Source organism: Alienimonas sp. DA493 (genome assembly GCF_043951915.1).
GTDB lineage: Bacteria > Planctomycetota > Planctomycetia > Planctomycetales > Planctomycetaceae > Alienimonas.
This window is the reverse complement of sequence record NZ_JBINJD010000019.1, coordinates 1-49,629: the sequence shown is the minus strand read 5'-3', so window position 1 is coordinate 49,629 and position 49,629 is coordinate 1. Positions and strand designations below refer to the sequence as shown.

The window sequence follows — 49,629 nt, the reverse complement described above, 5'->3', positions numbered from 1 at the left end:
CCCGCCGCTGGGCGAACAGGCCGGCCGTCGCCGTGCCGAGGGCCAGCGCCCACAGGGCCGGCGTCGGCTCGTCGCCCCGCAACCGCTGAGCCAGCGCGATCCCGCCGGCGAGCAACAGGGCGCCCGCCAGCGGGGCGGCGAGGTGACGGAGAAACCGGGCGACCCCGGTCCCGCGGCGGTGGGCGGCGAGGCGGCGGTCGAGTTCCGCGGCCGTCAATCCGTCGGCCGTACGGCCGACGGAGCCGGGCGGGGCGTCGGCGGTCGGGGACGGGGGCGGCACGCCGTCACGGTAGGCGGGCGGGGGGCGGTCCGCCACGGGGCGGCGCCGGCGGGGCGTTGCCTCGGCCGGTCCGGGGGCGGACGATGACGCGGTTCCTTCCCCCGTTCGCTTCCCCGCCGCCGGTCGCCCGATGGACGCCGCCACCTTCGCCGCGACCCGGGCCGACCTGCCGGACGGCGGCCGCTGGACTGAATTGATTGAGGGCGAGCCGGTCGCCTTCGCCCCGCCGGAGCCGCTGCACGGCACCTTCGTGCTGAACCTGTCGAAGGCCTTCGCCGCCGCCGCGGGGCAGGGGGCGGCGAACGGTCAGTTCGGCGTGGGAGCGGTGTTCGAGACCGGCCTGCAAACCGCCGCCGACCCGGACACGGTGCGGTTCCCCGCCGCTTGCCTGTTCGCCCGGGGCGTGTTCGAGCAGATGGACCGGGAGATCGCGAACGCGGTGCCGGCCCTCGTCGTGGAGGTTCCCGGCACCCCGGACCGCCGCCGGGAGGTGGGCCGGCGGATCGAGGAGTACCACGCCGCCGGCGTCGCCGCGGTCTGGATCGCGGACCTGTCGGAACTGACGGTGACCATCGCCCGTCCGCACGCCGCCCCGCAGACCGTCGGGGGTTCCAACCGCCTCACGACCGACGTGCTCCCGGCGTTCGGCCCGACGGTGGAAGAACTGTTCGCCGAGCCGGAGTGGTGGACGCGGAAGGCGGGAGCGGCGTAGTCCGATGAGTCCTTCCGGACGGTTCGGAAACCCGGGCTATCCCAGCAGGATCGTTCGCTTACCGCCGGTTCGAGGCGGCGTCGTCACCCGCCGGGCCTTGATCCGCACGTACGGCGGCAGGAACCGGGCGCGGTGGCCGGCGCTGCCGGCGGGGGCCTGCGGGTCGGCGTGGTACGGTTCGGTGAGGTCCTCGATCACAAAGCCGGCGCCGCACAGGTCGCCGATCAGCTGCCGCCAGGTGTGCAGGTACTCGACACAGCCGGCCTCCCGCAGGCCGGCCGCGGCGGTGTGGGGGTCCGGGTCCGGCAGCCGGCGGTTCCCGGTTCCCTCGCCCCGGTGGTATTCGGCCCCGAGGCGGTAGCCGCCGTCGGGCAGGGGGCCGAAGCACTGCAGGCTCGCCGGCTGTTTGTGCTGGACGATATAGAGCCCGTCGGGCCGCAGCAGGCGGGCGACGCCGGCGTAGACGGCGGAGAGATCCGGCACGTAGCAGGCGCTGACGGGCTGGTGCACGACGTCGAACGGCGCCCCGGGTAAGTCGTCGGGCAGGGCGCTCATGTCCGCCCGCACCGGGGTGATGAGGGAACCGAACCCCCGACGGGCGGCCTCGCGGCGGTCGAGGTCCAACATCGCCTCGGACAGGTCCACCACCGTCGTCCGGCAGCCGAGGGCCGCGTACAGCACGCTCTGCCAGCCCCCGCCGGCGCCGAGGCAGAGCACGCGCTTTCCCTCCAACTCCGCGGGCAGCCAACCGCGGGAATCCAGCGTCCCCCGCGGGTCGGCAATCTGCTCGTCCGTGGCGACGCGGGCGAACCCGCTGCCCTCCCGGGCCAGCCGATCCCACGCGGCGGCGTTGCGGGGCAGGTGCACGGGAAAGGCGGAGGGCTGAAGGGGAAGGCGGAAGGTAACGGGAGAGACGCGGCCGCGATCAGGCCCCGTCGCCTTCCGCCGTCCGCCGTTCGCCTTCCCCCTTCACGCTCAGCGCCGCGGCGTAGCGGACGGGGTCGTCGGCTTCTTTGGCGGCGTCGGCGAGGGCGTCCAGCCGGTCCAGCTCCCGGCAGAGGTCGGCGAAGGAGAAGATCGCGTCCTCCCGGTCCCGCAGTTCCTGCCGGGCGAGGGCTACGGCCCGGTCGGTCTCGCCGCAGCGCTTCAGCAGGTGGACCAGTTCGATCGCCGCGGCCGGGCGGTCGTGGTCGTCGGCGGCGTTCATGCGGCCCTCGAAGTACCGGAACGCCTCCTCCCGCCCCCGGCCGGCGAGCGCCGCGAGATACCTCAGGTGGGCCGGGTAGAACTCCGTGAACGGGGCCCGGCCGGGGTATTGCAGCGTCGGATCGAGCTTGGCCCCGTACTCGGCCAGTTCGACGACCTTGTCGAACGCCGGATGATCCGGCGGCAGCTCCCGGCCGTTGCGGATCACCGCCTGCAGGTGGGAGACGTCCGTGTGATAGGCCATATCCGCCATGAGCCACGGCCGGCCGGCCAGCAGCGGGCGGAGGGAGGTCGGATTCTCCGGAACCTCGCCGCCGGAGGGGTGGGCGGCGATCTCCGCGGCGACGTTCGCCAGCAGTTCGGCGTGCAGGTGGTCCGCCAACACCGCGGCGACGGCGGCCCGTTCCTCCGGTTTGAACCGGGGCCAGAGGGCGTCCACGGCCGTCACCGTGTTGCAGGTCCCCCGGCCGGCGAGCATCAGCCGGGCGCCGAGTTCCGGGTGCACGCCCTCCTCCAGGGCGATGCTGGTCAGCAGTTCGAAGCGCTCCTCGTCGCTGTCCGGTCCGACGTAGTCCTGCGGGTCGACGTCCTCCAGATACGGCCGCAGCAGGGGCGGCTCGCCGATGGTGCGGGCGTAGTCGAAGGCCCGGTCCAGCCGGCCGGCGTCGGCGTGCCGGCGGGCGACCTCGCGGGCGGCTTCGAGGTAGGCCTTCTCGAAGGATTCGGCTTGCTCCTCCGGCACGCCGTCGAAAGTGGAGGGCCGCACCCCCGGCGCCCCGAGATCCCGTTTGGCCTGCAACAGCAGGGCGTCGAACAGCAGGTCCGGCTCGTCGGCGGCGCGGAGCCGTTCCACCAACTCGTCCAGAACCCGGTCGGGCGACGCGTCGTCGAGGGCGGCGAACAGGGCGGCGTGGTCTAACATAACGTTCATCCTATCCGGAACGCCGTTCTCCCGCCGACCGTCGGCCGGCGCCCGCTCAGCGGCCTCCCGTCAGACCCGCAGCAGCGGGGAGACCTCCCCCTTGCGGGAGAAGCGGGCGATCAACGTTTCCCAGGAGTGATGATGCCCCAGCGCCGCCCGGGGGGCGGGGGAGTCGTCGGTGCGGCGGTAGAGGAACAGGTGATGTTTGCGGCCGATCCGCAGCCGGTGGGCGCCGGCGTGGGCGGGACCGAGGCGGCGACGGTTCTCGGTGACGGTCAGCGTGCGCCAGTCGGCGGGGTCGTCCTCCCGCCAGCGGTTCCAGTCGATCGCCACCGGGGCGACCAACCCGCCGCGGGCGCGATGCCGCACCGTCAGCGCCGCGTCGGCCGCCTCGATCGAACCCGGCTCCGGCCCGCCGGGGTACTGCGGCAGGGCGAGGGGGAAGACGCGGCCGCGCTGCCAGTTCTTGCGGCCGCCGAACAGCCGGGCCTCGCGGGTGTCCGGGGCCACGCCGGCGGACAGGCCGGCGGCGACCGGCAGCGTCATCGCGTGCTCCACAACCGCGTCCGTCGCCTCCGGCCCGGTCAGCCGGACGGCGTCCGACAGCGCCGCGAACCCGCCGTCGCGGGAGAGAAACGCCTGCCGTTCGACCCGCACCGGGCCGGCCGCACACTCGCCCGACCATTGCAGTTCGAGGAACCCGCCGTCGTCGTCGGCGTGGTGGCAGACGCATGCCCAACCGTCCGTCAGGTCCAGCGGGTCGCCGTCGATTGCCACGCTCAGGCCCCAGGTCCCGCTGAACAATCGCCGGCCCCTGGCCCGCAGTTCGAGCGAGGGGCCGCCGTCCGGCCACGCGAGCGCGACGGCGTCCGCGGTGCGGTTCCAACCGCTGCGGAGCAGCCCGACGGCGGCCGGATCGGAGAGGAACCCCGGGGCCGCGTCCCGTTCCCAAGGCGGGAAGGACAGGCCGCGGGCGCGGTTCGGCGGCAGGGCGGCGAGCAACCGGGGCGCCGCCGCCCCCTCCGGCCAGTCGATCGGCTCCGCCAGGCGCCGCAGCGCCGCGGCGATGCGATTCTCCTTCCCCGGCGGAGCGAACGCCGGCACGCCGCGGCGGTCGCAGAGGGCGGCCAGCCGGGCGACCAGCGCGGCGGCCTCCCCGTCGCCCGGTTCGAGCGTCGGCAACCAATCCGCCGCGTCGGGCAGCCGAGCGGCGAGCGGCGTGCCGTCGGGGGCGAGGTCTTCGTTCGGGTCGAACGGGGCGGGGGTTCGGTTCACAACGTCTCGTCTGACTGCGGCTCCCATCGGGACGATCGTACCGTCGGGGCGAGGCGTTAGAATGCCGGCCCGTCCGTTCTCTGCCGCCCCCTTTTCTCACGCCCCTACCCGGCCCTCATGCGGATCGTCGCCGGGAAGTTCAAACGGCGGAGCCTGCTCCCGCCCGCCGGCGCGCAGACCCGCCCGATCACGGACCGGGCGAAGGAGCAGCTGTTCGAGAACCTCGGCGGCGAACTGCCCGGCCGGCGGGTGCTGGACGCCTTCGCGGGCACCGGCACGATCGGGCTGGAGGCCCTCTCCCGCGGGGCGGCGGGATGCGTCTTCCTCGAAGCCGACAAACGCACCCACGGCCTGCTGAAGCAGAACGTCGCACGGCTGGGCGTGGAGGAGATCAGCGTGACTTGGCGGGTGGACATCCTGCGGACCAGCTTTCGCCCCCGCCCGGGTCCTGAGCAGGCGCTGAATCTGCTGCCCTACGACCTGCTGTTCTTCGACCCGCCTTACAAAATGGCGTCCGGCATCGAACCGGGTCGGCCGCTGTACAAGAGTCTGCAACGGGTCGCCCGGCCGAAACTCTGCGCCGCGGACGCGGAGTTAGTCCTGAGGGTGCCGACGGAGTTGGACATCGCTCCGCCGCCGGAATGGACGCAGTACCGCGAACTGCGGGTGGGCGGGATGAAGTTCCTGATGTGCGACCGGGCCCCGTTCGACGCCGAGCCCGCGGACGGGCCGTCGGCCGACGAGGAACTAGCCGACGGCGAGGAGGAGTGACCGACCGGACCGGTCGTGCGGGTCGTTCCCGCGCGGCGTGATTCTTCCCGGCGACTCGACGCGGGCGGGGGGCGCCGGAGAATGGTAGGGTGCCGCGTCCGCCCCGCGTCCCGGGGGCGGATTCTCCCCGGTCCCGTCCCCCGTCGTTCCCGCCCCCCCGCCATGCCGGTCCCGGTCGTCTGCCCGGAGTGCGCCAAGAAGTTGAAGGCCCCGGACAAGGCCCGCGGCAAGGCGTTGAAGTGCCCCAGCTGCGGCGGCCGGGTGCCGGTGCCGGCCGAGGGCGGGGCCGCCGCGGCCCCCGCGGCCAAGCGGAAGAAGACCCGCCGCCGCGAACCGGTCGCCGCCGGTCCGCCGGAGACCGGCGAGTTCATCGCCGGCCTGGATCTGTCCCGGGTGGAGGACCGCGAGACGGAGGTCTGTCCCCGCTGCGGCACCGTCATCGAACAGGAGGAGGGCGCCGAGGTCTCCGAGTGCCCGAAGTGCGGCGCCGACCTGCTGACCGGCGGCCAGGGCGCCACGGCACGCCGCAAGCAGAAGTATAAGGCCCGCGGGGAGGACCCGCGGGTTTTCTACTCGACCGCCGCGGGCGACGCCTTCGCGTTTCTCAAGAAGAACGTCGACGTCGCCGTCCGGTTGGGCGTGCTCACGCTGCTGGCGGGCGGAATCGCCTGCGCCTGCTGGGTGATCGTGCGGTACTGCGCCTTCACCCCGCCGAAGTTGTTCTGGGGCCTGCCGGCGGTGGTCGGCACGCTGTTCGTCCCAGGGTGCCTGTGGGTGTTGCAGGAGGCGGTTACCTCCCTGACCTTCGACAACAAGCAGAAGTTCAAGCGGTTCCGGTTCGACGTGCTGGACTGCGTCGCGAAGGCCCCGCGGATCGCGATCTGGGCGGCGGTCGCGATCTGGCCGATGACCGTGCTGGACCTGATCGCCTTCGCCGCGTGGATGGTGATGGACGCCGGCCCGACGATCTTCCTGGGCTCCCTCGCCCTGCACGCGCTGGCGACGTTCCTGTTCTGGCCGGCCGGGCTGGGCCACATGGCGATGCCGGTCTCGGCGCCGGGGTGGAACTTCTTCACGGTCGCCTCCGGCACGGCGAAGAACGCCGGCCCGGTGCTGTTCTGGGCGGCGCTGACATTCGCCGCGTTCCTGCCGTTCCTGGGCGTTCTCGGCGGAACGGCGGCGGTGTCCGGTCAACGGGTCGTCGACACGCTGAACGCGATGGAGTCGAACGGCGCCGTCTACCGGGCCGCGGCGGCGGAAGCGGCGGAGGCCAAACGGGACGATGTCAAAGTGGAGGAGTCCGCCCTCAAGACGATCGACTGGAACGCCTTCCTGATCCCCGGCGTGGCGCTGGTGCCGCTGTCCTTCCTGTTCGGTTTCGGGGCCGTCTACGCGGCCCGGCCCGCGGGGCTGCTGGCGAAGATGTTCCGCCCCAGCCTCGGGCTGATCACCCTCGCCAAGGAGAAGAAGTACGTCCCCAAGATGAAGCGGACGGACGAACTGGGCGATTTGATGGACGACAAGGAGCCCGAGGGGCTGACCTGGCAGAAGGTCGGGGCGATCGTCGGCGTCACCGCGGTGCTGGGCCTCGTGGGCGGGTTCGCCTTCTCATCGCTCGGCGACAACGTGTCCCTGCTAACGGGCATCGGCACCGGGCTGGGGATGGCCTGCGGCCTCTCGGGACTGGCTGCCGGTCTCACGCAAATCGCCATCGCCTTCAGCGAGGACTGGAAGTGGGGCGTGGGACACCTGATCCCGATCGCGAACGTCTTCGTCGGTCTCGCGTTCCTGGTGATGTTCTGGAACCGCATGAAGTACGTCTTCGTGTGGTCGGTCGGCGTGACGCTGCTCCAGTTCCTCGCATTCGCCCTGCAGGTGGCCGGCGGGGGCGCCGCGATCGGTCCCGCGGCCTAAGATGGCGCTCCGTTTCTTTCCCTGCCGCTGACCCGCATGGCCGTCCCGGACCTTTTCGCCGACAGCACGATGTCCTTCGGGGAGCACCTCGAAGCGCTGCGGGCGCACCTGTTCCGGTGCGTGATCTATCTGCTGGTCGCCTGCATTCCGGCGGCGTACCTCGCCGAGGACGTGCTGGACCTCGCCACCGCCCCGATCAACGCGGCCCTGGAGGACTACGTCCCCGGCGAGGAGAAACTGGCCACCGGCGACGAGATCGTCGGCGGCGGGTTCTGGGATAACCTCAAGAAAGCCTTCTCCGGCGAGGTGGCCGAGCAAACGGTCGAGCAGGCGACCGGCGAGGAGCCGATTGACGAGACGCCGACGGCGAGCGACCTGCTCGTCCTCCGCGCCCCCCGCGGGGAGGTGCGGAAGCTGATGGAGGGGCCGGACGACGAGATCGTCACCCTCGCCCTGCGGCTCACCCCGGAGCAGGCCGCGGTCTTCAGCGGGCGCTCCAACCTGTCGAACGGCCTCGTCTCTAACGAGCTGATCGGACCGTTCATGATCTACATCAAGGCGATCCTGGTGACCGCCTTCGCCTTCGCCAGCCCGGGGATCTTCTGGGAGCTGTGGATGTTCGTCGGGGCGGGGCTGTACCCGCACGAGCGGAAGTACGTCTACCTGTACCTGCCGATCAGCCTGGGGCTGTTCTTCGCCGGGGCCGCGTTCTGCTTCACGGTCGTGTTCCAGTTCGTGCTCCCGTTCCTGCTGAGCTTCAACGACCTGGTCGAGACCGTCCCGCTGATCGACGCCAGCAAGTGGTTCAGCTTCGCGCTGATGCTGCCGGCGATGTTCGGGCTGAGCTTCCAACTCCCGCTGGTGATGCTCGCCCTGAACCGGCTGGGCATCATCGAGAGCGAGTTCTACCGGGCGAACGTCCGCATGGCGATCCTCGTGATCGCCGGGATCAGCGTGCTGATGACGCCGTCGGACCCCGGCTCGATGCTGGCGATGATGATCCCGCTGGTCGGCCTGTACTTCGTGGGCATCTGGATGTGCGAGCACTTCCCCACCCCCGGCGTCGAAAGCCCCTTCGGCGAGGAGGCCGAGGAGCACGCCAAGATCGAGGCCTGATTCGCCCCCGCCTGCTTGCGCGGGGCATCCCGAAGGCCGGGCTGCTTCCCGGAGGCCGGGCGAACGTCAGGTGACGGCCGCGACTCGCTTCAGCAACACGGCGGGAACGAGCGGGAGGATCGCGATCAGCGTCAGGGCGGCGTCGGCGGTGGCGGCCATCACGTTGACGGCCCCCAGGGTGATGATGCTCATGATCGCCACGCCCACCGCGGGGCCGACGACCTCCGGCTTCGGGTCCGACAGCCCGGCGGCCATCCGCCGAATCACGGAGATCGCCACCGTCGCCAGCACCGCGGCGGGCAGCAGGGGGGAGGCCCGCACCCAGTCCTGCGTGAAGTAAGCATAGGCCAGCGTGGCCAAACCGAGGCAGACCGCGACCAGCCCGGTGGTGAGCAGCTGCGTGTCGCTGGTCGTGGACTCGCGGCGGGCGTACAGCGTCACGCCGCCGACGTAGCAGCCCATCGCCACGGCCACCGTCCAGGCCCCGGAGTGGTGCAGGAAGGGCAGGGCGCTGGCGCCGAGCAGCAGGTTCGTCGCCCGGCAGGCGCCCATCGTCGGGCAGGCCAGCAGGGTGCGCTTGAGCGGGCCGTCGTAGAGGATCACCAGCGCCGCGACGGCGAGGGCGACCAGCCCGCTCCGCACCGCGTTCCCGGCGAGGGCCCCGCCGAGAAAGCCCAACGCGACGCCGCCCGCCAGCAGGCCGAACCCGAGGAACGCCGCGGCCCGGGCGTCGATCTCGCCGGCCGGCAGCGGGCGGTCGGAGCGGGCGGCAGCGTCGCGGTCCCGGTCGAACCAGTCGTTCAACACCATCCCCCCGGCGTACAGGCAGACGCCGGCGCCGACCAGCGCGACGAGCGGCGGCCAGGGCGACCAGCCGCCGTGCAGGATGGCGTAGCCGGCCAGCACGTCCGCCGGGGCGGTGAACAGCGCCGGCAGGCGGACCAACCGCAGCCAGGGACGCAGGTTGAAGGTCGTGGTCGAGGCGGAATCGGCCACTAGGACAGCTCGTCCAGCTTCGCGGCGACCCAGGCGGACAGATCGTTCTGCACCTTGGAGAGCGTCGCGTCCGTCGCGGCCTTCACGTTCGGCAGGGCGCCGGCGTCGGAGACCGGGGCGGTGGCGAAGGTGTAGAACTTGATCTTCGGCTCCGTGCCGCTGGGCCGCACGGCGACTCGCACCGCGGTGCCGGAGCCGGCGTCGCTCTGGAAGATCAGCAGGTTCCCGTCCGGCTCCGGCAGGGCCTCGCTACGTTCGTTGGTGGGCAACGACCGCACTTCATGGTCCGCGTAGTCGTAGACCTTCGCCAACTCGATCCCGCCGAGCGTGGTGGGCGGGTCGGTCCGGAAGGCGGCCATCAGTTTGGCGGTGATCTCCCGCCCCCCGCTGCCGGGCAGCTTCTCGCTGAACTGGCCTTCGGTGTGGTAGCCGTGGGCGACGAACAGTTCGTCGAGCCGGTCGTGCAGCGTCTTGCCGCCGGCCTTCAGGCTGGCGGCCAGCTCCATGACGTACAGAGCGGCGACGGCGGCGTCCTTGTCCCGGGCGTACTGCCCGGCGAGGTAGCCCAGCGACTCCTCCGCCCCGAACACGAAGGCGTCCGGCCCCTCCTGGTCCATCGTCTGACCGATGTACTTGAAGCCGACGAGCAGGTCGTCGATCACCCGCACGTTCTGGGCCTTGGCGATCTCGCCGATCAGCCGAGTGGTGACCAGCGTCTCGACGACGTAGCCGTTGGCCGGCAGCGTGCCCTGCTGGGAGCGTTTCCGCAGGACGTGATCGCAGATCAGCGCACCGATCCGGTTCCCGCTGATGTGCCGGTATTCCCCACCGCTCCCCTTGGCGCAGACGCCGAGGCGGTCGCTGTCCGGGTCGGTGGCGAGGACGAGGTCGGCGTCAATCTCCTTCGCCCGTTCGATCGCCGGGCCGTAGACCTCGATCCGTTCCGGGTTGGGGAAGTTGGCGTCGACGGTGGGGAAGCCGCCGTCCGGGTCGCGCTGGGAGGCGAGCAGCTCGACCCCGCGGAAGCCGGCCCGGTCCAGCACGTTGAAGACGTTGGTCTCGCCCACGCCGTGCAGCGAGGTGTAGACGGCCGTCACGTCCCGGTTGCTGGAGAGGCTGAGGTTCGCGACCGCGGAGACGTAGGCGGAGTCCACCTCCTCGCCGATCACTTCGATCAGCCCGTCGTCGACGGCCTCGTCGAAGTCGATCGTGGGGATCTTCCCGCTGGCGTAGACCGCGTCGATGATGCCGCGGTCGTGCGGGGGCAGGACCTGCCCGCCGGTGTTCCAGTACGCCTTGAAGCCGTTGTCCGACGGCGGGTTGTGGCTGGCGGAGACGACCACGCCGGCATCGCAATCCAGGTGGCGGACGGCGAAGGACAGCTCCGGCGTGCTGCGGAAGCCGCGGAACATGTAGGTCCGCACGCCGCGGGCCGCCAGGGTGGTGGCGGTCAGCCGGGCGAACTCCTCGCTGCGGTTGCGGGTGTCGTGGGCGACCGCCGCCGACAGCCCGCCCCGCTTGGCCGCCTTTTCCGGGAACTGCGAGGCGAGGTAACGGGCCAGCCCGTCGGCGCTCTCGGCGACGGTGCGGGGGTTCATCGTCGCGGTGCCGTGATCGCTCATCCGGCCGCGGCGGCCGCCGGTGCCGAAAGGGATCACCTCGAAGTAGAGGGCGTCCAGTTCCGCCCAGTCGCCGGCGGCGATCAGGTCGCGGATCGCGGCGTGACTGCCGGAGCGGTGCTCGTCGGCGAGGGCGCGGGCGAGGTTCTCCGCGGCGCCGGCGGACAAGTCCCCGCGTTCGACGGCGGCGGCGACTTCGGGCAGGGCGGGGGGGGGCGGTGCGGCGTCGGGCACGGTTCGAACCTTCTGGGCGGTCTGGCGCGGCGGGGAGTGTAACGACTGTCCGCGGCGGGCGTCCCGCCTCCCCGCCGCATTCCGTTCCCGCCCCGCCGACGCATGCGGAGACGCCCCCGCGTTCCCTACGATGCTCCAGCTCGTCCCGCAGGAATCCGCTGATGATCCGTTCGCTCGCCCTCGCCCTGCTGCTCGCCGCGGGAGCCGCCCTCGCGCCGACGGCCGGCGCCGCGGAGAACTCCGGCGACCGCCCCAACGTCCTGCTGATCCTCACGGACGACCAGGGCTGGGGCGACGTGCACTCCCACGGGAACGAGTTGCTCGACACGCCGAATCTGGACCGCCTCGCCGCGGACGGGGCCCGGTTCGAAAGGTTCTTCGTCAGCCCCGTCTGCGCCCCGACGCGGGCGGCGATGTTGACCGGCCGCTACAGCCTGCGGTGCGGCGTCCACGGGGTCACCCGCGGCCATGAAACCATGCGGCCGGGCGAAATCACGATCGCGGAGTTGATGCAGGACGCCGGCTATCGCACCGGCTGCTTCGGGAAGTGGCACAACGGCGCCCACCCCGGCGTCGACCCATACGGGCAGGGCTTCGACGAATTCGCCGGCTTCACCGCCGGGCACTGGAACAACTACTTCGACCCCCTCCTGCCGCACCCGCCGAAGTTCGCCCCGACCCGCACCGAACCCGCCCACCCGGATGGCCCGCGGCGGGTCGAAGGGTATATCGCCGACATCTTCACCGACGCCGCGCTGCGGTTCATCGGGGAGCGGGCCGGGAGCGACGAGCTCCCCCCTTGGTTCTGCTACGTGCCCTACAACACCCCGCACTGGCCGCCGCAGGTGTCGGGGGAGCTGTTCGACAAGTACGTCGACCGCGGCTGCAGCGTCGAGGACGCCGCCGCCTACGGCATGGTGGAGAACATCGACCGCAACGTCGGCCGGCTGTTGGCGGCGCTGGACCAATGGGGGCTGGCGGAGGACACGATCGTCCTGTTCTTGACCGACAACGGCCCCAACGGCAACCGCTATAACGGGGACATGCGGGGCCGGAAGGGCTCCGCCCACGAGGGCGGCGTGCGGGTGCCGCTGTTCGTCCGCTGGCCGGGACGGATCGAACCGGGCACGGTCGTGGAGCCGAACGCGGCCCACGTCGACCTGCTGCCGACCCTGTGCGATCTGATCGGCCTCGAACCGCCGTCCGACCGCCCGCTGGACGGCCGGAGCCTCAAGCCGCTGCTAACCGGCGAGGCGATCGCCGAATGGCCGGACCGGCGCCTGTTCACCTTCAAGGACTGGCGGGGCGCCCCGAACGGGCAGCGGGGGGCCGTCCGCACCGACCGCTGGCGCTGCGTGCGGGAGGGCGGCGACTGGCAACTGTTCGACATGCTCGCCGACCCCGGCGAGACGACGGACGTGGGCGACCAGTTCCCGGAGGTGCGGGACGAACTGGCGGGGGCGTTCGCCGCGAAGTGGACGGAGGTCACGGCGGACGGGTTCGCCCCGGTGCCGACGCTGGTCAGCGCCGACGACGCCGACGGAATTACGCTGCCCGCCCACGAGGCCGAATTGCGGCCGGCCAAGGGGCAGGGCCTCCGCTACACCGGCCCGAACGGCTGGGCGAACGACTGGATCGTCGACTGGGAGAACCCCGACGCCTTCGCCGAGTGGCCGTTGCTGGTCGAGGGCGACGGCGGCAGGTACGCCGTCGAGGCGCTGGTGACCGCGGCGCCGGAGCAGGTCGGTTCGACCTTCGTCGTCGAGATCGACGGGTCGGATCCGGTGCGGGCCGCCATCAGGGAGCCGTTCGACCCGCCGTTCTTTCCGTCGCCGGACCGCTTCCAACGACCGGAGGCGTACGAGAAGCCCTGGGCGACGTTGGAGTTGGGCGAGGTCACGCTGCCCCCCGGCCCCCGGTCGTTGCGGCTGCGGGCGGCCGAGAAACCTGCCGAGACGATGCCGGAGGTGAAGGCCGTGCGGCTGCGGCCCGTGGCCGGCGGCGGCTGAGATTCGGCGACCGCCGAGCCCGCCGTCCGCCCGCCCCGACCGGCGGACGGGGAAAGTCCCCGGGAGCGCGTTCCGGGGCGCCGGTTATGTTCTATGAACGGCCGAACACGCGACCCGCCGCCGGGGTCGGCCGCGATCGTCGCGACTCCGAACGATTCGGACGCGGTTCCACAAAACACGGCGGGTTCGGAAGTAGCTTCTCTATGCGTATCGGCTTCGTTTCGACGTACCCGCCGGCGGAGTGCGGGATTGCCACTTACACGCACTACCTCCGTCAGGCCCTCGACCCGGCCCGACACGAATCGTTCGTCATCTGTCAGTCCGGCGGCGCCGGCGAGGGGGTCTTTCCGCTCTGGCATCCCGGCCAGCGGTTCAGCGAGAACGTGTTCGGCACCGCCACGCGGATGACGCCGGACGTCATGCACATCCAGCACGAATACGGCCTGTTCGGCTCACAGTACGGGGCGGAGGTCGTCGACCTGCTCCTCCGGCTCCGGCTGGCGGAGGTGCCCACGGTCGTCACCCTCCACACGGTGTACGAGTCGATCACCGACGCCCAGCGGATGGTCCTGCGACACATCGTGGAGGACGCCTCCGCGATCGTCGTGCACGAGGCCTACCAGAAGGAGACCCTGGTCCGGGAGTTCGGCCGGCCGGAGAAGGTGCACGTCATCGAGCACGGCATCCGCGAAGTCGATCCCGTGCCGGACGCCAAGCGGCGGCTGGGCCTGGAGGGGAAGAAGGTCGTGCTGATGTGCGGCTACTTCCGCAAAACGAAGGGCTTCGACGAAGCCCTGCGGTTCTTCCCGGAAGTCGCCGAGCAGTGCGACGACGCCGTGCTGGTGATGGCCGGCAAAATCCGCGGGATCGAGGCGAAGGACGTGCAGGCGGAACTGTACGCCGCCTTGGACGAGATGCCCTTCGCCGACCGCGTGCGGTACTTCCGCGGCCAGTTCCCGCAGTACACGCTCGACGCCCTGCTGAGCGCCGCGGACTGCGTGGTCCTGCCCTACCGGGCCGGCGCCCAGAGCGGGATGCTCAGCCAGTGCCTCGCCTTCGGCGCCCCGGTCGTCTCCAGCGGGCTGCGAGCCTTCCGGGACGTGCTGGAACGCACCGGCGGCGGGTTGGTCTGCGATCATCCGGAGGAGTACGCCTCCGCGATCACCCGCGTCCTGACGGAGCCGGACCTCGCGGACGACCTCCGCCGCAGCGCCCGACAGTACATCCGCAGGACCGGCGGCTGGAGCCGCATCGCGGAGCGCCACCTGGACGTCTACGAGCCGCTCGTGAACCCGCCCGGCTCCCGCGGACAGTACGCCTTCATCCCGGAGCCCGGCAGCGTCTCCGGCGATTCGCGGGAGACCGGCCGTCCGGGCCGTCTGCCCGGGGCGGACCGCCGCCCCGACCGCGGCGCCTTCCGCTACCGCGACGGGCACACCGCGTTGGCGGCGGCTCAGTAGCGGCGGGCGGGCGCTCCCCGCGAGCGAGTCAGAGCGCACGTCCCGAACGCCGTCGCGGCGCCCGCCGCGGCGGCGTTCAGCAGTTCTCGGAGCTCTCTTCGCCGCGGAGCACGCGGATCAGCTCCTCCGGCGGCCCGCCCTTCGGCACGTAGGCCGCGGCGCCGGCCTGGCACATCGCCTCGGCCATGTCGTCCCGGTCGTGCATCGACAGGCCGATCACGCGCACGTTCGGCATCAGGTCGCGGACCCGTCGCGTCGCCTCGATCCCGTCCATGCGCGGCATGGTGACGTCCATCACCACCGTGTCGGGCTGCAGTTCGGAGACCCGCTCCACCGCTTCGCAACCGTCCGCGGCCTCGCCGACCACCTCAATGCCGTCGGTGCCGGAGAGCAACCCGGCGAGCGCCGTCCGGACGATGCGGTGGTCGTCGACGATCATCACCCGCACCGGGGCGGAAACGGGCGGCGCAGCGACGGGGGCGTGCATGGACGTGACTGCGGCGGGGGAAGACGACGGGGCGGGAAGGGTCAACGTCGCGGTGAAGGCGCCGTCGTACTGCACGACCGACAACCGTCCGCCGGCGAGCCCGGCCTGCTCGCCGAGACTGAACAGGCCAAAGCTCTCGTCGGCGACGTGCGGCGGCACGTCCCGCCGCGGGCGTCGCGCGATTACCTTATCGGCAGGAAGCGGATTGGAAACCTCCAATTGTAATGCGGCGCCCGCGACCGATTCGAGCGTCACCCGCACCGGCAGGCGGGGGGCATGTTTCGACGCGTTGAACAGCAGTTCCCGCGCCGCGTGAAACAGCAGCGGACCGCGGGGGTCCGCCCGGTCGACGAGATCCGCCGCCGGAGGAGCGCTCCCCGCGGGGCTGACGAACGCGATCGGCTGCTGGAATCGGGCTTCGCTCCGACGGCACAGCGCCAGCAGGGCGGGGACCAGCCCGCGGTCGTAGAGCACCGTCGGCACCAACTCCTGCGTGAGCGCCCGGGCGCGATTCATTGCCTCGTCCAACAGGTCGACCGTGATCGCCGCCGGGCCGGGCGGCGGCTCGGCGAGTTCGGCAGCGCTCTCGGTCGAACCGCTCGCCGCAGCGGCGGCTTGTTCGCGGGCCAGCAGTCCGGCGGCGGACATCTTCGCGGCGGCGATGACCTGCTGGAGGTCGTCGTGGACGGCGTGGGCCAGCCGGCGCCGCTCCCGGTTCTCCGTTTCCGCCAACCCCCGGGCGAGCCGTTCCAGTTTAGCCTTCTGACGGCGGATGCGGTTGGTCCGCGAGGCGACCTGCAATTCCAGGGTCGCGTTCAGTTCGCGCAGCTCCTCCTCGGCCCGGACTTTCTCGGAGATGTCGTCGACGACAGCGATCGCGTACTCCGTCCTGCCCTCGGCGTCGCGCTGCAACCCGACAGTGAGCTGAATCCAGACCACCTCCCCGGACTTGCGGAGGTAGCGCTTCCGCATCGTGTAGGAGGGGATCTCGCCGCCCAGCAGGCGGCCGAATAATTCCAGGTCGTTCGCCAGGTCGTCGGAGTGGGTGATGGCCTGGAACGTGAGCTTGCGCAGCTCCTCCTCGGAGTAACCAACGATCTCGCAGAGACGTCGATTCACCCGCAGCCAGGCGCCGTCGAGACCGACGTGGGCCACGCCCACGCCGACGTTTTCGAACGTGCCGCGGAAGCGGCGTTCACTGCGTTTGAGATCCTCGTTGAGCCGCTTGGCGAGGGCGTCCGCGGCCGCCCGTTCCACCGCCACGGCGGCCGTCTGCACCAGCGGGTCGACGACGGCGAAGTCGGATTCGGTCGGGCGACGCGGCGTCGCGTGGTAGACCGCGAACGTGCCCAGCAACGTGCCGTCCGCTGCGGACACGTTCGTCGCCCAGACCGCCCGGACGCCGTGCTCATCGTTGAACGCTCGGAAGTCGCGGCAGAGCGGGCTGTCGCGGACGTCCTCCACGACGACCCGCTCGTTCCTCAGCGCCGCGGCGCCGCAGGCCCCGCCGGTCTCGTCGGCGGGCCAGCCGTCGATCCCGCGGCGGAAGGCCTCCGAGGCGCCGGCGGCGCTGGCGAGGCGCAACCGTTCGCCTGGGGCGGCCCCGCCGAAGGGGGAGGACGGCGGGAGCAGGCCCTCCTCGGCTCCCTCCCGCACGAGGATGCACACGCGGCCGGCTTCCGGGAGGTGGCGTTCGGCGGCGGCGGCCAGCAAATCGAGCGCCTCGACGAGCGGTTTGCCCGCGGCCATTCGGGCCAGCGACTCCTGCCGGGCGGCCGCGACGCCCTCCGCCCGCACCCGATCCGCGATATCGCGGCAGATCGTGGAGTAATGCGTCAGCTCGCCGCGCCCGTCGCGATGGGCCGTCAGGCTCTGGAGCACGGGGACCGTGCGACCGTCCGCGCGGAGCAGTTCGGTTTCGCCGGACCAGCGGCCCGTCCGCTCCGCCGTCGGCAGGCCCTCCTCCCGCAGTCGACGGAGTGCCTCCGGCGGATAGAGCGCCTCGACGGGCCGGCCCTCCGCCGCGCGCCGGGAGAACCCCAGCAGACGCCGCCCGGCCCGGTTGAGCGATTCCACGACGCCCTCCGCAGTCCAGAGGCACACCATGTCCCCGGTCCGCTCCAGCAGTTCGCCGAACAGCGCCGACCGCCGGGCGGCGGCGACCGATTCCGTGACGTCCCGCACCGTAGAGATCGCTCCGGTCGGCGGACCGGACCGGTCGTCGCCCTCCCACGTCGGCCGGCCGGCGGCCCGCACCGCCCGCACCGCGTGCTCCTGCCCGGCGCCCGCCTCTCCGGCGCCGGGAGCCCCGACCACCCGAAACTGCTGTTCACACCACCCGCCAGCCCGCACCTTCTCCATCGAGTCCCGCACCGCGGCCCGATCCTCCTCGTGCACGACGGCGAGGAGTTCGTCGAACGAGCGCGGCCCCGGTTCGCCGCTGAGATTCAGGACGGCGACGGCCCGGTCGTCCGCTTCGACCGTGTCCCGCCCGAAGTGCGCACGGCAGGTGCCCACGGCCTCGCTGTCGAACGCCAGGTCCCGCTGCATGGCGAGCCGGTCGCGTTCGCGGCGGAGGGCGTTCTGCACCGAGAGGTCCAGTACGAACGCCACGCCGCCGGCGTCGTCCAACGACGCGGCGCCCACCAAGACGGGCACGCGGGAGCCGTCGGCCCGGACGTACTGTTTCTCGTACGGTTCGCAGGTGCCGGCGGCGCGGACTTCGGCCACCTTCTCCGCGTCCCGGTCCAGGAACTCCGGGGGCGTCATCGCGGCCCAGTCGACGGCGCCGCGCTCCAGGTCGGCACGGGCATACCCGACGAGCTTCAGGAACGCGTCGTTCGCCTCCGTGACGCCGCCGTCGTAGTCGAAAAAGAGGATCCCCAAGAGATCCGTCTCGAACAGCCGACGCAGACGGCGGGAGACGTCCGTTTCCCTGGCCGAGGATGTCTGCGGGGACGGGTCGGTCACTTCGAGGATCCGTCCTCGGCGTCGTCCGCCGCGTCGGGGACCGCGGCGGGGATCGACAGCCGCAGGTTCCGCCAAGCCACCGGGGCGCCGTGGCCCAGGAAGCCGAACGCCCCGGACTCCCGCAGCAGCCCGGGGTGCTCCCGGCCGTCGACCGTGCCGTCGGCGGAGGCTTCGCGAATGTCCGCGTCCACCAGCGTCTTGCCGTTGAGCGTCACCGTCACGCGGTCGCCCTTCAGGGCGATTTCCTCCCGGTTCCAGTGCCCGACCGGGGCGAGGTAGCCCCGCAGCGCCGGCACCACGCCGTAGATCGACCCGTGGGCCTGGTACGGGGCGATCGTCCGGTACATCTCCGCCGGGTTGTCGAGGATCTGCGACTCCATCCCGCTGTAGGCGGCGTTCTGCCCCTTCACGAACCGCAGGCCGACGCCGTTGTTGCCGCCCTCGGGCAGGCGGAACTCGAAACGGACGGTGAAGTCGCTCAACTCGTCCTTCAGGTAGACGTTCCCCCCGCCGCGGCAGGTCATCACGCCGTCCTCGACCGGGTAGCCGTCCACGTCGCCCTCCCAGCCGGGGAGCCCCTCTTCCAACGGGATCGCGGTGAAGCCGTCCTCGTCGGTCGGCGGCGGCTGGCGTTCGTCGCTGGCCCGCACGAACGTCACCGTCGCCCCGGGGCCGTTGACGGCGAGGGGCACCGGCGTCGTCTGCGGCCCGGGGGCGTCGACGGCGATCAGAATCGGAGCGCCGTTCAGATAGGCCGTCACGCTGCCGTCCGCGGCCCGGACGTAGACGCGGTTCTCCGCGGCGGGGTCGAACGCCGCCGCGGCGGATTCCCGATCGACCAGCATGCAGGGCACCGGCCGCCCGCCGTCGCCGGCCCCGCCGCCGGAGCCCAGTCGGGCGACCTCGGCGAGGGGGTTCTTCACGGCGACGGAACCGTCGGCGGCGAACTTAAAACTCACGGCCGGCCCCGGCGTGCCGACTCGGGTGCCGACGGTCACGGAGGCGGTCTCCCCGCCGGCGACGGGGCCGAAGGTCGCGTGGGCGTCCGCCCCGACGGTCGCGGTGTTGCCGGACGCTTCGTTCCAGCCCTCGCCGGCCGGTTTGCCGTCCGGCAGCGGGAAGCCGCTCTCCGGCATGGACCGCGGGATCTCCCGCACCTTGACGTTCCGCCAGCGGGTCTCGCCGCCGTGGGTCTGCAGGATGATCGGCCCGGCGGGGAACAGCGGCTGGGAGCGGTCCCAGTAGTTTTCGAGGTGGGCCTCGTTGACGATCAGCTTGTCGTTCAGGTGCACGGTGACCGAGGAGCCGACGACGCGGATCACGAACGTGTTCCACTCGCCCATTGGTTTGTCGGCCCGCTGCGAGGGGTTCTTGCCGCGGCTGTTCGGGCCGGTCTTCGGGTTGTTCCACAGCCCGCCGGAGCCGAACTTGTTTCCATTCCCGCGAGGGTCGTCGGCGTCCGGGTCCCAGATCTGCACCTGCGGGCAACCGCGGAGGTAGATGCCGCTGTCGGTTCCCGCGGTGATCTTCCAGTCCAGCGACAGCTCGAAGTCCGCATAGTCGCGGTCGGTCCATAGATAGGGCCCCTGGCCGTCGTTGACGATCTCCGGGCCGCCCTCGCCCTCTTCGATCGTCCAGTGCGCGCGGCCCTCGGCGTTGTGCTTCTTCAGGAACTCGGCCCGCTCCGCCGGGCTCATCGCGGCGAGCTTGCGGGGGTCGTAGTGCGGGGCGAAGAACCAGCCGTCGAAGCTTTCGCCGTCGAACAGGACGGTCGGCTCGGACGCGGGCTCGGACGCGTCGTCGGCGGCCCCGGCCGGGGCGACGAGGAGGGGACCGAACAGCAGGAGGCCGGCGAGCAACGTGGCGGGGCGAAACGGCATGACGATCTCGTGTGCGAACGGGTCCCTGATTCTTCCCGACCGCCGCCGCCGACACAATCGGCGACGGGACCGAACGATCCTCGGGCAGCGGAGCGCCCTGACGCAACCGGTTCAAAACGACCGCGACTCCCGGCGAACCGCGACCGATTCGATCGCCCCGCCGCGCACCCTCGTCGGCGGATAGCTCCCGCCCGGCGGGACGCCCGCCCGGCCGCCGCGGCCGAACGTCCAGTCTTCCTCGGTGAACTGCTCGGCGACGAGGTGGCGGCCGTACCCGCCCTCCAGCCGGGTCCAGTCGAACCCGGCGATCGCCCGTTGGGCGGCGCTCAGCAGGCCGGTTTCGCCCACCATGCAGCCGAGTTGGCAGGGCACGTCGTGCTTCTTCGCCCAGAGGAACACGTCCCAGAGCCGCAGCAGGCCGCCGTTCTTGCTGAGCCGCAGGTTGAAGCGGCAGGTCGGGTCGAGGGCGTGCAGCCGCTTGGCGTCCGCGGGGCAGAGGACCGACTCGTCCCAGACGATCGGCAGGGCGAGGCCGGTCGGCAGTTCCTCCTCCCGGCCGCGGGGCACGGGCTGCTCGACGCTCTCGAACCCCCACGCCGCCAGCATCTCGCACTTCGCCGCGACCTCCGCCGGTTCCCACGCCTCGTTGGCGTCGGCCCGCAGGGCGACGTGCGGACCGAACCAACGCCGAGCCTGTCGGGCGGCCGCGGCGTCGTCCCCCACGCCGAGCTTCAGTTTGGCGTCTCGGAAGCCCCACAGCCGGTACGCCAGCGCCGCCGCCCGCCGCTTCCACGCCTTGCCGGTGGTGAGAACCACGCTGTATTGCACGCGGTCCCGCGGTTCCTCGCCCTGATCCCGCGGCCGTTTCAGATGGGGGAGCGGATCGACCCCGAACGCCGCCAGCACGGCCGTCTCCACGGCGCAGCGGACGGTGTTGCCGTCGCCCGGACGGTCGCTGGGGGCCGGCAGGAAAGGACCGTGCAGCCAACGGAGGACCGACTCGTCGTCCGGCAGCGGCGGGGGCGGTTCGAGCCGGGGGAGTTGGGCGAAGCAGCTTTCGACGGTCTCGCCGGTGACGTACGCCCGCGGCAGGCCCTCGCCCCAGCCGGTCCGGTCGTCGTCCGTCTCCGCCTTGACGAACAGCGCGTCGTTCTCCGTCCGGGTGTGCGACGCGTGAGACACCTTCCGCCGCAGCGGCACGCGAACGTGGTGGAACGTCAGCCGGGCGAGACGCGGCACCGGCTCAGGCCTCGTCGGTCGCGGCGTCGATCGCGGCGTGGGCCTGCGTCCACCGGACCGCCTCCGGCATCACCTCGTGGAACAGCGCTTCGGCGGTGTAGTTCAGGTCGTCCTTGGCCCGATCGATGTTGAAGTCGAGGTTCAGCCCGAGGAACTTGATCCGGGCTGAGGACAGCAGCGGGGCGTGGTCCTTTCCCATCAGCCGGAAGGCGGTCTCCAGCGTGGCGGCGAACGCCCGAGCGACCGGCAGCGGCACGCTGCGGGTGGGCACGGGCAGGTCGGCGGCCTCGCAGATCACGCGGACGAACTCCCGCCGGGTGACGAGGCGGCCGTCCGTCAGGTTGTAGGCCTTGCCGACGGCGTCCGGGGCGGTGAGGGCGGCGGCGACGGCGTCCGCCACGTTCGCCGCGGCGACGTTGTTGAGCAGTTGCTCCCCGTCGCCGAGAAACGCGAATCCGCCGCTCTGCAATTTCGCCAGCAGCTTGGGCAGGACGGTGCGGTCCCGCACGCCGTAGACGAACCCCGGCCGCACCGCCGTCGCCGGGACGAGCGGCACGCCGTGCGGGCCGTCGAGCACCAGCAGTTCGCTCTCCGCCTTGGTGAGGGTGTAACCGTCGATCCCCTTCAGGCTGACCGGCTCGGATTCGTCCGTGCCGTGATGGTCGCGGGCCTCGTAGACGCCCAGGGAGGAGACGTGCACCAGCCGCCGGGCCGCCGGATCCGGCTTCGGCCCCCACTCCGCGGCGAGGGCCTCCAGCAGCGCCCGCGTGCCCTCGACGTTGACGGCCCGGTACGCCTCCACCGGCCCCCAGTCGCCGACCTTCGCGGCGCAGTGCACGGCGTGCGTCACGCCCTGGACCGCGGCGGCGAGGGAGGCGGCGTCCGACAGGTCGCCCGCCACCACCTCGCAGCCGAGATCCTCAAGGAACCCCGCGTCGGCCGGCGTGCGGCAGAGGGCCCGCACCGCCACGCCGTCCGCTCGCAGGCGCTCCGCGACGTGGCTGCCGACCAGCCCGGTGCCGCCCGTCAGCAGCGCCCGGGCGTCCGGCGGCAGGGGCGGGATCTCGGTCACGGCGGCACAATACACAAAATGCGTCTTCAGACGCTCGCCCCCGTTCATCGGACGAGCGAGGAATCGGCCGCCGCGGCGGCGGCCTCAGCGCTGTGAACCTCAGCGCTGTGGAGTCGTGGGCTCCGCCTCGTTCGTAGGAGGAAATGAGTCGGTCAGACCGAGTTCGGACGGCATTTCCGCCTCCGTCTCCACCTGGGCTTCCAGCACAGGCTGGGTCGCTGCCGCCGCCGGAGCGTTCGGCCGTTCGTCGGGCCGGACCGGCATCGTCCAGACCGCCCGCGGCGGTGCGACGGCCAGATCGCCCCGCAACTCGGCGAGCAACAGCCCGGGGAAAGAGGCCAGGTCGTTCAGATAGCGGCCCGCCAGCCGGCGGGGCTCGGAAGCCATTCGGAACGCCCACTCCAATCCCAAGGCTCCCACCAACCGCGGCGCCCGCGCCCGATTCCCGGCGAGGAAATCGATCGTCGCGCCGACGCACAGCGCCGCGGCGCACTCCAGCCGTTCCCGGTGCCGATGGACCCACAACTCCTGCTTTGGAAACCCCAGGCCGACGATCAACACGTCCGGCTGCGCCGCGGCGACGGCTCGCTCGATTTTCTCGCACTCGCCGGGGTCGTCCTGGAATCCCAGGGGGGGACAGCACGTGCCGACGACGCTCGCGTGTCGAAATCGCTTGGCAATGCGGGCGGCCGCGGTATCCGCCACGCCGGGGGCCGCTCCCAACAGAAACACCCGCAGCGGTCGATCCGCGGTCGCGGCGGCGAAGAGCGCGGGCGCCAGATCGGAGCCCGGCACGCGTTCCGGAAGGGGTCGACGAAGCAGGTTGGCGGCCGCGACGATCGGCATTCCGTCTGCCAGCGTCAGGTCCGCGGAACGATAGGCCTCCCACAGCTCCGCACGGTCCTCCTGATGGAGCCGGACCACATGATCCACATTCGGCGTGACCACGACGCGGCAGGCCCCCGCGGGCCGTCGGGCCAAGTGCCACTCGTCCACCCAAGAACGAATCCGCCGCACGGCACGCCCCAGCGTCAGCGGGTCGATCCTAAGACCGAACAGCGGGACTGTCCGTGTCCCGCGCGAACCCGTCCTGCCCCTCTGGCCGGAAGTCGCAAACCCAAAGCGCGATCGCGGCGCCGGCCGCTTCGCCGATGGCGATCTCGTCTTCGAGGGGGACTGGATCACGGGTGCAGACGGAGTGCGGACGAGACGAATATCGGCCGTCAAGACCCGGGCCGATCGCAACGAAGAAGCTGAGCGTCCGCGGGTCCTCCGCCGGGCGATCAGCCGGGCGCCGGACTCACTGCAACGTCAGTCTTGAAACTCGGCCTGAAACCCGCGGTCATCGCACCGCGTTCGTCCACATACCGACGCGATAAAAAAAAACGTCTCCCACGTATTGCGTTCGGGCGGAAGGAGCGGGTTACGCCGACCCCGGACGCTGTCCGGCCCGAGCGCCGTCCGCCACGCGTTCGGTCCGGACCCATTCGGTCTCGAGTCGATTGCTGAGGAAACGGCTGTAGATCGGCAGCTTGCGGGCGACGAACTTCGGCACGGAGGCCAACGCCGACAGCGGCACCCGCTCCCGCCCGAAGACCGCCCAACCCGCGACCACCGCCGCGGCGACCGCCGCCCCGGCGAAAACGTGCACGGCCAGAGCGGCCACGAAGCCCGTCCACCAGGCGACGAACGTCAACACGGCGGCGACGGCGAACCACCCGAGGACCAGCAAACTGAACGGCGGCACGGCGAGGTCCGCGGCGAGCCCCAGCGCCCGCAGGTCGTCCCGCAGCACGCCGGCCTTCAGCAGGCGGGGCACGCCGCGGGTCAGGGTTTGCAGGTGGCCCTGCTCCCAGCGGGTGCGTTGGCCGTCGAATCCGCGGAGGCTCGTCGGCAGGGGGCTGTCGACGTGCACGTCCGCCAGGAACAGCGGCGGCGTGCCGGCGACGGTCGCGTCCACCCCCATCTGCATGTCCTCGGCGAGGTCTCCCCCAAACGCGCCGCCGTCCGGCGCCTCGGCCCGTTTTCGCTCCAGTAGCGGGCCGGGCAGCGTCATGCCGGTGCCCATCAACTGGCAGGGCAGCCCCAACCGGGCGGCGCCGCGGGGCCGCACGTGGTTCTTGAACAGCATGCCCAACTCGGAGACCGCCATCAGGCCGGCGGCGTCGGCGTCGGTGTGCGGATCGACGCCGCACAGGTTGCGGGCCTGCACCGGCCGCCCCGTCGCCGTGCAGGCGCCGAACAGGCGCCGCACCCCGCCGGGCGAGACGCGGCAGTCGGCGTCCAGCACGAACACCGCCGCCGGCAGCCGGCCGTCGGCGCTCTCCTCGGCGAGCCGGTCGAGGGCGAAGTCGAGGGCGTAGCCCTTGCCGCGGCGGTCCGGATCGGTCCGCTCCAGCAGCGTGAATTGCGGATGAACGGCGCCGTCGGCCCCCGTCGCCCCGCGGCGGGCGGCAGCGGCGGTATGGACGGCGCCGTCGGCCCCCGTCGCCCCGCGGCGGGCGGCAGCGGCGGTATCGTCGGTGCAATTGTCCGCGACGAGAACCAGCCGATCCTGCGGACCGAGTTGCGGCAGCAGCGCGGCGACCTGTTCCGCGATCGGCGCCCCCTCGTTGTGCGCCGGCACCAGCACGACGCCGCCGGGCCGTGCGTCGCCCGCCGCCGCCTCCGCCGTCCGGCGGGCCGGCAGCAGGGCGGCGAGGACCTGCACGACGAACGTCGCCGCCGGCGCCAGCCAAAGCAGCAACAACCCGAGCGCCAAAACGCGGAGCGGCAGATCGATCACGGGGCGGGGCAGGTGAGGGAGCGGTGAGTCGGAGGGGCGCTGCGCAGGGCGACTAACGCAGCGCGTGGCGTTCCCGCAGCGGCCGCACCCACGCGGCGGCGAGGCGGGCGGGGGCGCCGGCGGGATGGGCCTTGAGGGCGTCCCGAACCCTGCGGGCGGAGGCGACGGCGTGCGTCGCGGCGCCAGGCGTCTCCGCCACGCCGCGGAGCAGGGCGAACCGATCGGTCGCGTAGTCCGACTTGTACGGCTCGTCCCCGGCGCCCAGATCAAGGGCCGTCACGCCGCGGTCCGCCGCGTGACGCAGCAGTTCGAGCATCAGCACGTTCCCCGGGCTCAACGCGCGGGCGGCCGCATCGTAGGCGGGGAACCAGGCGTGCAGCCGCGGCCCGCTGCGGAGCAGCAGATGCCCGGCGACGACCGCCCCGCCCGCCCGCAGCGTGCAGAACACGCCCTCGAACCCGTGCTCGTCCGCCGCGTCGGCGTCGCGGCAGCGGGCCAGCAGGTCGCGGACCCACGGGGCCGCCAGTACGTCGCAGAACCCCGTCGCGGCGTACTGGCCACGCTTCCAGCGAAGCAGACGCTCCCAAGCCTCCGGGTCTGTATCCTGCCAGGTGAAGGTCACTTCGCCGCGTTCCCGCTCCATGCGGCGGCGGAACTGGGCGATCTTGCGGTGCCGCTTCGACCCCTCCGCCTCCCGCCGGGCCAGATAGGCGTCGAAGCCGCCGGCAAGGTTCACCCGTACCCCTCCCCGTTCCCAACCGGCCTCGGTCCGATCGCCCGCGGCGGCGAACGCCGGCTGGCCCGGGGGCAGCATGTGAAAGGCGTAGGATCGCAGCCCGCAACCGCGGAGGGCGTCGACGGCGGTCGTACGCGTGTCGGCCGGGGCGATCAGGCCGTGGAAATCGCACAGCCGACCGCCCGGCGGCGTCGCCCGGCCCCAGCGGCCGCGTTGGAAGGGGAGGAAGGCGATCGGCTCGCCGCTCGCTTCCTCCCGCAAGACGCCCACCCGCACGTCGTCCCGGCTGTGAGCCGCCCGGGCGGCGGCGACGAGTCGGACGAACGTCGGGTGAAAGTACGGACTGGCCAGCTCCGGCCGTTCGCGGTGCAGTCGCCGCCACGCGGCGACGTCCGCCTCCCCCAACTCCGCGGGCCGCACGACCTGCCACCAGCCCGGCGGGGGCGGCGCGGTCTGCGGCGGGCGGGACGGGGCGGACATCGGGCGGGAGCGGTGCGAGGAAGGGGGAACGCGACGGAGGGGGGCGGCTCAGAATCCGCCCGCCGCAGCGAGGCGCTTCACCCGGCGGACCGCCCGGCGGAGCGGCTCCGCGGCGGGGCCGTTCGCCACCGTCGCCTTGGCGCTCCGGAGGGTCCGCCGCCAGCCGCGGGCCAGCGGGGCGAGGGCGCGGACGTCGATCGCCCCTTCGCCGATGGGAAGCGCGTCGCTGGCGAGGCTCTGCTTGTACTCCTCCGGCCCCTTGCCGAGCTCCATCCGGGTCACCCCGTCCGCGACCGCGGCTTCCGCGGTGCGGAGCGTGCAGATATGTCCCGGGCCGTAGCCGGCGTGGGCGTCGTCGTAGGCGCAATACCAACTGTGCAGCACGCGACCGCACCGCATCCCGAGGTCGCCGGCGACCGGCTCCCCGTCGCGGAACAGCACGGCGAACCGCCCCGTCAGCCGCGGCGAGTCCGCCGTGAGCAGTTCGACCAGCAACTCCCGCGGCCAGCCGAGCGTGAACATGTCGAACACCCCCGTTGCCGCGTATTGGGCCCGCTTCCAGCGGATCAGCTCGTCCAGCACGGCGACGTCCGTCACGTGCGGTTCGAACGTGAGCGGACCGCGTTCCCGATCGAACTTCCGGTCCAGTCGGGCGATCTGCTTCACCTTCCGGGAGCCCGCGGCGCGGCGGGCCTTGTAGTAGGCGTCGTAGCCTTCGGAGAGGTCCAGGTAGGGACTGCGATCCGTCCGCTCCACGCACCCCGCAAAGGCCGGGTGCGGCAGGAGGTGGTCGAAGTTCCAGACCCGCAGCTGGCAGGCGGCCATCAGGGCGGAGAGATCGACCGACAGGTCGTCCGGCGCGAGCAGCCCGTGGAAGTCGTTCATCGCCCCGCCGACCGGCCGACCGATCCCGCGGCCGTCCGTCTGGAAGGGGAAGAAGCCGGTCGGGGCGTCCGATCCGGGCGCGTCCCCGCCGCGGTGCAGCAGCGCCACATGGACGCCGCCGCGGAGGCGGTCCACCAGCTGGGCGAACTCGCGGGACAGATAGGGGGTGGGCACGGCCGCGGCGTCGACCGCGGCGTCCCAGGCGGCGGCCTCCGTGGGGACCAGTTCACGGACCGGCCGCACGACGATCGGCCCGGCGGCCGGGGCGGCGACGTCGCGGGAGACGGGGCCGGGGGCGGTCACGACGTCGATCACGGGCGCGAGGAGCGATGCGAGGAACGGAACGCTTGAACCTAGGTCACGTCGGCGCCGCATGTGGCGATTTCGCCACCCCGCCCGTGCCATTTGGGCAACCCCTGCCAACGGTCCGGATTCGCGGAGCTCGTCAGACGATCTCGACCGGCAGACCCAGCACGTATCGGGCTCCGTCCCGCAGGTAGCGACGGGCGACCCGCAGTCGGCAGCGGCGGCCGCGTTCCTCCTCCGCGTCGCCCCGCAGCTTCGCCCAGGCCCAACGGGGCAGCAGGGAGAGCGCGACCTGCCCCAGCCGGGCGAGCCAGACCGCCGCCAGCTTCGCCCGCCCGTGGCGTTCGCGGTCGCGCTCCGCGGTGCCGTTCCCGATCACGTCGCAGAGGCGGTACAGGTAGGCGTCGTTCATCCGGTCGGCCGGGATGCAGTGATGCACCACGGCCTCCGGGGTGTACCAGGCGGCGAACCCGCAGGCGACGGCCCGCTGGAAGAAATCGGTGTCCTCGCCGCGATGGAGGGCAGGATCGAACGGCCCGACCCGTTCGCACACCTCCCGGTGCACCATCATGTTGCCGGCGCCGGGGGTCGTTTTGAGGTCGTAGCGACGCACGGCGGGCATCCCCACGCTCGCCCCCAGGAGCATCCGGGTGAAGGGGGCGAGCTCCCGGGCCGCGGACTCCTCCGGCAGGCTCAACACGACACGGCCGCCGACGAACCGGGTCTGCTTTTCCTCCGCCAGGGCCAATAGATTCCGCAGCCAGTCCGGCTCGGCGAGTTGGTCGTCGTCGAAGCTGGCGATCCACTCGCCGCGGCTGGCCGTCACGCCCCGCTGGCGGGCGTTCGCCACGCCGGGGGTCGGTTCGAACACCCGAGCCACGGGGATCGGCGAGGCGGCCGCGATCTCCGCCACGACCGCGGCGGTATGATCCGTGCTGCCGTTGTCGACGACCAGGACGTCGACCTCCAGCCCCGCCGTGTCGAGCTTCGTCAGGCTCTCCAACGCCCGCCGCAGGCCCTCCGCCCGGTTGCGGGTGCAGACGACGACCGTGACCGTCGGCGCCGTGACCGTCGGCGCCGCGGTCGTGGGGGGCGCGGCCGCCGGCGGCGACCGCCGGGGCTCCGCGACGAGTCGGGAAGGAGCGACGGGCTTGGCGGGAGGAGCCAACGCGGTCATGGCGGGATTGCGGGAAGGAATGTCTCGGCCGGGCGATCCGTCGTACGAACCTAGTTCACGCGGGTCGGCGCGGCGGCGGCCGTTTCGGGGGACGGCTCACTCCGTCCCGTGCGCCGCCGGTTCGCTCCGGGCCGGGCCGGGCTGCGGCAGACCGCGGAGGGGAGAGACGGTCTCCTGCGGGAACACGTATAGCTTGGCCAGCCCGCAGCAGATCAGGAACGGGGTGAAGAGCACCATGCTCATCGCCGACTCGGTGAAGGCGTTCAGCAGTCCGACGGCCAGCAGCCCGGCGACGTAGCCGGCCAGCGGCTCCCCGACTCCGACGCCCGGCGCCCCGGGGCGGCCCTCCGCCCGGCGTTCCCCCGCGGCGTAGCGGCGGACCGCGGCGAACCAGCCCCACAGCAGGGCGGGAACCAGCAACCACAGGCCAATCTTGCCGACGCTCAGCAGCACGTCGCGGTAGGCGCTGTGGGCTTCCCGCAAGCCCCAGCCGCAGTTCTCGCTGACGATCGCCACGTGCTCCGGCGTCCAGAAGGTGTCGTAGCCGTACCCGACCAGCGGGCGGCGGTCCATGAACCGGCCGACCTCCGCCCAGATCTCGTGACGGCCGGTGAGGGAGGAAATCTGCTCCTTCCGCCCCAGCGTCGCCGCGTCGAGGGCGCCGCCCAGCGGGTCGGCGCCGAGGGAGAGGGCGATCAGCAGGAACAGCCCGCCGAACGCCCCCCCGCCCACCGCCGCCGCCAACCGCCACCGCGGCGGCACGGCGATCGCCGTCAGCAAACCGAGGCAGAGCACGAGCCCCGCGGTGCTGGTCCGGCTTTTCGTCAGCAGGGTGAACAGGGCCCCCGCCGCGATCAGCGCCGGCAGCCAGCCGACGCCGATCCCTCGACGACGGGAACGCCCCGCCGCCCGGCGTTCCGATCGCCACAGGACGAACGCCCCGGCGACCATGCTGGCGAGCGTCAGCCCCTGCGTGTTCGGGTGCATCGTTCCGGCGAAGCGGTAATCCCCGGACCAGGGGCGGAAGGTGCCCAGCGACAACTCCGCCAGCACGCCGATGGCGAGGTACAGGGCCGGCAGCGACACCCCCAGCCAGACGATCCGCCGCGGCGACAGCGCCCGGGCCACGCCGAGGCTCCCCGCCGTCCAGCAGCCGAGCACGACGAGCTTCCGCACCGTCTGTCCCGGTTCGTGACTCCACAGCACGCTGGCGAAACACCACCCGAGGTACAGCGCCAGCGCCCAGGCGACCGGGTGCGCCCGCTGGGCCACGCCGGCCCACTCCCGCAGCAGACTGGCGAACTTCCCGCCGGGCACCCGCGGGGACCACCACGCCGGCCGCGGCCGGGGCCGCTGACGGCGGTCGCGGGCCAGGCACCACACGCCGCAGCCGCCGAGGGTGAGGAAGGCGAGCTGCCGCAGGGCGTTGCCGCCGGAGGCGCGGGCCTCCATCTCCTCCGCGGTCTCCGTGAAGGCCGTCGCGGCGCTGGTGTACCAAGACTGCCCGGCGAGGAAGAACGGCACGCCGACCAGCACGGCCGCGGCGAGGAACAGCCGTTTGCCGCCCGGCAGGCGTCCCCGCCACAGGACCCCGCCCGCGGCGACGCGGCTCGGGTCGACCCACGGGGCGACTCCCGGCTCGGCGACGGCGGGCGAGGGGGCGGCGGACATGCGGGCAGAAGCGGGAGAGTACGAGGGCGGGCCGACGACGGGAGCCGTCGCGCCCGCTCAACCGTGCGTCGCGGCGGCCGACGGGGGAGTCGGTTCGCCCCCACCGCTTCCAATCGCGGCCGTTTCCCGCCCGTCCGCCGCTACAGCCGGGCCGCCCGACGCCGGCGGGGCCGGCGACACGGCGGGATCGCGAAGAACCGTGAGCTTCGCCAGGCTCGCCCAAAGCAGGAACGGCACGAGGCGGACGTCGTGGATCAGCGCCTCCGTGAAGGCGTTGGCAAACAGCAACAGCGTCAGGGAGAGGGCGAACGCCGGCAGCGGGTCGCCGGCCCGACGCCGGTCGAAGATCGCCCCCGCCGCCCGCCCGGCGCCGCACAGCAGCAGGGCGGCCGTCAGCCCGGCGCCGATCAGTCCGACCTCCGCGGCGGACTCGATCCAACCGGAGTGGCTCGCCGACAGCGGCCAGCCGACCTCGTCGCTGATCGCGTCCACCCGCCGCCGGTTCCAGAAGGCCCCGTAGCCGTGCCCCAGCCACGGGCGCCGGGCGACGTGGGGAAGAATCGCCTCCCAGATCGGCAGGCGGCCGGAGAGGCTGCTCTGCTGCTCGGTGCGGCCCATCAGGGCGGCGTCGCGGAGCTCCCCGGTCGGGTCCGCCCCGGCCAGCAGCACGGCGACCAGCAGGCCGGCCCCGCCGGCGACGCCCCCGACGAGGCTCAGCAGCTTCGTGGCCGGAGTCGCCGCCGTCAGCCCCGTCAGCGAAATCGCCAGCACGGCCCCGGCCGTCGCGGTGCGGCTCTTCGTCAGGACCAAAAAGCCCAGCAGCACGGCCCCCCACAGCAGCCACCAAGCGTTCGTCCGCTCCCCCGGGACTCGCCTGGCGGAGAACAACCCGGAGAGCGCCACGCAGCCGCACAGTCCCGCGGCCAGTTGGAGGGCCTGAATGTTCGGGTGCATCGTCCCGCTGAACCGGTGATCCGCCCGCCACGGCGTGAAGGTCCCGAGGCCGACCTCCGCCACGACCCCCGCGACGAGGTGCAGCGATACCGCCGCCACCCCGGCGACGACGAGTTGCCGGCCGGTCAGCGCCCGCGCCGCCCCGAGCACGCCCAGCAGATAGAGCCCCACGACCGCGATGCGGCGGGCCGTGAGGGCCGGGTCGTCGCTCCACAGCGTGCTGGTCGCCCACCAGCCGAACAGCCCCGCCAGCAGCGTTCCCGTCAAACCAACGCCCCGCGACAGCAGCGGGATCCGCCAGAGGCCCGCCCGCCCGAAGACCAGCCCCCAAACCCCGCCCCCGGCCAGCGTGAGGAACCCGATCCGGCGGAGCAGGTCGCCGCGGTTGAGGCTCTGGGCGAGTTCCTGCTCGTCCGGGGCGTAGCTCTCCCGCAGCGAGGTGTCCCACAGGTGCGTCGCCCCGGCGAAGCAGAGGGCGAGCGTCCCCGCGACCAGCAGGGGAAGGCCACGCCCGCGGACGACGGGGGACGGGGCGCCGGTCACGAGGCGCCGCCTTCCAGCGACTTCAACACGCCCCGCAGGGCGAAGTAGCGGGCGAACACGTCCACCCAGCCGCCGATCGCCATGGCGACCGCCGCCCCGACCACGCCGTAGGCTCCGATCAGCGCCGCGGTGCAGAGGCCGACGATCACCAGACTCAGCACGTCGGCGCTGAAGTTGGCGTCCGGTCGTTCGACCGCCCACAGGCCGTTGCCGCAGGTCATCGAGAGGGCGTTCGCCCACATGTTCACGGCGAGCGCCGTCAGCACCATGCCGGCGCCGGCGAAGGCGTCGGTGAATACGAGGGCGGCCAGCTCGTCCCCGAACGCCCAGCAGATCAGCACGAACGGGCCGAGCGCCGCGGAGAAGACCAGCGTGGCCCCCCGCAGCACCCGACGGAGGCCGGGCACGCCGTCCTCGTGGAACCGCTCCGCCGCCTTGGGGCAGACGTAGTGGGCCAGCCCGAGCACGAACATGTTGGCGATCCCCACCAACGTGGAGCCGGCCGCGAAGATGCCCGTCGCCGCCTCGCCGTCCACCAGGGCGACGACCCAGGGCATCAGGTAGCTGCTCGCCCCGTGGAGCAGGTGGGTGGCGAGGGCCCAGCGGCCGAACGTCCAGTTCCGGCGCCAATCGGTCGCCACGGCCTTCGCCCGGAACCGCACCCCCCGGGCGAACCGTAGGCACCACGGCCAGCACACCAGCAGGCAAGCAGCTCCCATAATCCCGAAGGCGCTGGGCACGTCGAGCGCCCCCCACAGGGACAGGGCGCCCAGCCCGGCGATCTGGAGCACGGCGACGCCCACGTCCAGCGCCACCGCCGTCCCGCTGCGGAAGTGGCCGAAGGCGATGTGCCGGGCGAACTCCCGGAACAGAATCAGCGGCGCCGCGGCGATGAGGACCCAGCTCGTTTCCCTCAGCCCCGACGGCTCCCCGCCGAGGTTCAGGTAGACGGCGAGGCCGGTCAGCCCCAGCGCCGTGGCCAGCAGCCAGAGGCCCTCGTGGGTCAGCACGCTGCCGGCGTAGCGGGCTAGGCGGCTCCCCTTCCGCTTGTGGCAGAAGATGAGGTACGGCCCGTAGACCGTCTGTTCCTGCACGCCCCGCACGAACTGGATCAGGCAGAGCGCCAGCAGGTAGACGCCCAGCGCCTCCTTGCCCGCGGCCCGGCCGATCAGCACGGAGGTGACGAAGTTCGTCCCGCTGACGATCGCCTGATCGCCGATCGACAACGCCGCCCGAGCCCGTTCCCGCCCGAGGAACCGGGCGCAAAACGCCACCAGCCAGTCCTCCCGCTCCGCCGTCGGCGGGGGGAGGGCGCAGCCCGGCGCGTCTCCCTCCGCCGTCTTCGCTTCGTTGCGGGCGGGGGGCTGCAGACTGATCGCGGCGAGCGGCTCCTCGTCGTACGGGAACGCCGCCATGTCGTGATCGGAGTCGGCGAGGTCGGCGGGACCGGCGTACGTCGGCGTGTCGGAGCGACCCGGGGCGGGGGGGGCGAGCAGGCTCACGAGCGCCCCCCGTCGGCCGGCGTGCGGTCCGGCTTCGCCGGCGTCGTGAGGCTCCGCTTCGTCACGGCGGGAGCCCCGTCACGCCCGAGCAGCCGCTTCAACGCGCCGAAGCGGCCGTCCAGCTTGGCGGCGAGCGTCGCGGCGGTGTCGGCGGCGGTCGCGGTGAACCGGCCGAGGTCGAACGGATCCGCCCCGATCCGGATGCTCTCGTCGGCCGTCGTGAGGCCGCAGCGGACGGGGGTGCGTTCCGCGGCGGCTTTCAGTTCGCCCCCGCTGAAGCCCCGCTCCCGCGTGCCGTAGGGGAACGCCAGCGCCGGCCGCTCCACGCCGTAACGGTTCCGCAGCACGCGGCAGCACTCCGCGACGTCTGCGGCGAACAGTTCCGGCCGACCGCGGAAGTCCTGATGCGTATGCGTGTGAGCGCCGAGCGAGACGTAATCGCTGTCGGCGAACCGCCGCAGTTCGTCGTGGTTCATCGGCGCCCAGCTCTCCCGGGGGGCGGTCGGGCAACCTTTGCCAGCCCAGTCGTCGAAGGGGAACGGGCCGCTGGAGCCCAGGTAGCCGGTCGCCACGAACAGCGTGACGGGCACCCGCAGGGCCTCGAAGATCGGCAGTCCGCGGGTGAGGTTGTTCAGGTAGCCGTCGTCCAAAGTGACGACGAACGTTTTCGGATCGGTCGGCTCCCCGGCGGCGAGGCAGTCCAGCACCTCTTCCAGCCGGATCGCCCGATAGCCGCGGTCCAACAGGCCGGAAAGTTGGGCGTGCAACCGGGCCGGCGGCACGTTCCAGGTCGGCTTCGGCAGACCGGGGACCCGGTCGGCGAAGCGGTGATACATCAGCGCCCCGGCGCCGCCGATCGCGGTTCGATCCGCCAGTGGGCCGAACGGCAGGGCCAGCCGCGGCGTCAGCCAACTCCGCAGCGCCTCGGTCTTCGGCGGGGCCGGCGAGTCGAGCGGGAACCGCAGCGACGCCGCGTCCGCCGAGCCGCAGTCCGGCGGGACCGGCCGCGGCGGGACGGCGTCAGGCGTCATCGGCACGGCGGGGACGAAGCCGGGCGGCAGATCGTCGAGGGAGGCGACGGCGGCCATGACGAACTCATGCGGGGGCGAAGACGGACGGGAACGGGACGCCGGGGCGACGGGCAACCCTGCGTCAGTGCGAGCCGCGGTGCATCGCGATGTTGCAGGCGGTCCGCAAAATCAGGCCGAGATCCCCCGCGAAGGTCCGGCGGTGCATGTAGCGGATGTCCATGCGCATCCACTCCTTGAAGGTGACCTTGCTCTTGCCGTCCACCTGCCAGATGCAGGTGAGGCCGGGGGTGACGAGCAGCCGCCGACGTTCCCACCAGCCGGTTCGGGCCATCTCCTTGCTGTCCAGCGGACGCGGACCGACCAGCGACATGTCGCCCACCAGCACGTTCCAGAGCTGGGGCAGCTCGTCGATGCAGGTCTTCCGCAACCAGCGGCCCAGCGGGGTGACGCGGGGGTCGTGCTCCATCTTGAAGGCCGGGCCGTCCTGCTCGCTTTGCGACCGTAGCCCGTCCTTCAGGGCCTCGGCGTCCGGCACCATCGTGCGGAACTTGTTGATCTGAAATTTGCGGCCGCCCAGCCCGTCCCGCGTCTGACGGAACAGAACCGGGCCGGGGCTCGTCAGCTTCACCGCCGCGGCGACGGCCAAGAGCAGGGGGGAGAGCGCGATCAGCCCGAGCGCCGCCCCGCCCACGTCCACGGCCCGCTTCCACCGCGGCAACGGACAGAGCAGCACCTCCTCCAACGGCAACACCGGCACCGGCGGCGGATCGTCGTCGTCGCGGTCGTCAGGCCCCTCGTTCGAGTCCGCTGCGGTCTCGTCCCCGCCGCGGCCGGACGAACCAGCGGTTCCATCGGCGTTCTCCTCGACGAACCCTTGCGGCAGGGCGGAACTCTTGCGGGCCGGGGTGGGCGGCTCGCCGATCGGACGGTCGCTGGGATAGGCGTAGATCACGGCCTCCGGGCTGCGGTCCGGAACCCAGTCGCGACGAATCTTGTCGACGAACCGGGCGGCGCCGGCCTCGTCGGTGTCCCACAGGATCACCCCCAGACGCCCGGCGCCCAGCAGGCCGGCGTAGTCCGTGGCCCGCAGGCGTTCCGCGAGGTACGCGGCGAAGTCCTCCCCCCGCTCCCCGCCCGCGGCGGTCCACTGGGCCAGGTCGAACACCGCCAGACAGAACCGGCTGCGACCGCGGTCGGCCCGCATCAGTTCGACCCGCAGGCTCTCCCCGAACGCCTCCGGGCCGGGGAGGTCGAGCGACGGGGGAGCGGAGCGACGCAACAGGGACGGCAGCTTCATGACGGCGGTTCCGCTGGGGGAAGCGGGCGGTGATGGGGGAGCCGATCGACTGCCGTGTCGATCGGGACGGGGGAGGAAAGACGCGGAAGCGGGCGGCGGGGGACGCTTTCAGCGGGGGCGATCGGTCGCCAGCGAGGAGGGCGCCGAGGGCTCCAATCCCGCCGGGGCGGCGAAGGCCGGCGCCGGCCGCCCGTTCCCGCCGCCATAGCCCGCGGCCGCCGCGGGAGCGGCGACGGCCGACGGGTCGGCCCACCCGTTGCCGGCGTGAGCCGCGGCGGAGACGTCGTGCCCGTCCGGGAAGAAGACGCGGCGGTACTCCAGCGCCAGGCAGAGCCCCAGCGCCCCGAAGCCGGCGAACACCAGCCCGGCCAACGCGATCAGCCGCTTCTTGGGCGCGACCGGCTTGGCGCTGAAGGTCGGCTCCTGGAAGACGTTCACGCTGGAGATCCGCTGGGCGCCCATCTCGTCGGCGACCTTCGTGAGTTCCCGGTTCTGGACGTACTTGGCGAGGCTCTTGGCCGATTCGTCCCGCTCCGTCTGGAGGGCGAGGATGCGGCTCTCCCGTTCGTTCAGCTCGGCGACGGCCTGCCGGGCGGCGTCCAACTGGGAGCGAATCGCCGCGAGTTCGGCCCGCAGGCCCTCCGCCTTCGCCTGGGCCGTCAGCCGGGATTTCGTCAGGTCCTGCCAAACCGGGTTGGCGGCGGTCGTCGTCTGGTCGCTTTCGGCGGTCAGGTCCTCCAGCAGCCGTTCGGCGGCGGCGATCTCCCGCTCCAGCCGCACGGCCCCGGGGGCTTTGGCGCTGGTCTCGCGGACGATCTTCTCCCGGCGGGCCTCCAGATCGGCGATCTCCTTCCGCAGCGTGTCCGGGGCGCCGGTGGCGGGATTGGACATCTTGCCGGCGTCGATCGTTTGCGGGGTGTCGGCGAGCACCCGCTCGTACCCGGCCACCTCGGCGAGGGTGCCCTCCAGCGCCTTGCGGCGGTCCATCTCCTCGGCGCTGAGGCGGCTGAGTTCCTCCTGAAGTTGCTGACGGCGGCCCTCGACCGTGGAGATGCCCAGCGCGTTCAGTTCCTCGGCCAGCAGGGCCGCGGTGCGGTCGAGGTCCGCTTTGGCCTCGTCGGCCTTCTCGGCGAAGAATTCGCTGGAGCCCTCGATCTCGCTGGCGTCGGTGTATTTCTGCCGGAAGCCGGCGACGATCTCGGCGCAGATCCGCTGGGCGAGGGCCGGCTTCTCCGCCTCGACGGAGACGCTGATCACGTCGGACTTTTTGTTGGAGATCACCTCCATCATCTCGCCGACAGCCTGCACCGCTTTTTCGAAACGGCTGACCGGGTCGGACAGGCCCAGCGCCGCCAGCGGGCCGGGGTCGATGCGGGCGGCCTCCGGGTCGAGGGCGTCCCCGACGTCGTCGGCGACCTCGTCCTCGGCGGGGACGTAGCCCTCCAGAATCGGCTCGGGGCCGATCCGCCGGACCGCGTAGGCGAGCACCGCCCGGCTGTTCAGCACGTCTACGGCGGTGTTGAGATCCTGCTCGCGGTTCGTCTGCGACAGGCTGATCTGGTTGGAGCCGGCGGTGACGGACGGGTCGAGGCTCGCCGTCTCCCGACCCGGATTCACGCGGAACTTCGCCTCGGAGACGTAGCTCCGGGGGCAGAGCATGATGCCCGCCAGCACCGCGGCGTTGGCGACGACGAAGAACAGCGCCGCGACCCGCCAGTGGGCCCGCACGGCGCCGAGCACGTCGGCGACCAACCGCAACGCCTGCGGCTGTTCGTGCGAATCGACCTGCGAGTCGCCGTGGGGCGGGGAAAGGGAGGCCGGGTCGTGCGGGGAGCGGGACGAAGCGTGCATGGCGGGGCGGTCGTGGGGCGAACCGGCGGGGCGAGGCCGACCCGCAACGACCCGCGGGCCGGGCCGTCGTGGCCGGGCGCGGGGGAGCCGACGCAGCAACCTAGCTCACGCCGCAAGGCGGGGGGTTGCGAGAGCTCGTTTCGTTTCGGAAACGCTGCCGGTTACGCCGGTCGCCCGCCCCCGCGGCCCCCCCGCTCGGGGGTCCGCGATCGCTGTTCGTCTCCCGTCGATCCGCGTTCGACCGCCGTCAGTTGTTGAAGAAGAGGCCGGTCGAAACGCCCTGCACGATGCCCTCGATGAAGAACCGCTCGAAGCCGGCGAGGACTGCCTCGCCCTTCCGGTACTGGAGGATCAGGTAGTCCTGCGGCCGAATGAGGATCCGCTGACGGGGATCGACCACCGCGTCCCGCAGGTCCACCTCGATCCGCAACCGGGTGCCGTCCGGGCGTTCCCGCAGGATGATCAGACTGCTGGCGCCGGCGGTCACGTCCCGCGACAGCACGCTGTTGCCGGTCAGCGCTCGGGTCGTGCCGACGCTCGGCCGCTGGCCCTGCACCACGGCGAGGGCTTCCAGCACGTCGAGGTCCTCGTCCCGCGGCAGGCGGAAGCTGCCCGGTCCCAGCAGGCCGCCGGTGTAGAACACGTCCTTCGTCCGGCTGTCCACGTAGACCGCGTCGCCGTCCTTGAGGATCACGTCGGAGTGGCAGAAGCCCGGCGCCTGCCCGGGGAGCAGTTGCATCGGGATCTTGATCACGTGCGGCCCGTCCACCGTCGGCGGGGCGGCGAGCGTCGGCCCCGGCGCCGGTCCCGCGCTGTGCCCGCCGATCGGCCCGACTGCCAGCCCGTCCGCCGCCAGACTTCCCGCCGGCCGGCAGCCGCCGGCCGGGCCGCAGCCGGTCAGCCGCAGGCCGCCGGCCCGGGCGACGGTCACGCAGACGTCCCCCTCCAGACTGGGCGTGCCGCCGGTCGCGGCGAGCGCGTGCAGCACGTCGTTCTGGTAGGCCGGCAGTTCGACCACCTCGCCGGTCGGGGCGTCGAACCGCTCCCCCTGGCCCGCGACGCTGTTGTCCACGGCCCCGTCCGGACCGGTTTCGTTGCGGAACACGACGACGGAGATCGTCCGCTCCTTGAGCACGCTCAGCAGGACGATGGGGTCCTCCTTGGCGCGGTCGATCTCGAACTGGGTGCGAATCAGATCCACGATCCGCCCGCGGGCCTCCTCCAACGTCAATCCCCGCACCAGCACCGGACCGAGGAAGGGCAGGTGCAGGGCGCCGTCGCGACCGACCTGATGCGGGAAGCCCTGGCCGGGGATGAGGTTGAGCGTCGTCTCCGCAACGACCACCGGCGGGCTGCCGAGTCCCCCGTCGCCGTACAGGGCGGGGGCGAACACGCCGATTACGTCGCCCGTGTCCAGCCGGTAGACCGACGGCCGCGGCTGGCCGAGGAGCGACGGGTCGATCGGCCGCCGCGGACTGCGGACCGGGGTGCGGAAGCTGTCCGCCAGCGTCTCCGCCGGCACGCCGTCCAGCGGGTGCAGCGCCTGGCAGCCCGTCGCCGCGACGACCGTCGCCAGCCCCAAAATCCACGCTGCCGCTGACAATCCACGCCTCCCCGCCGACGCCAGCCGAGCGGCGCCGCGGCCGATGCGAAGTGCAGAGCGGGCGGTCATCTTGAGTCCGTCGGAGTGGGCGCGGGGCGGGATCGCCGGCCGAAACGGGTCCCGTCGTCATCTTCGGGCGAACCGGTCGAACCGCTTGAACCGGCCCCCTTCGGCCGCGAACGCCGCCGGGCGGCCGGCGCCCCCTTTCGGCGCCCAGGCTTGCGGGGCGAACCGCGTTGATCTCCGATGTCGCCCCGATGCTCCCCGTCGCCGCCCCCCGTCGCCGGCCGACTCCCACAAAGGCGACAGGGTGGGCCCACGGCGTGAGCGTCTGCGTGCCCGTCGGTCCGGGGGAGGACGCGTGGCGCGGCCTGCTGGAGGACCTCCGCCCGCTGCGGGAGGCCGGCGGCCGCGTGACCTGCGGCGGACTCGGCCCCCGTCCGGAGGGCCTGCCGGAGGGGGTGGAATGGATCGCGGTCCCCCGGGCGAACCGGGCCGGCCAACTCAACGCCGCCGCCCGGGCGGCCGACGGCGACACGCTGTGGTTCCTGCACGCCGACAGCCGCCTCAGCCCCGCCGCCCTGCGGGCCGCCGCGGAGCGGGGCCGCACGCTGGGCCGGGCGGTCGGCTATCTGCGGCTCGCCTTCGCGGCCGACGGACCGCCGCTGACGCGGCTCAACGGTTGGGCGGCGAACCTCCGCAGCCGACGGTTCGGCATGCCGTTCGGCGATCAGGGGCTGATGGTTCCCCGCCCGCTGTGGGAGGAGCTGGGCGGGTTCGACGAATCGGCGCCCTACGGAGAGGGGCACCTGTTCGTCTGGGCCGCCCGCCGGGCCGGGGCGACGCCGGTCGAACTGCCGGCGGCGGTCGTCACCAGCGCCCGCAAGTACCGCAACCACGGCTGGGCCTGCACGACGGCGACGCATCTGCGGCTCACCGTCTGGCAGGCCGTTCCGCAGTGGTGGGCGTGGGTGCGGGGCCGATGAGCCAGCACGATCGAGCCGCCCTCGTCGTCTTCGCCAAGACGCCCGGCCGCACCCCGGCGAAGACGCGGCTGGCCGCGGACGTGGGGACGGAGGCCGCGGAGGACTTCTACCGGGCCAGCCTCGCCGCGACCGCGGCCGTCGCGGACGCCGCCGCGGCCCGCGGACCGGTGGAGGTGATCTGGGCGGTCGCCGAGCCGGACGCCCGGGACGACCCGTTCTGGACCGGCCGCCGCACCGTGGGGCAGGGAACCGGGGGGCTGGGCGAACGGCTGCACACGGTGTACTCCGCACTGATCACGGAGCGGCCGGCGGTCCTGCTGATCGGCTGCGATTCGCCGCACCACGCGCCGGAGTCGCTGCTCCGCCCGGCCGCGGCGCTGCGGGACGGCCGGGAGCCGGCGGACTTCCGCCTCGGCCGCTGCACGGACGGCGGTTACTGGTTGCTCGGCGGCCGCCGCCCGATCCCGCGATCGGCGTTCCTCTCCGTCACCTACAGCTCGGACGCCACTGCCGCCCAGACCGCCGCCGCCCTCGCCCCGCTGGGCCCGCTGGCGGAGGAACCGGTCTCCTTCGACGTGGACACCGCCGCCGATCTGCCGCGGCTTCGGAGGGCTCTGACGGAACTCGTCAAACCGCTCCCGGAGCAGCGGGACCTCCTCCGAGAACTCCCGCGGGGCGGTTCGCGGACGGACGGGGCGGGGCGGTAGACTCGCCGGGTTCGCCTCGGAAAGCGCCGATGTCCTCTCCCGAAGAACCCGCCGACCTGTTCGGAGACCCGGCCCCCGCGGCGGTCCCCGATCCGCCGGCGACGGTGCGGGAGCCGCTGGCGGCCCTCGCCGCGGCGGCGCTGTTCGACCTGCTGATCTACCGCACCGGCGGGTACGCGGCGGCCGGGCTGTTTTTGCTGGGCGGCGTGCCGCTGATCGCCCTCGGTTCGCCCTTCCGGGGGGCGAACTGGCGGGGGTTCGCCGTCGTCGCCGGGCTGCTGATCCTCACGACGGGCCGACTCGTCTGGCTGGGCTGGGGCGGAGCGGTCGCCGCGGGGTTCGTGCTACTCGCCGCCCTCGCCCTGACCCGGTGCGGGCGGCCGGCGTGGACGCTGGACGTCGCCGTCTTCTGGCTGCAGACCCTCCCCGCCGCCGCGGCCGCGGTCCTCAACAGCCGTCACCTGCTCCAACGGGACCCGGCTCCGGAACGCTGCCCCGGAGCCGCCCCGCCGGCCGGGTCCGACGGCGAGCCGACCGCCGCGTCCCGGCCGTGGAGCGTGCTGCTGCCGATCGCGGCCGGACTGGCGTTCGCGGGGCTGTTTCTGCTCGCCAACCCGGACCTGAAAGCGACGGTGGGCGAGTGGGTCGCCCGGGTCTCCGCCCGCTTTGGGGATGCCCTCCGGTGGGTCGTGCCCGGTCCGGTGCAGGCGTTCCTGTGGGTCCTCGTCGGTGGGGCGACGCTTGGGTTGCTGCGGCCGTTGGTGCGGGAATCGCTGCTCGATCCGCTGGCGAAGCTGGAGACCCGGCAACGAACGCAGCGACGGCGGGCCGCCCCGGCGGACTCCGTCGCCTACCCGGCGGTGCGGAACACGCTGCTGGTCGTGGTGGGAGTGTTCGCCGCCTACCTGCCGTTCGAGTTCCTCACGCTGTGGCGCCGGGACTTCCCGGAGGGCTTCTATTATGCCGGCTACGCCCACGAGGGGGCGGCGTGGCTGACCGTCGCCCTGGCGACCGCCACGGCGTTGCTGTCGGCGCTGTTCCGCGGCTCGCTGCTCGCCGACCCGCGGGCGGACCGCGTCCGGCGGCTGGCGTGGGTCTGGAGCGGGCTGAACTTCCTGTTGGTCGCCGCCGTCTGCAACCGCCTGCTGATCTACGTGGACTTCAACGGCCTCTCCCGCCTCCGCATCGTGGGCTTCCTCGGGATCGCCGCCGTCGCCGGCGGGTTCGCCGCGGTGGTTGTGAAGATCGCCCGGGACCACGGCTTCGCCTGGCTGGTCCGCCGCCAACTGCGGATCGCGGCCCTGGTCGCACTCGTGGGGTTGCTGGCCCCGATCGACTGGATCGCCCACTCCTACAACGCCGCCCGGGTGCGCGCCGGCGCCCCGGCCCCGCTGGTGCTGATCGGCAACCACGAGATCGACCTCGGCGGGCTGCTCGCCCTGGAACCGCTGCTGCACAGCGACAACGAGATCGCCGCCCGCGGCGTCGCGGGTCGAATGGTCTTGGCCGAAGAGGCGCTCGATCACCCGCGATACCGCACCCGCACCCGCACCCGCACCCGTGGGGAGTCCTCCCCCGTGGAGAAGCCGTCCGGCCCGCTGGGCGAGCTGAATCGCTACCAACTCGCGGAGGTCCAATTCCACCGGATGCTCGCCCGCAACCGGGACCGCATTGAGGAGCTGCTGGCGGATCGCACTGCCGCGGAGGCCGCCGACGCTCTCGGCGAGTACGGCATGCGGTGGTGGTGAGGTCGGGCCGTTGACCGGCCGGCCACTACAAGCCTGAACTATCGCCGCCCTAATACGGTCCAACGGGAACCGTATTAGCGGAATAGCCCAATTGCTCGAGACCAGACGCTTTGAGAGGCCCGGTTGCTCCTCTCGTCAGCCTCATTCTGCTCACGATTGAGTTCCCGTTCCGCATCTCGCGAATCGAGGGTGCCAAGTCGCACCGCTTGAGTTACGCGCTTCTGACGAATCCGATCCTGCTTTGCTTTGAGGCGCCGCTCACGGCGTGCTGCGATCTCTGCGGGCGTTTTCTTGGGCATTTTCCGGAAGCAAGAAAGGGGAGGAGCAGAACTTCCGTCGATTGGATATCAACCGATCACCTCGTGCACGACCCGGCCGGCGACGTCGGTGAGGCGGAAGTCGCGGCCGGCGTGGCGGTAGGTGAGGCGTTCGTGGTCCAGCCCGAGCAGATGCAGCATCGTGGCGTGCAGGTCGTGCATGTGGGTGCGACCGACCTCGGCGTAGGCGCCGAACTCGTCGGTGGCGCCGTGGCTGACGCCGCCCTTCGCCCCGCCGCCGGCCATCCACATTGTGAAGCCGCCGGGGTTGTGATCGCGGCCGTCCTTGCCCTGGGCGGTCGCGGTGCGGCCGAACTCCCCGCCCCAGACGACCAGCGTGTCCTCCAGCAGGCCGCGGCGTTTCAGATCGGCCAGCAGGGCGGCGATCGGCTGATCCACCTTCTCAGCGTTCGCCGCATGGCCCTTCTTCAGGTTGCCGTGCTGGTCCCAGCTGTACCCGGTGGAAACCTGCACGTATCGCACGCCGGCCTCGCACAGGCGGCGGGCCAGCAGGCACTGCTTGGCGAAGCCGTCGGTCGGCTTCTGACCGACGCCGTAGAGCGCCTGCGTCTCCTTCGTCTCCTTCGACAGGTCGAGGACCTCCGGGGCGACGCCGGCCATCCGGTGGGCCAGTTCGAACCCGCGGATCGCCCCCTCCACGGCGGCGTCGGCCTCGCCGCAGACCCCCGCGATGCGGCCGGAGTAGCCGGCGTTCAGGTCCGCCAGGAGGTCGAGCTGGTCCGCCCGACGCTGCTCCGACAAGCTCACGGGACGGGCGAGGTGCTGGACGCGACCGGACCCGAGGTTGCCGGCCCGGCCGATGGCGGTCGCCTGGTGCTCCGCCGGCAGGAACGCCGGGCCGTAGTTCCGCGGGCCGCCGTGGTTGGAGGGCGGGGCGAGGGAGATGAAGGACGGCAGGTCGCGGTTCTCCGTGCCTAAGCCGTAACTCACCCAGGAACCGACGCTGGGGCGGGGGAGGTTGTCGCTGCCGGTGTGCAGCATGCAAACCGCCTGCCCGTGGCTCTGGCCGCGGCTGTGCATCCCGTGGAGGAAGGCGATGTCGTCCACGTGCTCCGCGACGTGGGGAAACAGCTCACTGACGGCCTTGCCGCACTCGCCGTACCGCCGGAACTTCCACGGGCTGCCCAGCAACGTGGAACTGGCGTCGTTGAACTTGAGCGCGCCGGGGCGGGGGGGAAGCGTTTTGCCGTCGTCCTTCGAAAGTCGGGGCTTCTCCTCGAAGGTGTCCATCTGGGCGGGGCCGCCGTGCATGAACAGGAAGATCACCCGCTTGGCCTTCGCCGGGTGATGCGTCCGCGAACCGGCCGCCACCGGGCCGGCGACCGCCTCGGCGGCGGTGAGGTCGGCGCACATCCCCCCCAGCGCCAGCGAGCCGAAGCCGGCCCCCAGCGTGCGCAGCGCCTCCCGGCGAGTCGTCGCCGGGGCGAAGTCATGGCAGGCGTGCGGATCGCGGGCGTGCATGCGTCTCGGAGGGAAGGGAGCGAGGACGGTCAGTCGAGGAAGCGGAACTCGGCGGAGCAGAACAGCACGTGGACGAGGTCCTTCCAGGCCGCCTCCTCCCCGTCGCGGTCCGCGGCGGCGTCCAGGTAGGCGGCGACGCGGACGAGTTCGTCCTCCCGCGGATCGCGGGAGAAGGTCGCCCGGTACAGGGCGCGGAGCCGCTCCTCGGTCGCGCCGGGACGGGTGCGGAAACGCTCCGCCGTCGCCGCGGCCCGCTCGCGGATCTGCGGGGCGTTTAACAGGAACAGGCTTTGGGCCGGGCCGTTGGTGGTCGGGCGGTCGCCGACGACCATCTCGGTATCCGGGAAGTCGAAGACCGCCAGCCCGTCCGGCAGTTCGTTGCGGACCAGCGGCAGATACACGCTGCGGACCGTCTCGTCGTCGACCTCCATCGCCTTGGCGATCGTCGGCTGCCCAGCGACCGGGGAGCGGCCCGGCGGGGCTTCCTCCAACAGCCCGGCGAGGTGGAGCGTCGTGTCCCGCAGCGCCTCCGCGGTGAGGCGGCGGCGGTTCGCCCGGGCGAAGAGGTCGTTGTTCGGATCGATCTCCGCGGCGTCCGGATGGACGGAGGAGAGTCGATAGGTGCGGCTCATCACGAGGCGACGCACCAGCGGCTTGATCCGCCAGCCGTCCGCGACGAACTCGACCGCGAGCCGGTCCAGCAGTGCGGGGTGCGTCGGCGGGACCCCGAGGGCGCCGAAGTTGTCCGGCGTGGCGACGATCCCGCGGCCGAACAGGTGCGACCAGACGCGGTTGACGAACACCCGGGCGGTCAGCGGGTGGTCCGGCCGGGTGATCCATTCGGCCAGTTCGAGGCGTCCGCTGCCGGTTTCGATCTCCGCCGGACCGCCGCCGCAGGCGGAGAGGAAGCCGCGGGGCACCACGTCGCCCTCCTGCCGGGCCTCGCCGCGGATGCGGATCGCCGTGTCGCCCGCCTCGTCCGCCGGCAGATCCGTCACGCCGAAGGCGGTGGGGGGCCCCGGCGGGGCGTTTTTCTGCAGGTCTTTCAGGCGTTTCTCGGCCCGGTCGACGGCGGCCTGGGCCACCTGCACCGCGGCGGGGTCGGCGCCGGACTCGCTGCCGACGGGGACGAACACCACCGCGTCGGCGAGCACGAAGCCGTCGGCGCCGTCGTTTTTCACCACCACCGCGACCTGCGCCCCGTCGGTGGCCGCGTCGAACTCGCCCACCGCCGCCGACGGGCCGGGCTCGGCTCCGGGTTTCCGCTGGTCGAGGATCGTCTCCGTCTCGCCGTCGGGGGTCTGGAAGACGACCGGGACGTTGGAGGCCCGGTTCCCGTCGGCGGCGTAGAGCAATCGGGCCTCCCACACCCCGGCGGCGGGCAACTCGGCGGCGAAGGTCGCCGCGGCCCCGTCGCCCTCCGCCACGAGATACCCGCGGCCGTGGAAGGGCTTCGAGTACGTGCTCTGCCGCCACTGGCCGACGGTCTTCGCGTCCTCGTCGTCCACGACCACCGAACCGGCCGGAAAGAGGTCGAGCCCCTTCAGCGCCGCCTTCGCCTCCTTCACGGCCGCCTCCGCCTCGGCGACGAGCGCCGCGTGGGCCTCCCGGGCCTCGGTCGCCTCGGGGTCCTCCGGCAGCGGAACGCGGACGAAGTCGGAAACGTACTTCTGGATCTCGCCGTCCAGCGTCTTCGTGGAGGCGAAGATGCCGGCCAGCGCGTAGTAATCGCGCGTCGGGATGGGGTCGAACTTGTGATCGTGACAGCGGGCGCAGCCCAGCGTCAGCCCGAGGGCCGCCCGACCGACGGTGTCGATCTGGTCGTCGGCGACGTCCATCGTCAGCTTCACCTTGTCCCGCTCCGAGAGCATCTTCGTGCCCAGGGCGAGGAAGCCGGTGGCGACGTTCTGCCGGACGCGGTCCTCGTCGGTCTCCGCGGGCAGCAGGTCGCCGGCGATCTGCTCCGTGAGGAACCGGTCGTAGGGCCGATTCTCATTGAACGAGTCGATGACGTAGTCTCGGTAGCGCCAGGCGTCCGGCCAGGTCGCGTTGAAGTCGCTGCCGTTGGTGTCCGCGTAGCGGGCCACGTCCAGCCAGTGCCGGCCCCAGGTCTGGCCAAACCGGGGCGAGGCGAGCAGCCGATCGACGGTCGCCGCCCAACGCGCTTCGCTCGGATCGTCGAGGAACGCCGCCAGCGCCTCGGGGGCGGGCGGCAGGCCGCTGAGGTCGAAATGGAGCCGGCGGAAGGCGACCTCCGGGCGGGCGTCCGCGGCGGGAGTCAACCCGGCAGCCTCGGCTTTCGCCAGCACGAACCGATCGACGGGCGTCCGCGGCCACGCCTCGTTCTCGACGGCCGGGACCGGTTCGGCGACGGGCGTTTGATAGGTCCAGCCATCGGCGTCGATCGCTGCGGCGGGGGCGTCGTCCGGGGCGTCCAGCGCCCCGTCGCGAGGATCGACGGCCCCGCCGGCGATCCAGGTTTCAAAGTCTTTGATGACGTGCGCCGGCAGCTTCTCGTCCGGCGGCATCTCGTAGGTCTCGTACCGCAGCGCCTCCATCAGCACGCTGCCGTCCGGGTCGCCGGGCGTCAGGGCTGGGCCGCTGTCCCCGCCGATCTCCCAGCCGGCCTTCAAGTCGAGCCGCAGGTTGCCGTCCGGCGGATCGGCCTCCGCCCCATGACAATCCAGGCACCGCTCGATCAGGACGGGCCGGATCTTCGTCTCGAAGAACTCCAGCTTCGCCGGGTCCGCCGCGTTAGCCGACGTCCCGCCCCCGGCGGCGACGATCGTGAGTCCCAGCGCGATCGCGGTGCGGGGCATGCGGGGTCCCAGTCAGTGCAGGCGGGAAAAGCGACGCGTGAACGCATCGGCGGGGCCTGAAGTGTACCATGCGAGGATTCCGATGTAGAGCCTCGATGAAACGTCTCCGCAGGGAGCGGCGTCGGCCCCGCCGCGGGTTCGCCCCGAGGCGGCGCACGCCGGGGCGGCGCCGCGGTCGCCGGCCGGTGCGCGGCGGGAGGCCCGGCGAGAGGCTCTCGCCCGGTTACAGGTTCTCGGCGACGGCCGTGCTGTCACCGAAGGCGTCCCGCTCGACCCCGGCCGTCTTCAGCATCCGCAGCAGCACGTTGCAGAGGGGGGTGTCCTTTTCGAACCGCACCCGGCGGCCGGGCCGATAGGCGCCGTTGCCGCCGCCGGCCAGCAGGATCGGCAGGTCGTGCTCCTGGTGGGCGTTGCCGTCCTTGATCGTGCAGCCGAACAACACCTGCGAGTGGTCCAGCAGGGTGCCGTCGGCCTCCTTGAGGCCCTTCATCTTCTCCAGCAGGTAGGCCAGCTGGACGGAGTGCCACGCATTAATCTTGACGTACGTTTCGATCCCCTTCGGCTCGTTCTTGTGGTGCGAGAGCGAGTGGTAGGAGCCGCTCACGCCGTCGAGGAACGAGAAGTTTCGCCCGGTCTGGGCGTTGCCGAACATGTAGGTGGCCACCCGGGTGGTGTCCGTCCAGAAGGCGAGCACGAGCACATCCAGCATCAGCCGGGTGTGCTCCGTGAAGTCCTCCGGGATGCCGGGACCGGGGCGGGGGACGTCGAAGCGGCCCTCGTTGATCCAACGCTTCTGCGGTTTGAGGGCGTTCGCGATGCGGGTCTCGACGCTCCGCACGCTGGTGAGGTACTCGTCCAGCTTGGAGCGGTCCTCCACGCCGACTTTGCGCCGCAGGTCCTTGGCATCGTCCAGCACGAGGTCGAGCACGGAGGTGTCGTCGGTGGCGAGGCTCTCCGCAACGGCCGGCTGCTTCGTCGTGAAGCCGGACACCGGCGGGCCGCTCTGCCGGGGGGACCCGGGGCCGGTGCGGAACAGGCGGTCGAAGGCCAGCCGGGGGACGATCTCCTTGGGCACCGGCGTGTGCCGGTCCCGCCAGGCGATGTGGGAGCCGTAGATGCGGGTGAAACCGCCGCCGATGTTGTCGACGCCGCTGTAGGCCTCGTCCACGCCCAGTTCCAGGCTGGGCAGGGGGGTCCGGTCGCCGAGCTCCTGCGCGAGAACCTGGTCGGCCGTCTGGCCGCCCATGTCCAGGTCACGGCCGCTGGTCCGGACGACGTAGCCGCCCGACAGGTAGGCCGGGATCTTCGGCCAGTGCCCGTTGCGGCCGACGGCCTGCTCGTTCCAGAGGTTCTCCAGCACGGAGAAGTTCTCCTTCATCCCGGCGAGCGGTTTGAGCAGCGGGGAAAGTTCGTACTGCTCCCCGTCGCCCGCCGGCGTCCACTGGTCCGGGCGCATGCCGTTCGGCTTGAACAGGAACGCGCTCCGCAGCGGCGGCGTCGCCAACCGCCCGCCCGTCGGCGCCCGGTAGCCGCCCAACGCGGGGTTCATCGCCCCCAACCAGGGCAGAGCCAACGCGGCTCCCGCCCCGCGGAGAAACGTGCGACGCGGGAGCGGAGCGACCATGGGAATCCGGGGGGCAGGGGGCAGGGGGCAGGGCGGGTCGGCCGCGGCGGGCCGGGGGGGAACGACAGTGTAGCAGATCAATCCAAAGAGGATGATGTGTCCGGCAGGGCGGCGAGCAGATCCGCCGTCGCACGGCCGGGGTCCTCCGCCCCGCAGACCGCCCCGCAGACCGCCACCCGTTCGGCCCCCGCCGCGGCGGCCTGTTCAATGGTTGTTGCATCAATCCCACCGATGGCGAACCACGGCGCCGTCACGTTCTCCGCGGCCCAGCGGAGGTACTCGGCTCCCGGAAACGCCTCGAACGCTTTGGTGCGTGACGGGAAGCAGGGGCCGACGCCGAGGTGATCCGCCCCCGCCGCCAGCGCCGCGGTCGCGTCTTCCGGGCGGTGGGTGGAGGCGCCGATCAGCGCCCGCTCGCCGAGCGTCGCCCGCACCGGTTCGATCGGCAGGTCGTCCGTGCCGAGGTGCACCCCGTCGGCCTCGCACAGCCGGGCGAGGTCCGGCCGGTCGTTGACGATCAACGGCACGCCCGCCGCCGCCGTGATCTCCCGCACCGCGCGGAGGTGCGCCAGCAGTTCCCGATCGGTCAGGTCTTTTTCTCGGACCTGGACCGGCCCGACGCCCGCCTCGCAGGCGGCCCGCAGCGCCTCCTCCCACGGCCGCCGGCAGGCGGAGCGGGTCAGCAGCAGGTAAACCCGCCACGGCCCCAGCGACGGCCGGGCGGACGCCGCCAGCACCCGCTTTTCCAAGGTGTAGACGCGGTAACGCAGGCTCTCGATCGTCGCGGCCCGCTGCGGGTCCTCCGTCTTCGACCACTCTTCCAGGCTCCGCAGCGCCTCCTGCACGCGGGCGGCGTTGGCGGCGAGCACGGCGGCGGCGTCGGGGCGGGCGCGTTCGGTCGGCTCGCTGATCGTCGTGCCGACGTCGGCGGTCGTCTCCCGGGCCAGGCAGCGGGCCGCCCGG

Annotated in this window: 34 protein-coding genes and 1 pseudogene; 9 read left to right on the top strand and 26 right to left on the bottom strand. The window is 72.4% G+C overall.

The window, feature by feature from the left end; all coding sequences use genetic code 11:
• Positions 1 to 280: pseudogene (locus ACG2DA_RS04965) on the bottom strand (hypothetical protein); the annotation flags it as partial.
• Positions 281 to 410: 130 nt separating this feature from the next.
• On the opposite strand from ACG2DA_RS04965, the gene ACG2DA_RS04960 reads away from it, so the two are divergent.
• Positions 411 to 992 carry a Uma2 family endonuclease gene (locus ACG2DA_RS04960; protein ID WP_395254368.1) on the top strand — a complete coding sequence of 194 codons (582 nt, stop codon included), beginning with the start codon at positions 411 to 413 and terminating at the stop codon, positions 990 to 992.
• Positions 993 to 1,028: 36 nt separating this feature from the next.
• Here ACG2DA_RS04960 and ACG2DA_RS04955 read toward each other — a convergent pair whose 3' ends face one another.
• The 3 genes from ACG2DA_RS04955 to ACG2DA_RS04945 are packed head-to-tail and all read right to left on the bottom strand — an operon-like array spanning position 1,029 to position 4,395.
• Complete coding sequence (locus ACG2DA_RS04955) at positions 1,029 to 1,859, bottom strand: class I SAM-dependent methyltransferase (RefSeq protein ID WP_395254367.1); 831 nt, start codon at positions 1,857 to 1,859, stop codon at positions 1,029 to 1,031.
• A 58-nt stretch (positions 1,860 to 1,917) separates the two neighbouring features.
• Positions 1,918 to 3,129, bottom strand: a complete 1,212-nt coding sequence (locus tag ACG2DA_RS04950) for a hypothetical protein (protein WP_395254366.1) — start codon at positions 3,127 to 3,129, stop codon at positions 1,918 to 1,920.
• Between the two features lie 60 nt (positions 3,130 to 3,189).
• Positions 3,190 to 4,395: a hypothetical protein gene (locus tag ACG2DA_RS04945; protein WP_395254365.1), complete on the bottom strand. Its 1,206-nt coding sequence runs from the start codon at positions 4,393 to 4,395 to the stop codon at positions 3,190 to 3,192.
• Positions 4,396 to 4,512: 117 nt separating this feature from the next.
• Between ACG2DA_RS04945 and ACG2DA_RS04940 the strand changes: the two genes are divergently transcribed.
• From ACG2DA_RS04940 to ACG2DA_RS04930, 3 genes are all read left to right on the top strand, one after another.
• Entirely contained in the window at positions 4,513 to 5,166 is a 654-nt protein-coding gene (locus ACG2DA_RS04940) for an RsmD family RNA methyltransferase (protein ID WP_395254364.1), read from the top strand.
• Between the two features lie 162 nt (positions 5,167 to 5,328).
• Entirely contained in the window at positions 5,329 to 7,080 is a 1,752-nt protein-coding gene (locus ACG2DA_RS04935; protein WP_395254363.1) for a hypothetical protein, read from the top strand.
• Positions 7,081 to 7,116: 36 nt separating this feature from the next.
• Positions 7,117 to 8,196 (top strand): twin-arginine translocase subunit TatC, encoded by a 1,080-nt coding sequence (locus tag ACG2DA_RS04930; protein ID WP_395254362.1) that lies wholly within the window; start codon positions 7,117 to 7,119, stop codon positions 8,194 to 8,196.
• Positions 8,197 to 8,262: 66 nt separating this feature from the next.
• Here the strand turns inward: ACG2DA_RS04930 and ACG2DA_RS04925 are convergent, their stop codons facing one another.
• Both ACG2DA_RS04925 and ACG2DA_RS04920 read right to left on the bottom strand, forming a co-directional pair.
• On the bottom strand, positions 8,263 to 9,192 hold the full coding sequence (locus tag ACG2DA_RS04925) for a UbiA family prenyltransferase (RefSeq protein WP_395254361.1): 930 nt from the start codon (positions 9,190 to 9,192) through the stop codon (positions 8,263 to 8,265).
• Entirely contained in the window at positions 9,192 to 11,045 is a 1,854-nt protein-coding gene (locus tag ACG2DA_RS04920) for a phospho-sugar mutase (protein ID WP_395254360.1), read from the bottom strand. Before ACG2DA_RS04920 ends, ACG2DA_RS04925 begins: the two co-directional genes overlap by 1 nt.
• Before the next feature lie 161 nt (positions 11,046 to 11,206).
• Here ACG2DA_RS04920 and ACG2DA_RS04915 point away from each other — a divergent pair, with 161 nt between their 5' ends.
• A complete protein-coding gene (locus ACG2DA_RS04915; RefSeq protein ID WP_395254359.1) occupies positions 11,207 to 13,054 on the top strand; it encodes an arylsulfatase in 1,848 nt (615 codons plus the stop codon).
• A gap of 203 nt (positions 13,055 to 13,257) precedes the next feature.
• Complete coding sequence (locus ACG2DA_RS04910) at positions 13,258 to 14,514, top strand: glycosyltransferase (RefSeq protein ID WP_395254358.1); 1,257 nt, start codon at positions 13,258 to 13,260, stop codon at positions 14,512 to 14,514.
• A gap of 76 nt (positions 14,515 to 14,590) precedes the next feature.
• On the opposite strand, the gene ACG2DA_RS04905 is transcribed toward ACG2DA_RS04910, so the two are convergent.
• The 16 genes from ACG2DA_RS04905 to ACG2DA_RS04830 form a co-directional block, all read right to left on the bottom strand.
• The gene (locus ACG2DA_RS04905; protein ID WP_395254357.1) at positions 14,591 to 17,971 is read right to left on the bottom strand and encodes a PAS domain S-box protein; all 3,381 of its coding nucleotides are present in this window, start codon (positions 17,969 to 17,971) and stop codon (positions 14,591 to 14,593) included.
• Positions 17,968 to 19,851: a DUF1080 domain-containing protein gene (locus ACG2DA_RS04900; protein WP_395254356.1), complete on the bottom strand. Its 1,884-nt coding sequence runs from the start codon at positions 19,849 to 19,851 to the stop codon at positions 17,968 to 17,970. Before ACG2DA_RS04900 ends, ACG2DA_RS04905 begins: the two co-directional genes overlap by 4 nt.
• Before the next feature lie 111 nt (positions 19,852 to 19,962).
• Positions 19,963 to 21,090, bottom strand: a complete 1,128-nt coding sequence (locus ACG2DA_RS04895; RefSeq protein WP_395254355.1) for an enolase C-terminal domain-like protein — start codon at positions 21,088 to 21,090, stop codon at positions 19,963 to 19,965.
• Between the two features lie 4 nt (positions 21,091 to 21,094).
• Complete coding sequence (locus tag ACG2DA_RS04890; RefSeq protein ID WP_395254354.1) at positions 21,095 to 22,177, bottom strand: NAD-dependent epimerase/dehydratase family protein; 1,083 nt, start codon at positions 22,175 to 22,177, stop codon at positions 21,095 to 21,097.
• 84 nt (positions 22,178 to 22,261) lie between these two features.
• Positions 22,262 to 23,158 (bottom strand): WecB/TagA/CpsF family glycosyltransferase, encoded by an 897-nt coding sequence (locus ACG2DA_RS04885; RefSeq protein WP_395254353.1) that lies wholly within the window; start codon positions 23,156 to 23,158, stop codon positions 22,262 to 22,264.
• Positions 23,159 to 23,585: 427 nt separating this feature from the next.
• Positions 23,586 to 24,947, bottom strand: coding sequence for a glycosyltransferase (locus tag ACG2DA_RS04880; RefSeq protein WP_395254352.1), 1,362 nt, complete (start codon positions 24,945 to 24,947; stop codon positions 23,586 to 23,588).
• A gap of 52 nt (positions 24,948 to 24,999) precedes the next feature.
• Entirely contained in the window at positions 25,000 to 26,163 is a 1,164-nt protein-coding gene (locus tag ACG2DA_RS04875; protein WP_395254351.1) for a GNAT family N-acetyltransferase, read from the bottom strand.
• A 48-nt stretch (positions 26,164 to 26,211) separates the two neighbouring features.
• Positions 26,212 to 27,363 carry a GNAT family N-acetyltransferase gene (locus ACG2DA_RS04870; RefSeq protein ID WP_395254350.1) on the bottom strand — a complete coding sequence of 384 codons (1,152 nt, stop codon included), beginning with the start codon at positions 27,361 to 27,363 and terminating at the stop codon, positions 26,212 to 26,214.
• Positions 27,364 to 27,493: 130 nt separating this feature from the next.
• Positions 27,494 to 28,531 carry a glycosyltransferase family 2 protein gene (locus ACG2DA_RS04865; protein WP_395254349.1) on the bottom strand — a complete coding sequence of 346 codons (1,038 nt, stop codon included), beginning with the start codon at positions 28,529 to 28,531 and terminating at the stop codon, positions 27,494 to 27,496.
• Between the two features lie 96 nt (positions 28,532 to 28,627).
• The gene (locus tag ACG2DA_RS04860; RefSeq protein ID WP_395254348.1) at positions 28,628 to 30,202 is read right to left on the bottom strand and encodes an O-antigen ligase family protein; all 1,575 of its coding nucleotides are present in this window, start codon (positions 30,200 to 30,202) and stop codon (positions 28,628 to 28,630) included.
• A 57-nt stretch (positions 30,203 to 30,259) separates the two neighbouring features.
• Positions 30,260 to 31,699: an O-antigen ligase family protein gene (locus ACG2DA_RS04855; RefSeq protein ID WP_395254347.1), complete on the bottom strand. Its 1,440-nt coding sequence runs from the start codon at positions 31,697 to 31,699 to the stop codon at positions 30,260 to 30,262.
• Positions 31,696 to 33,201, bottom strand: coding sequence for a lipopolysaccharide biosynthesis protein (locus tag ACG2DA_RS04850; RefSeq protein ID WP_395254346.1), 1,506 nt, complete (start codon positions 33,199 to 33,201; stop codon positions 31,696 to 31,698). Before ACG2DA_RS04850 ends, ACG2DA_RS04855 begins: the two co-directional genes overlap by 4 nt.
• A complete protein-coding gene (locus ACG2DA_RS04845; protein ID WP_395254345.1) occupies positions 33,198 to 34,289 on the bottom strand; it encodes a polysaccharide deacetylase family protein in 1,092 nt (363 codons plus the stop codon). Before ACG2DA_RS04845 ends, ACG2DA_RS04850 begins: the two co-directional genes overlap by 4 nt.
• A gap of 64 nt (positions 34,290 to 34,353) precedes the next feature.
• Positions 34,354 to 35,529 carry a sugar transferase gene (locus ACG2DA_RS04840; protein WP_395254344.1) on the bottom strand — a complete coding sequence of 392 codons (1,176 nt, stop codon included), beginning with the start codon at positions 35,527 to 35,529 and terminating at the stop codon, positions 34,354 to 34,356.
• 108 nt (positions 35,530 to 35,637) lie between these two features.
• Positions 35,638 to 37,380 carry a GumC family protein gene (locus tag ACG2DA_RS04835; RefSeq protein WP_395254343.1) on the bottom strand — a complete coding sequence of 581 codons (1,743 nt, stop codon included), beginning with the start codon at positions 37,378 to 37,380 and terminating at the stop codon, positions 35,638 to 35,640.
• 247 nt (positions 37,381 to 37,627) lie between these two features.
• A complete protein-coding gene (locus ACG2DA_RS04830; protein ID WP_395254342.1) occupies positions 37,628 to 39,052 on the bottom strand; it encodes a polysaccharide biosynthesis/export family protein in 1,425 nt (474 codons plus the stop codon).
• Positions 39,053 to 39,240: 188 nt separating this feature from the next.
• Here ACG2DA_RS04830 and ACG2DA_RS04825 point away from each other — a divergent pair, with 188 nt between their 5' ends.
• The 3 genes from ACG2DA_RS04825 to ACG2DA_RS04815 are packed head-to-tail and all read left to right on the top strand — an operon-like array spanning position 39,241 to position 42,424.
• A complete protein-coding gene (locus tag ACG2DA_RS04825; RefSeq protein ID WP_395254341.1) occupies positions 39,241 to 39,969 on the top strand; it encodes a glycosyl transferase family 2 in 729 nt (242 codons plus the stop codon).
• The gene (locus ACG2DA_RS04820; RefSeq protein ID WP_395254340.1) at positions 39,966 to 40,676 is read left to right on the top strand and encodes a DUF2064 domain-containing protein; all 711 of its coding nucleotides are present in this window, start codon (positions 39,966 to 39,968) and stop codon (positions 40,674 to 40,676) included. Before ACG2DA_RS04825 ends, ACG2DA_RS04820 begins: the two co-directional genes overlap by 4 nt.
• Before the next feature lie 29 nt (positions 40,677 to 40,705).
• Positions 40,706 to 42,424 (top strand): DUF4153 domain-containing protein, encoded by a 1,719-nt coding sequence (locus ACG2DA_RS04815; protein ID WP_395254339.1) that lies wholly within the window; start codon positions 40,706 to 40,708, stop codon positions 42,422 to 42,424.
• Between the two features lie 347 nt (positions 42,425 to 42,771).
• On the opposite strand, the gene ACG2DA_RS04810 is transcribed toward ACG2DA_RS04815, so the two are convergent.
• The 4 genes from ACG2DA_RS04810 to thiE all read right to left on the bottom strand — a co-directional run.
• A complete protein-coding gene (locus tag ACG2DA_RS04810; RefSeq protein ID WP_395254338.1) occupies positions 42,772 to 44,223 on the bottom strand; it encodes a DUF1501 domain-containing protein in 1,452 nt (483 codons plus the stop codon).
• Between the two features lie 29 nt (positions 44,224 to 44,252).
• Positions 44,253 to 47,042: a DUF1553 domain-containing protein gene (locus ACG2DA_RS04805; protein WP_395254337.1), complete on the bottom strand. Its 2,790-nt coding sequence runs from the start codon at positions 47,040 to 47,042 to the stop codon at positions 44,253 to 44,255.
• A 223-nt stretch (positions 47,043 to 47,265) separates the two neighbouring features.
• Positions 47,266 to 48,666: a DUF1552 domain-containing protein gene (locus tag ACG2DA_RS04800; protein WP_395254336.1), complete on the bottom strand. Its 1,401-nt coding sequence runs from the start codon at positions 48,664 to 48,666 to the stop codon at positions 47,266 to 47,268.
• Between the two features lie 77 nt (positions 48,667 to 48,743).
• Positions 48,744 to 49,629 (bottom strand): thiamine phosphate synthase (thiE, locus tag ACG2DA_RS04795; protein WP_395254335.1); only part of this gene is annotated, 886 nt, incomplete at its 5' end.

Excerpts from the sequence above, each read along its gene's own strand:
- ACG2DA_RS04800 (WP_395254336.1), bottom strand. The coding sequence starts at position 48,666 with ATGGTCGCTCCGCTCCCGCGTCGCACGTTTCTCCGCGGGGCGGGAGCC.
- ACG2DA_RS04805 (WP_395254337.1), bottom strand. The coding sequence starts at position 47,042 with ATGCCCCGCACCGCGATCGCGCTGGGACTCACGATCGTCGCCGCCGGG.
- ACG2DA_RS04940 (WP_395254364.1), top strand. The coding sequence starts at position 4,513 with ATGCGGATCGTCGCCGGGAAGTTCAAACGGCGGAGCCTGCTCCCGCCC.
- ACG2DA_RS04820 (WP_395254340.1), top strand. The coding sequence starts at position 39,966 with ATGAGCCAGCACGATCGAGCCGCCCTCGTCGTCTTCGCCAAGACGCCC.
- ACG2DA_RS04930 (WP_395254362.1), top strand. The coding sequence starts at position 7,117 with ATGGCCGTCCCGGACCTTTTCGCCGACAGCACGATGTCCTTCGGGGAG.
- ACG2DA_RS04875 (WP_395254351.1), bottom strand. The coding sequence starts at position 26,163 with ATGTCCGCCCCGTCCCGCCCGCCGCAGACCGCGCCGCCCCCGCCGGGC.
- ACG2DA_RS04950 (WP_395254366.1), bottom strand. The coding sequence starts at position 3,129 with ATGAACGTTATGTTAGACCACGCCGCCCTGTTCGCCGCCCTCGACGAC.
- ACG2DA_RS04900 (WP_395254356.1), bottom strand. The coding sequence starts at position 19,851 with ATGCCGTTTCGCCCCGCCACGTTGCTCGCCGGCCTCCTGCTGTTCGGT.
- ACG2DA_RS04810 (WP_395254338.1), bottom strand. The coding sequence starts at position 44,223 with ATGCACGCCCGCGATCCGCACGCCTGCCATGACTTCGCCCCGGCGACG.
- ACG2DA_RS04845 (WP_395254345.1), bottom strand. The coding sequence starts at position 34,289 with ATGGCCGCCGTCGCCTCCCTCGACGATCTGCCGCCCGGCTTCGTCCCC.
- ACG2DA_RS04960 (WP_395254368.1), top strand. The coding sequence starts at position 411 with ATGGACGCCGCCACCTTCGCCGCGACCCGGGCCGACCTGCCGGACGGC.
- ACG2DA_RS04835 (WP_395254343.1), bottom strand. The coding sequence starts at position 37,380 with ATGCACGCTTCGTCCCGCTCCCCGCACGACCCGGCCTCCCTTTCCCCG.
- ACG2DA_RS04840 (WP_395254344.1), bottom strand. The coding sequence starts at position 35,529 with ATGAAGCTGCCGTCCCTGTTGCGTCGCTCCGCTCCCCCGTCGCTCGAC.
- ACG2DA_RS04935 (WP_395254363.1), top strand. The coding sequence starts at position 5,329 with ATGCCGGTCCCGGTCGTCTGCCCGGAGTGCGCCAAGAAGTTGAAGGCC.
- ACG2DA_RS04830 (WP_395254342.1), bottom strand. The coding sequence starts at position 39,052 with ATGACCGCCCGCTCTGCACTTCGCATCGGCCGCGGCGCCGCTCGGCTG.
- ACG2DA_RS04860 (WP_395254348.1), bottom strand. The coding sequence starts at position 30,202 with ATGTCCGCCGCCCCCTCGCCCGCCGTCGCCGAGCCGGGAGTCGCCCCG.
- ACG2DA_RS04815 (WP_395254339.1), top strand. The coding sequence starts at position 40,706 with ATGTCCTCTCCCGAAGAACCCGCCGACCTGTTCGGAGACCCGGCCCCC.
- ACG2DA_RS04910 (WP_395254358.1), top strand. The coding sequence starts at position 13,258 with ATGCGTATCGGCTTCGTTTCGACGTACCCGCCGGCGGAGTGCGGGATT.
- ACG2DA_RS04825 (WP_395254341.1), top strand. The coding sequence starts at position 39,241 with ATGCTCCCCGTCGCCGCCCCCCGTCGCCGGCCGACTCCCACAAAGGCG.
- ACG2DA_RS04915 (WP_395254359.1), top strand. The coding sequence starts at position 11,207 with ATGATCCGTTCGCTCGCCCTCGCCCTGCTGCTCGCCGCGGGAGCCGCC.
- ACG2DA_RS04865 (WP_395254349.1), bottom strand. The coding sequence starts at position 28,531 with ATGACCGCGTTGGCTCCTCCCGCCAAGCCCGTCGCTCCTTCCCGACTC.